Source organism: Streptomyces sp. NPDC046215 (assembly GCF_040646215.1).
Taxonomy (GTDB): domain Bacteria; phylum Actinomycetota; class Actinomycetes; order Streptomycetales; family Streptomycetaceae; genus Streptomyces; species Streptomyces stramineus.
This window is the reverse complement of sequence record NZ_JBEYZW010000034.1, coordinates 1-56,685: the sequence shown is the minus strand read 5'-3', so window position 1 is coordinate 56,685 and position 56,685 is coordinate 1. Positions and strand designations below refer to the sequence as shown.

Here is a 56,685-nt window from a genome sequence, read left to right as displayed (position 1 = left end):
TCAAGGCGGTGTGTGACTGCGGCCGTAATGTCCGGGTCGTGCCCTCCGTGCTCGCCCAGGCGCCGATCATGTGCGGCGGCTGCGGCCAGCCCTTCCGCATCCCCGAGACCGTAGCGGTCGGCTGACCTGGAGGGGTGTGGCACAATGGGTCGCTGTACTCGACAGTCGCATAGGACCCCTCTCTCCTCCGGCTGACGCGTCCATCGGGCATCCCGAGTACCGCAACCCCACGTGGCATCTTGTGGTGCCCAACCACGTCAAGACCAGGAGACACCACTCCAGTGGCAGTCAAGATCAAGCTGAAGCGTCTGGGCAAGATCCGTTCGCCTCACTACCGCATCGTCATCGCCGACTCCCGTACCCGCCGTGACGGCCGGGCCATCGAGGAGATCGGTCTGTACCACCCGGTGCAGAACCCCTCGCGCATCGAGGTCGACTCCGAGCGTGTCCAGTACTGGCTGGGTGTCGGCGCGCAGCCGACCGAGCCCGTGATGGCCATCCTCAAGGTCACCGGCGACTGGCAGAAGTTCAAGGGTCTGCCGGCCCCGGCCCCGATGCTCGTCGCCGAGCCGAAGGCCGACAAGCGCGCCGCGTTCGAGGAGTTCACCAAGGCCCTCGAGGGTGGCGAGCCCAAGGGTGAGGCCATCACTCCGAAGGCGAAGAAGGCCGACAAGAAGGCGGACGAGGCGGCCGAGGCTGCCGAGTCCACCGAGTCGACCGAGGCCTGAGCATGCTCGAGGAGGCTCTCGAGCACCTCGTGAAGGGCATCGTCGACAACCCCGACGAGGTGCAGGTTGCCTCGCGCAATCTGCGCCGCGGGCAGGTGCTGGAGGTCCGGGTACACCCCGACGACCTCGGCAAGGTGATCGGCCGTAACGGCCGCACCGCGCGCGCACTGCGCACCGTCGTGGGCGCCATCGGCGGCCGTGGCATCCGTGTCGACCTCGTCGACGTGGACCAGGTCCGCTGAGAAGCGACTTGAGTACCGGCACGGGCCGGGAAGGGTTTCCGCCCTTCCCGGCCCGTTGTCGCGTTCGGGAACAGAGCAGCAGAGAAGGAACGGCATGCAGCTGGTAGTCGGCAGGATCGGCCGCGCCCATGGAATCAAGGGTGAGGTCACCGTTGAGGTGCGCACGGACGACCCGGAGCTGCGGCTCGGGCCCGGCGCAGTGCTGGCCACGGACCCCGCCGGGGCGGGCCCGCTGACCATCGAGGCCGGGCGGGTGCACAGCGGCCGGCTGCTGCTGCGTTTCGCCGGGGTCAAGGACCGCACGGGCGCCGAGGCGCTGCGCAATACGCTCCTGATCGCGGACGTCGACCCCGAGGCGGTCCCGGAGGACCCCGAGGAGTACTACGACCACCAGCTGATGGACCTCGACGTCGTGACCGTCGACGGCACCGAGATCGGCCGGATCACCGAGATCGCCCACCTGCCGTCACAGGACCTGTTCATCGTCGAGCGGCCCGACGGCAGCGAGCTGATGATCCCCTTCGTCAGCGAGATCGTCCCGGAGATCGACCTTGAGGCGCAGCGCGCGGTCATCGACCCGCCGCCGGGCCTGATCGACGGCTCCCAGGCGGTCGTCGCGAGCGCCCGCGAGGCCGACGCCGACGAAACCGGAGCCGAGACCGGCGACGACGCGAAGGGTGACGCGTGATGCGCCTCGACGTTGTCACGATCTTCCCCGAGTACCTGGAGCCGCTGAACGTCTCCCTCGTCGGCAAGGCCCGGGCCCGCGGACAGCTCGACGTGCGGATCCACGATCTGCGCGAGTGGACCCACGACCGGCACAACACCGTCGACGACACCCCGTACGGCGGCGGGCCCGGCATGGTCATGAAGCCCGAGCCCTGGGGCGAGGCGCTCGACTCCGTCATCGCCTCGGGGGAGGGGGCGCCCACCCTGGTCGTCCCGACGCCGAGCGGGGTGCCCTTCACCCAGGAGCTCGCCGTCGAGCTGTCGGAGAAGCCGTGGCTGGTCTTCACCCCGGCCCGCTACGAGGGCATCGACCGGCGCGTCATCGAGGAGTACGGCGACCGCGTCGAGGTGCGCGAGGTCTCCATCGGCGACTACGTGCTCGCCGGCGGCGAGGCCCCCGTCCTGGTGATGGTCGAGGCGATCGCCCGGCTGCTGCCCGGCGTCCTGGGCAACGCCGAGTCGCACCGCGACGACTCCTTCGCCCCCGGCGCCATGGCCGACCTCCTGGAGGGCCCGGTCTACACCAAGCCCCCCGAGTGGCGCGGCCGCGGGATCCCCGACGTGCTGCTCAGCGGCCACCACGGCAAGATCGCCCGGTGGCGGCGGGACGAGGCGTTCCGGCGCACGGTCGCCAACCGCCCCGATCTGATCGAGCGCGCCGACCCGGCGGCCTTCGACAAGAAGGACCGCGAGATGCTCTCGATCCTGGGCTGGGCGCCCGGACCGGACGGCCGATTTGGGCGAGTGGCCCCGGACGTGGAAGAATAAGCCGTTGCCTTGCGCCCGGCGCGCGCCCCTGCCACAGGGGGAACGACGCCCGCCCGGTGCTCTGCACCACCCCAACATCATTTCTATTCCGCTGATGACCTGTGGCATCGGCGAGGAGAGCAGACGGTCATGAACCTTCTCGACGGCATCGACTCCGCATCGCTGCGCACCGACGTCCCGGCGTTCCGCCCCGGCGACACCGTGAACGTCCACGTTCGCGTCATCGAGGGCAACCGCTCCCGTGTCCAGCAGTTCAAGGGCGTCGTCATCCGCCGCCAGGGCGCCGGTGTCCGCGAGACCTTCACGGTCCGCAAGGTCTCCTTCTCCGTCGGCGTCGAGCGCACCTTCCCGGTGAACAGCCCGATCTTCGAGAAGATCGAGCTCGTCACCCGCGGTGACGTCCGTCGCGCCAAGCTGTACTACCTCCGTGAGCTGCGCGGCAAGGCCGCGAAGATCAAGGAGAAGCGCGACCGCTGAGCTTCCGTCCGGTGTCCGCGCCGGGCCGGATAGGCTTTCGGCTCGATGGACACCGACGCACAGCTTTCGGAGCGCGACCGCTCTCCAGAACCCGGGCAGGGGGAGGAGCAGGGGTCGCGCTCCTCGCGTTTTTCCGGGCCGGACCGGGAAGTCGGCACGGTGCGCTCCGCGGCACGCGCCGTCACGGACCGGCTCCGGGGCGGCGGCCCGCTGCGCCGGGCCGGGCTGCTGCTCACCACGTGTCTGGTGTTCCTGCTGCTGCTCAGCAGCTATGTCGTCCAGCCCTTCCTGATCCCCAGCGGCTCCATGCGGGGCACGCTGGAGGTGGGGGACCGGGTCCTGGTCAACAAGCTCGCCTACCGCTTCGGCGGGGAGCCCCGGCGCGGCGACGTCGTGGTCTTCGACGGCATGGGCTCGTTCGTCCAGAGCGCCCCGCAGGAGAATCCGGTGGCCGCGCTGATCCGCAAGGGCGCCTCGTCCGTCGGTCTGATGCGGCCTGCGCAGACCGACTACGTCAAACGGGTGGTGGGCGTCGGCGGAGACCGTGTGACCTGCTGCGACGAGCGCGGCAGGCTGATGGTCAACGGCCGGCCGGTGGAGGAGGGCTACCTCTTCCCCGGCGACGCCGCCTCGCGGGTGCCCTTCGACATCGTGGTGCCGGAGGGAAAACTGTGGGTCATGGGAGACCACCGCAGTGATTCCCGCGATTCGCGTGACCACCTCGGGGAGCCGGGCGGCGGCACCGTCCCGGTGGACCGGGTCATCGGGCGGGCCGACTGGATCGGCTGGCCCTTCGGGCGGATGACCTCGCTGAGCCGGCCCGACACCTTCGCCCGCGTACCGGAGCCGGGGGCCGGGCGCCCCGGGAGCCCGCATGGGTAGCCACGGGCGCACGGAGCCGGCGCGAGCCCCGGTCGCCGGGCCCCGGGGGCACGCCGGCCCGGGCCACCGGCACCGGCCGGAGCCCCCCGGACACCGCCGCGGACGGACGGGCGCGGGTGGGCGGGCGGCGCGGCGCAAGGCGGCACGGCGGGTCCAGCGGCGCCGGCGCCGGTCCGTGGTCAAGGAGGTGCCGATCCTCGTCGCGGTGGCCCTGCTGATCGCCCTGGTCCTCAAGACGTTCCTGGTGCAGGCGTTCGTCATTCCGTCCGGGTCGATGGAGCAGACCATCCGCATCGGCGACCGGGTGCTCGTCGACAAGCTGACCCCGTGGTTCGGGGCCCGGCCGGCCCGCGGCGACGTAGTGGTCTTCAAGGACCCCGGCGGCTGGCTCGACGGCGAACAGGCGCTGCCCGGACCGGACCCGGTGGTCGTCAAACAGGCCAAACAATTCCTGTCCTTCATCGGACTGCTGCCCTCGGCCGACGAGCGGGATCTGATCAAGCGGGTCATCGGCGTCGGCGGCGACACGGTCAAATGCTGTGACACGAACGGCAAAGTCACGGTCAACGGAACGCCGCTCGACGAGCCGTACATCAACCCCGGAAACCCCCCGTCGAAGCTGGAATTCACGGTGGACGTGCCGGCCGGGCGGCTTTTCATGATGGGTGACCACCGCTCCAATTCGGCCGATTCCCGGTACCACCTGGACGACCCCGGGCACGGCACGGTCCCCGAGAGCCTGGTCCTGGGGCGGGCGGTGGTCATCGCCTGGCCGCTGGGACACTGGCAGCGGCTGTCGGAACCGGACACCTTCGCATCGGTGGGAGACGCGCCGCCTTCGGGGACCCGAGCACGCGGTTCGCCGAATAGTGTGTCCCCCATGGATCAGCAAGGATCGATCCAGCTCCCGACCCCTGCGGAACTCCCGCTCGTTATGGGAGTGGTGGGCCTGCGTCGTATGTACGACAGGCGGCAGAGTGGAGAGAGGAGTGGATGTGGGGGACTTGGCGGTCGGCGCGCGTTCCGGTCACGGAGAGCCCGAGAAGCGGCCCGAGGAGACGGACGGGGCGTCCACGGGCGACGTGCCGAGGGGTGACGCGCCGGATGCGGCCTTGTCCCGGGAGGCCGGAGCGCCCCGAGAGTCCGCGGCCGGCACTGCGGAGCCGGCGGATCCGGAGCGGGACGGCGGGGCGCCCGGCGAGGACGGCGAGGGCCCGCGCCCGAGGCAGCCCAAGAAGCAACGATCCTTCTGGAAGGAACTGCCGATCCTCATCGGCATCGCCCTGGTCCTCGCGCTGCTCATCAAGACCTTCCTGGTCCAGGCGTTCTCGATTCCGTCGGACTCGATGCAGAACACCCTGCAGCGGGGCGACCGGGTGCTGGTGGACAAACTGACGCCGTGGTTCGGGGCCGAACCCGAGCGCGGCGAGGTCGTCGTCTTCCACGACCCGGGCAAGGGGGATCAGAGCTGGCTCGGCCCCGACACCCAGCCCCAGAACTCCGGCCCGCTCGGCGGCGGCGTCCAGAAGGTCCTGAGCTTCATCGGGCTGATGCCCTCCGCCGAGGAGCGGGATCTGATCAAGCGGGTCATCGCCGTCGGCGGCGACACCGTGGAGTGCCAGGGCAACGGCGGGCCGGTCAAGGTCAACGGCAAGGCGCTCGACGAGAAGTCGTACATCTTCCCGGGCAACTCCCCGTGCGACGACAAGCCCTTCGGCCCCATCAAGATCACCAAGGGGCACCTCTGGGTCATGGGCGACCACCGCCAGGACTCCCTCGACTCGCGCTGGCACCCCGACCTCAACAACGGCATGGTGCCGGTGAACAAGGTCGTCGGGCGCGCGATCGTCGTGGCCTGGCCGGTCAACCGCTGGTCCACCCTGCCCGTCCCGGGCACCTTCGACCAGTCCGGCCTGAACGCCGCGGCCGCCGTGGCGCCCCCGGCGCTCGGCCTCGCGGGCGCCCTGCCGCTGGTGCTGTGGCGCCGGCGCAGGCTTCTCGACAAGGCTGTGCCGAAGGGCTGACCGGCACCCGAACCGCCCGGTAGTGTGCGATTCCGTGCCCGAGGGCATGCGGAATCCGATCTTCTGAGCGGGGCGGGGGCACGGGATGAGCGGAGCGGGACGGAACGACGACGGCCACGGCCGCACGGGCAGAGTGCTGTCCGGGCTGGCCGTGGCCGTCGGCTGTGTGCTCTTCCTCGGCGGATTCGTCTGGGGCGCGCTCGTGTACCAGCCGTACACCGTGCCCACCGACTCGATGACGCCGACGATCGGGCGGGGGGCCCGGGTGCTCGCCGAGCGCATCGACGGCGGTGCGGCCCGGCGCGGGGACATCGTCGTCTTCAAGGACGAGACCTGGGGCAACGCCCCGATGATCAAGCGGGTGGTGGGCGTCGGCGGGGACACGGTCGCCTGCTGCGACGACCGGGGCCGGCTGACGGTCGGCGGCACCCCGGTCGAGGAACCGTATCTGCGGGCCGGGGGCCCGGCCTCGCCCACCCTCTTCTCCACGACGGTGCCCGACGGCGGGCTCTTCCTCATGGGCGACCAGCGGGCGACGTCACTGGACTCCCGTTCTCACCTGGAGGACGCCGCCCGCGGCTCCGTGCCCCGCGGCTCGGTCGTGGCGCGGGTGGACGCCACCGCATGGCCGGTGGGCGGCTGGGGGATGATGGACAGACCCGGGGCGTTCGCCGCGCTGCCCGGCGGCACCTCACGGCCGGGCCCGCTGCCGCTGGTGCTGGCCGCCGTGGTCACCGGCGCGGTCCTCGTCCTGGGCGGCGCCGCGTACGGGCCGCTCGCCCGGCGGCTGGCGCCCCGGCGCGGCAAGGAGGACCGGAGAGGAGTGGCTGCCCGTGTCTGACCCGCGCAGGGCGTCGCGCGTCATCCTGCTCGACCCCCGCGACCGCGTCCTGCTGATGCACGGCTTCGAACCCGGCGACCCCGCCTCCACCTGGTGGTTCACCCCCGGCGGCGGCCTGGAGGGCGACGAGACCTGGGAAGAGGCGGCCCGCCGCGAGCTCGCCGAGGAGACCGGCGTCACCGAGATCGAGCTCGGCCCGGTGCTCTGGCGGCGCAGCTGCTCCTTCCCGTTCGACGGGCGGCGCTGGGAGCAGGACGAGCGCTACTTCCTGGCCCGCACCCGGCAGCGGCCGGCGTGGACCGGCGGGGGGACGGAGCTGGAGCGGCGCAGTGTCACGGGGCTGCGCTGGTGGACGTGCGAGGAACTGCTCGCGACCCGTGAGACGGTGTATCCGACCAGACTCGCCGGGCTGCTGCGCACGCTGCTCGACGAGGGGCCCCCTGGGACGCCGGTGCTCCTGGAGACGGAACGTGCCTGACGCACCATGGGGGGAAGCACGGCTGAAGGGGAACATGCCATGAGCGCCGAGGACCTCGAGAAGTACGAGACCGAGATGGAGCTGAAGCTCTACCGGGAGTACCGCGATGTCGTCGGTCTGTTCAAATACGTGATCGAGACCGAGCGCCGCTTCTATCTCACCAACGACTACGAGATGCAGGTGCACTCCGTGCAGGGCGAGGTCTTCTTCGAGGTCTCGATGGCCGACGCGTGGGTGTGGGACATGTACCGGCCCGCCCGGTTCGTGAAGCAGGTGCGGGTGCTCACCTTCAAGGACGTGAACATCGAGGAGCTCAACAAGAGCGACCTCGACCTTCCGGGTGGCTGAGTTATCCACAACCGCCGGGTTATCCACCAAGATCCAATAGTTCGGGGCGGGCGCGGCAGAGTCGGTGCCGGAGGTGGTGCCGCATGTCGCAGACCCCGGGGAAGCACCCCGAGACCCGGCGGAAGGCCCCGGCCGCCCAGGCGGATCCGGGCGGTGGACCGTCCGGCGCCGAGGGCCTGGCCCGCCGGGCCCTCGGCCGCTACGGCGAGGACCTGGCCGTACGCCGGCTGAGCGAGACGGGGATAGGGATCCTGGACCGCAATTGGCGGTGCCGGGAGGGCGAGATCGACATCGTGGCCTCGGACGGCGACGCCGTGGTGGTCTGCGAGGTCAAGACCCGGCGCGCGGGGTCTTTCGAACACCCGATGGCGGCTGTCCGGGCGGGCAAGGCCGAGCGGTTGCGCAGGCTCGCCGAGTGCTGGCTGGAGCGGCACGGCGGGCCGCCGCCGGGCGGGGTGCGGATCGATCTGGTGGGCGTGGTCGTCCCCGCCCGGGGAGCGCCCCGCGTCGAGCACGTCAAGGGGGTGGCGTGATGGGGTTCGCCCGTACGTGCTCGGTGGCCCTGACCGGGGTCGAGGGCGTGGTGGTCGAGGTCCAGGCCGACCTGGAGCCGGGCGTCGCCGCCTTCACCCTGGTGGGCCTGCCGGACAAGAGCCTCAGCGAGAGCCGCGACAGAGTCCGCGCGGCCGTGGTGAACTCCGGTGCCGAGTGGCCGCAGAAGAAGCTGACGGTGGGTCTGAGCCCGGCGTCGGTGCCGAAGGCGGGCAGCGGTTTCGATCTGGCGGTGGCCTGTGCGGTCCTGGCCGCCGCCGAGCGGATCGATCCGCGGGAGATCGCCGAGTTGGTGATGATCGGCGAGCTGGGTCTGGACGGCCGGGTCCGGCCGGTCCGCGGGATCCTTCCCGCCGTCCTGGCCGCCGCCGACATGGGGTACCGCCAGGTGGTGGTCCCAGAGCGCACGGCGGCGGAGGCCGCGCTGGTGCCCGGCGTCTCCGTCCTCGGTGTCCGCAGCCTGCGCCAGCTGATCGCGATCCTGGCCGACGAACCGGTCCCGGTGGAGGAAGAATCCCTCCGGGAGGGCGGGCCGGACCCCATGCTGGCCGGGCTGTCGGTGCCGGGAGTGGACACGGGGGCGGCGGCCCTCCTCGGGCAGCGCCGGCCGGACCTCGCGGAGGTCGCCGGGCAGAGCGTGGCCCGGCGGGCGCTGGAGGTCGCCGCCGCGGGCCGCCACCACCTCTTCCTCGAAGGGCCGCCGGGCGCGGGGAAGACGATGCTCGCGGAACGGCTGCCGGGGCTGCTGCCTCCCCTCTCCCCGCAGGAGTCCCTGGAGGTCACCGCGGTGCATTCGGTGGCCGGGGTGCTGCCCGCGGGACAGCCGCTGATCGACCGGGCACCGTACTGCGCGCCGCACCACTCGGCGTCCATGCCCTCACTCGTCGGCGGAGGATCGGGCACCCCCCGGCCGGGGGCGGTCTCCCTCGCTCACAAGGGAGTGCTCTTTCTGGACGAGGCCCCGGAGTTCTCCGGCCGGGTCCTGGACGCCCTCAGGCAGCCCCTGGAGTCCGGCCATGTGATCGTGGCCCGCTCCGGAGGCATGATGCGGCTGCCCGCCCGTTTCCTCCTGGCGCTCGCCGCCAACCCCTGCCCCTGTGGCCGGCACGGACTCACGGGGGACGGCTGCGACTGCTCTCCGCAGGCGGTCAGGCGCTACCGGGCACGCCTGTCCGGGCCGCTCCTCGACCGGGTCGACCTCCGGGTGCTCGTCGAACCCGTGGCGCGCTCCGAGCTGACCGGGGCCGGGGCGGGAGCCGGGGCGGAGACGACGGCCGAGGTGGCCGCGCGGGTGCGGGCCGCCGGCGAGCGGGCCGCGGCCCGCTACGCGGACACCCCGTGGCGCACCAACAGCGAGGTGCCCGGCCACGAGCTGCGGACCCGCTGGAGGGTCGCTCCCGGGGCCCTTGAGGAGGTCGAACGCGATATGGAACGGGGCCTGCTGACAGCCCGTGGCCTCGACCGCGTGCTCCGCGTCGCCTGGACGGTGGCCGACCTCGAGGGACACGACCGCCCCGACGCGGGCGACGTGAACTGCGCCCTGGAACTGCGCACGGGCATCCAGCGGGGGACGGCCATGGCGGGAGCCCGCAGATGAGCGCTCCCACGTCCCGGGAGCGGCTCGCGAGGGCCGCGCTCACCCGGCTGACCGAGCCGGGGGACGAGACCGTGGGGAGATGGCTGCGGGAGCTGGGCCCCGAGCGGCTGGTCCGGGGGCTGACGGGGCAGGAGGCGCCGCCGCCGGGCGCGGGGAAGGAGCGGCTCGCCGGTTGCCGCGTGCGGGCGGCCGCGCTCGACCCCGTCCATGACCTCGGCACCGTCGCCCGCCTCGGTGGCCGCTTCGTCTGCCCGGGCGACCTCGAATGGCCCTGCCAGCTCGACGACCTGGGCGACGCCCGGCCCATCGGCCTGTGGGTGCGCGGCGGCGCCGATCTGCGGCTGTGGGCCCTGCGCTCCGTCGCCGTGGTCGGCGCCCGCGCCTGCACCGACTACGGCTCGCACGTGGCGGCCACCCTGGGCGCGGGGCTCGCCGAGCGCGGCTGGGTGGTGGTGTCGGGGGCCGCGTTCGGTGTGGACGGGGCGGCCCACCGCGGCGCGCTGGCCGCGGGTGGGGCCACGGTGGCGGTGCTGGCCTGTGGGGTGGATGTGCCCTACCCCCGGGGGCACGCCGAGTTGATCGCACGGATCGCGGAACAGGGTCTGGTGCTGGCCGAGTTGCCGCCCGGCGGCCATCCGACCCGGAGCCGTTTCGTCCTCCGCAACCGGGTGATCGCGGCCCTGACCAGGGGAACCGTCGTCGTGGAGGCCCAGTACCGCAGCGGATCGCTCGTCACCGCGCGACGCGCCCGGCAGCTCGGCCGGCAGACGATGGGCATCCCCGGGCCCGTCACCTCGGGCCTGTCGGCGGGCGTGCACGAACTGCTCCGCGAGGAGGCGTGCCTGGTGACCGACGCCGATGAGGTCGCCGAGCTCGTCGGCCGCATCGGCGAGCTCGCCCCCGAGCGCCGCGGGCCCGTCGTGGCGCGGGATCTGCTGGCACCCGCGGCGGCCAGGGTGCTGGAGGCGGTGCCCGCCGGGGGAGGGCGGTGCGAACTCATCGCCCGGAACGCCGGTCTGGGCTGCGACGGGACGCTCGGCCGGCTCCAGGAACTCCAGGCTCTGGGCTTCGTCGAACGCCGTGGTGATCACTGGCAGTTGGCGGCCCCGCCGTCAACATCCGGCCCCACCAAGCCCCTCGGACGGCGCCCCACCCTGCGGCGAGGCGGTTCTTGACCTGGGGCGATCGGGTGAAAAGGTTAAGGGGATGACCGCGGGAACCGATACGGCGGTGCCTCGTACGGCCGCCGGGCCTCCCGGCCGCCGCCTGCCGAGGGCGCGGACAGTGGAACGTATCTGCACATTAAACGAAGGGGCCCTCCTCGCGCACCGCAGCGCCTCAGTCACGCTACGCTCACGGGAATCCAGCCATTCGTACCACTCCATTCACGTCACAGCAGAACGGCTCAAGACGACGAATGCCCCAGCACACCTCCGGGTCCGACCGCGCGGCGGCACCTCCCGCAGCGCGCGGCGCCGTGCGCCCTCCCGCACCCTCGACGCTCGATGAGCTGTGGCGGTCGTACAAGGCCTCGGGCGACGACCGGCTGCGGGAGCAACTGATCCTCCACTACTCACCGCTGGTGAAGTACGTGGCGGGACGGGTGAGCGTCGGTCTGCCGCCCAATGTCGAGCAGGCGGATTTCGTCTCCTCCGGGGTCTTCGGACTCATCGACGCCATCGAGAAGTTCGACCCCACGCGGGAAATCAAGTTCGAGACCTATGCCATCACCCGGATCCGGGGGGCGATGATCGACGAGCTGCGGGCGCTGGACTGGATCCCGCGCTCGGTCCGGCAGAAGGCGCGAGCCGTCGAGCGGGCCTACGCGACGCTGGAGGCCGAGCTGCGCCGCACGCCCTCCGAGGCCGAGGTCGCCGCGGAGATGGGGATCGCCGTCGAGGAACTGCACAACGTCTTCAGCCAGTTGTCCCTGGCCAATGTGGTGGCCCTGGAGGATCTGCTGCACGTGGGCGCCGACGGGGGAGAGCGCCTGAGCCTGATCGACACGCTCGAGGACACCGCCGCCGACGACCCGGTCGAGGTGGCCGAGGACCGCGAGCTGCGCCGGCTGCTCGCCCGCGCCATCAACACCCTGCCCGAGCGGGAGAAGACCGTGGTCACCCTCTACTACTACGAGGGCCTCACCCTGGCCGAGATCGGGCTCGTGCTCGGTGTCACGGAGAGCAGGGTCAGCCAGATCCACACCAAGTCGGTCCTCCAGCTGAGGGCCAAGCTGGCGGACATCGGACGCTGAGCGCCCGGAGAATCCTCCCGCCGCCGTCGTCCTCGCCGGCGGACATCCGTAAAGTGGGGGGCGTGCCCAGGATTCGAGCGGCCTCAGTGGCCGAGCACAGGACGATGCAGCGCGACGCCCTGCTGGACGCCGCCCGTGCCCTGCTGTCCGAAGGCGGTACGGAGGCGCTGACCTTCCCCGCCCTGGCGGAGCGCACCGGGCTGGCGCGGTCGTCGGTCTATGAGTACTTCCGCTCGCGGGCGGCGGTGGTCGAGGAGCTGTGCGCGGTCGACTTCCCCGTCTGGGCCGCCGAGGTGGAGACCGCCATGGAGCGGGCGAACACGCCCGAGGGGAAGATCGAGGCGTATGTGCGACAGCAGCTCGCCCTCGTCGGCGACCGGCGCCACCGGGCCGTGGTCGCGATCTCCGCGGGTGAGCTCGACGCGGGCGCGCGCGAAAAGATCCGCGCCGCGCACGGTGGCCTGATCGCCATGCTCGGGGAGGCCCTGCTGGCTCTCGGCCACGACCGGCCCCGGCTGACCGCGATGCTCCTCCAAGGCGTGGTGGACGCCGCCGTCCGCCGTATCGAGCTCGGCGCGGCCGAGGAGCCGGACGAGATCACCGAAGCGGCGGTCGCCATGGCCCTGCGCGGGGTCCGCGGCTGACCGCAACCCCGCGACGCCGCCCAGCGGGCCGCTCAGCGGCAGAAGCCGGGACGGCGGCCGGCGCAGCATCCACGGCGGCAGCAGCGACAGCGGGTCGAGATAGACCTCGCCGCGCAGCAGGCCCCAGTGCAGACAGCCCGCCGGGCAGTGGAAGGGGCCCGGCGCCAGGTGGCCGACGGTCTGCCCCGCGGCGACCTTCTCCCCTTTCCGCACCTCTGGGCGCACCGGCTCGTAGGTGATCCGCAGGGGTGGATCACCGCTCCCGGCCAGCTCCACGGCCACCACTCCCCGCCCGGCCACCGTGCCCGCGAACGACACGGTGCCCGGGGCGGCCGCCCGCACCGGCTGCCCGGCCCGGGCGTCGAGATCGACCCCGCGGTGGCCCGCCGCCCAGGGGGCCGGGGGCGGGCTCCACGCCCGCAGGACCAGGGGCCGGGCCCCGCGCGCCCCACCGACCGGCCAGGCGCGGTCGCCCGTGGCCCCGCCCGCGATGCCTCCCGGGCCGGCCGGCCCGGGAGGAGCCGAGACGAAGGGGCCTGTGGCCCGCGCGACGCCTGTGACACAGGTGATCGCGGCGATGACAGTCAGTAGCGCACAGAGCGCGGCCGCCCCCAGGCGGTGCGAGTGGGTCATGGCGAAACCGTGCCGCACACCGCCGACCCGTGGGGATCATGGACCGGATCTGTGGACTACTCGCGGGTTGTGCACAACGCCGTCACCCGGGCCTTCCCCCGTCCCGTACACTTCTCATGGCGATCCGGGTGACCGGATCGACTTCGCACGCCCCGCTACCGGCGCGTCAGTCCCTTTCGGGCAGCCCGGTGGCCGTGTCTCTCGGTCCGCGGACGGTTCCTCGCAAGGGTGACCTCCACGGCGGACACGTCGGGGCGTCAGGCACGGCGGCCGCCCGGCCGCCGTGGAACCGAGTATGTCAAGGAGCGCGGCCATGGCCGTCGTCACGATGCGGGAGCTGCTGGAGAGCGGCGTCCACTTCGGTCACCAGACCCGTCGTTGGAACCCGAAGATGAAGCGTTTCATCTTCACGGAGCGCAACGGCATCTACATCATCGACCTGCTCCAGTCGCTGTCGTACATCGACCGCGCCTACGAGTTCGTCAAGGAGACCGTCGCGCACGGCGGCTCCATCATGTTCGTCGGTACGAAGAAGCAGGCCCAGGAGGCCATCGCCGAGCAGGCGACCCGGGTCGGGATGCCGTACGTCAACCAGCGCTGGCTGGGCGGCATGCTCACCAACTTCTCGACCGTCTACAAGCGCCTGCAGCGCCTGAAGGAGCTCGAGCTCATCGACTTCGAGGATGTGGCCGCCTCCGGCCTCACCAAGAAGGAGCTCCTGGTCCTCTCCCGCGAGAAGATCAAGCTGGAGAAGACCCTCGGTGGTATCCGCGAGATGCAGAAGGTGCCCAGCGCCGTCTGGATCGTGGACACCAAGAAGGAGCACATCGCCGTCGGTGAGGCGCGCAAGCTCCGCATCCCGGTCGTCGCGATCCTCGACACCAACTGCGACCCCGACGAGGTCGACTACAAGATCCCGGGCAACGACGACGCGATCCGTTCGGTCACGCTGCTCACCCGCGTGATCGCCGACGCCGTCGCCGAGGGCCTCATCGCCCGCTCCGGTGCCGCCACCGGTGACGCCAAGGCCGACAAGGCCGCCGGCGAGCCCCTCGCCGAGTGGGAGCGCGACCTGCTCGAGGGCGAGAAGAAGGACGACGCCGAGAAGCCGGCCGAGGCCGCTGCTGAGGCTCCCGCCGAGGCCCCGGCCGCTGACGCCGAGGCTCCGGCCGCGGACGCCGAGCAGGCCTGACCCTTCAGATCCGGTAGTTGACGGCGGGGGCCGGCGCACGACGCGCCGCCCCCGCCGTACACCCGTAGTCACCACGACTTCCGAGAGAGATTCACCATGGCGAACTTCACCGCCGCTGACGTCAAGAAGCTCCGTGAGCTCACCGGCGCCGGCATGATGGACTGCAAGAAGGCGCTGGACGAGGCGGCCGGCGACCTGGAGAAGGCCGTCGAGATCGTGCGCGTCAAGGGCCTGAAGGGCGTGGCCAAGCGCGAGAGCCGCACCACCTCCAACGGTGCCGTCGTCTCGGTCATCGCCGACGACAACACCTCCGGTGTCATCGTCGAGCTGAAGTGCGAGACCGACTTCGTCGCCAAGGGTGACAAGTTCATCGCCGTCGCCGACGCGCTCGCCGCGCACATCGCCAAGAGCGCCCCGGCCGACGTCGAGGCCCTGATGGCCTCCGAGATCGAGGCCGGCAAGACCGTCCAGGCGTTCGTGGACGAGGCCAACGCCACCCTCGGCGAGAAGATCGTCGTCGACCGCTTCGCGTACTTCGCCGACGGCGTCGTCTCCGCGTACATGCACCGCACCGCGGCGGACCTGCCCCCGCAGGTCGGTGTCCTCGTCGAGCTCGACAAGGAGAACGCCGAGGTCGCCAAGGACGTCGCGCAGCACATCGCCGCGTTCGCGCCGAAGTTCCTCTCCCGCGAGGAGATCCCGGCCGACGTCGTCGAGAACGAGCGCCGCGTCGCCGAGGCCACCGCTCGCGAGGAGGGCAAGCCCGAGGCCGCCCTGCCGAAGATCGTCGAGGGTCGCGTCACCGGCTTCTTCAAGGAGAACGTCCTGCTGGACCAGGCGTTCGCCAAGGACAACAAGAAGTCCGTCCAGAAGATCCTGGACGAGGCCGGTGTCACGCTGAAGCGCTTCGCGCGCATCCGCGTCGGCGCCTGAGCCGTCAGCAGGGCAGCGATTGACCTGCGACCCGCTAGGGTCGTACGCAGCCGACCCTCCACCGGTCGGCCGCTGATGTGACGAGGAGGCCATTGCCGCACAGGGATCTGATAAAGACCCATCCGGCAATGGCCTTCTTCGTATGTGCACGAGGAGATCTCCAATGAATCAGGGTGCGGACGCCAGCCAGGCCGCCGAAGACCAGAGCGCTGACCACGGCAAACGCCGTCGGTTCATGCTGAAACTGTCCGGTGAGGCATTCGCCGGCGGCGGGGGCCTCGGTGTCGACCCCGATGTCGTGCACGCCATCGCCCGTGAGATCGCGGCGGTCGTCCGCGAGGGGTACGAGATCGCCGTCGTCATCGGCGGCGGCAACTTCTTCCGCGGCGCCGAGCTGCAGCAGCGCGGCATGGACCGGGCCCGTTCGGACTACATGGGCATGCTCGGCACCGTGATGAACTCGCTCGCCCTCCAGGACTTCCTGGTCAAGGAAGGCGTCGAGACGCGGGTCCAGACCGGCATCACCATGGGCCAGGTCGCCGAGCCGTTCATCCCGCTGCGCGCGGTGCGCCACCTGGAGAAGGGCCGTGTCGTCATCTTCGGCGCGGGCATGGGCATGCCCTACTTCTCCACCGACACCACCGCCGCCCAGCGCGCCCTGGAGATCCAGGCCGAGGCCATCCTCATGGGCAAGAACGGCGTCGACGGGATCTACGACTCGGACCCGAAGACGAACCCCGACGCGGTGAAGTTCGACGCTCTCGAGTACGGCGAGGTGCTCTCCCGCGGCCTCAAGGTCGCCGACGCCACCGCCATCTCCCTGTGCATGGACAACAAGCTGCCGATCCTCGTCTTCGAGCTGCTCGCCGCGGGCAACATCGCGCGCGCGGTCAAGGGTGAGAAGATCGGCACGCTCGTGAGCGACCAGAGCACGCGGGCCTGACGGCCCACACCGCCGTCCGTGGCGATCACGCCTGACACGGACGGCAACTCCGGGCCTTGGGAAGACCTCGGCACGGGGATGGACAACTGCCTGCCGGTCGGACACCGTGCAGGAGAAGACGCGCGCAGGGGCGAGGCTCTGCTTACTGATAACACCAGGAGCAAGTGGTGATCGAAGAGATCCTCCTCGAGGCCGAGGAGAAGATGGAGAAGGCCGTCGTGGTCGCCAAGGAGGACTTCGCGGCGATCCGCACCGGGCGTGCGCATCCGGCGATGTTCAACAAGATCGTGGCTGACTACTACGGTGCGCTGACGCCCATCAATCAGCTGGCGTCCTTCTCGGTGCCGGAGCCGCGCATGGCGGTGGTGACGCCCTTCGACAAGAGCGCGCTGCGCAACATCGAGCAGGCGATCCGCGACTCGGACCTCGGTGTCAACCCGAGCAACGACGGCAGCATCATCCGGGTGACGTTCCCGCAGCTGACCGAGGAGCGCCGCAAGGAGTACATCAAGGTCGCCAGGGGCAAGGGCGAGGACGCGAAGATCTCGATCCGTTCCATCCGCCGCAAGGCCAAGGAACTCCTCGACAAGCTCGTCAAGGACAAGGAGTCCGGCGAGGACGAGGTGCGCCGCGCGGAGAAGGAGCTCGACGACACCACCGCGAAGTACGTCACGCAGGTGGACGAGCTGCTCAAGCACAAGGAAGCCGAGCTCCTCGAGGTCTGATGAACGACACATCCTGGGGGACCCCGCCGAGGCCCGGCTACGGGGGGTCCACCGACTGGGGATACTCCCCCTCGCTTGGCGGGGAGGTATCCCCGGCCTCGGCGGGTCCTGTGCACGAGGCGGGCGTCGCGGCGCAGACTCGCCCCATGCCCATCGTGCCCGCCGCAGGCGGAGACCAGGACGACCGTGACCAGGGGGCTGCTGACCTCGGCGGCCCCCTGTTCCGCGATGAACAGGAGCCCGATATCCGGCCTCAGGAGCCCGCCCAGGTGCCTGCGTCCCCCCAGGGGCCGAAGGCGGGAAAGAAGAGCGCCGGCCGCGATCTGCGGGCAGCGATAGGGGTGGGGCTGGGCCTCGGCGCGGTCATCATCGCCTCCCTGTTCATCTACAAGCCCGTCTTCCTGGGCGTGATCGTGCTGGCCGTCGTCGTCGGGCTGTGGGAGCTGACCTCCCGCCTCGGCGAGCGGAAGGCCGTCCGGGCGCCTCTGGTGCCGCTCGCCCTCGGTGGCGCCGGCATGGTCATCGCGGGCTATGTGACCGGGGCGGAGGGGGCGTGGGTCGCCATGGCCTTCACCGCGCTCGCCGTGCTCGTGTGGCGCATGACGGAGCCGCCGGAGGACTACCTCAGGGACGTCACGGCGGGCATCTTCGCGGCGTTCTACGTGCCCTTCCTGGCGACGTTCGTGGCGCTGATGCTCGCCGCGGACGACGGCGCGTGGCGGGTGCTCACCTTCCTGGTGCTCACGGTGGTCAGCGACACCGGCGCGTACGCGGTGGGCTGGAAGTTCGGCAAGCGCAAGCTGGCGCCGCGCATCAGCCCCGGCAAGACCCGCGAGGGCCTGGCCGGAGCCGTGGCGTTCGCCATGGTCGCGGGCGCGCTGTGCATGCACTTCCTGATCGACGGCGGAGCGTGGTGGCAGGGTCTGCTGCTGGGTCTCGCCGTCGCGGCCAGCGCCACGCTGGGCGACCTGGGGGAGTCCATGATCAAGCGTGATCTGGGCATCAAGGACATGGGCGCCCTGCTGCCCGGTCACGGCGGGATCATGGACCGGCTGGACTCGCTGCTGCCGACCGCACCGGTGGTGTGGCTGCTGATGGTGATCTTCGTCGGCTCGGCCTGAACGCGGGCCGGGTACTCTGGAAGGGCTCGTCGCCGTGCGACGGGCCCTTTTCCGGCCCCGCGCCCGCGGGGGTTCCCCTGTGAGATCTCCGGGTTCCGGCATTGTCCTGCCGCTGGCTCCGCGCGTGCGGAGATCATCCGCTCTCGTAGCAATCCCGTAGCAATGAGGAGTTTTCGCTCATGGCCCCCGCGCCTGGAGAACTGACGTTCGTCGCCCCTCGCGGGGCCAAGAAGCCCCCGCGACACCTTGCCGACCTCTCGCCCGCCGAGCGCCGTGAGGCGGTCGCCGCGATCGGCGAGAAGCCCTTCCGCGCCAAGCAGCTGTCGCAGCACTACTTCGCCCGGTACGCGCACGACCCCGAGGCATGGACCGACATCCCGGCCGCGGCCCGGACGAAGCTCGCGGCCGAGCTGCTGCCGGAGCTGATGAGTGTCGTCCGGCACATCTCGTGCGACGACGACACCACCCGCAAGACCCTGTGGCGCCTGCACGACGGCACCCTGGTCGAGTCCGTGCTGATGCGCTACCCCGACCGGGTCACCATGTGCATCAGCTCCCAGGCCGGATGCGGGATGAACTGCCCGTTCTGCGCCACGGGCCAGGCCGGGCTGGACCGCAACCTGTCCACCGCCGAGATCGTCCACCAGATCGTGGACGGCATGCGCGCGCTGCGCGACGGCGAGGTGCCGGGCGGGCCCGCGCGGCTGTCGAACATCGTCTTCATGGGCATGGGCGAGCCGCTCGCCAACTACAAGCGGGTCGTGGGCGCCATCCGGCGGCTCACCGACCCCGAGCCGGACGGCCTGGGCATCTCCCAGCGCGGGATCACCGTCTCCACCGTCGGCCTGGTCCCGGCCATGCTGCGGTTCGCCGACGAGGGCTTCAAGTGCCGCCTCGCCGTCTCGCTGCACGCGCCCGACGACGAGCTGCGCGACACCCTGGTGCCCGTCAACACCCGCTGGAAGGTCCGCGAGGTCCTCGACGCCGCCTGGGAGTACGCGGAGAAGTCCGGCCGCCGGATCTCCATCGAGTACGCCCTCATCCGCGACATCAACGACCAGGCGTGGCGGGGCGACCTCCTCGGCCGGCTCCTCAAGGGCAAGCGCGTCCACGTCAACCTGATCCCGCTGAACCCCACCCCGGGTTCCAAGTGGACGGCCTCCCGGCCGGAGGACGAGCGGGCGTTCGTCGCGGCCATCGCCGCCCACGGCGTCCCCGTGACCGTACGGGACACCCGCGGCCAGGAGATCGACGGCGCCTGCGGCCAGCTGGCCGCCGCCGAGCGCTGAGCCGGCCACCGGTACTGACCGGTGGCGCCGCGCACCGGCACTGATACGGTGCCTTCGCACAAGTGAACAATCCGACAGGGGAGCGCCCAGCGCGCTGAGAGTGCGGCACAGCCCGCAGACCCTCGGACCTGATCCGGGTCATACCGGCGTAGGGAGTCAGCTCGATCATGAACACCAACCTCAGGCGTGCCCTCGGCGCGGCCGCCGCCACCGCCGTCTGCCTGCCCGTGCTGGCGGCCTGCGGCGGCTCGGACGACTCCGGCGGGTCGGCGGGCGGGAGCAAGACCGTCACCCTCGTCTCGCACGACTCCTTCGAGGCGTCCCCCGAGGTGCTCCAGGAGTTCACGCGCCGGAGCGGATACAAGGTCAAGGTCATCAAGGGCGGGGACGCCGGCACGGCCGTCAACCAGGCGATCCTCTCCAAGAGCCACCCGCAGGGCGACGTCTTCTTCGGCGTCGACAACACCCTGCTGTCGCGGGCGCTCGACAAGGGCCTCTTCACGCCGTACGAGGCCAAGGGCCTCGACCGCGTCCCCAAGGACCTCCAGGCCGACGCCGCCGAGCACCGGGTGACGCCGATCGACACCGGCGACATCTGCGTCAACTACGACCGCGCCTACTTCGCCGACCACAAGCTCACCCCGCCGCGGACGTTCGACGACCTGATCAAGCCGGAGTACAAGAACCTTCTGGTCACCGAGAACCCCGCGACCTCCTCGCCCGGTCTCGCCTTCCAGCTCGGCACCATCGCCAAGTACGGCGACTCCGGCTGGCAGGACTACTGGAAGAAGCTCAAGGACAACGGCGTCGAGGTCGTCAACGGCTGGGAGCAGGCCTACAGCGAGCGCTTCTCCGGCTCCGCGGGAGGCAAGAAGGCCAAGGGCGACAAGCCGCTCGTCGTCTCCTACGCCTCCAGCCCGCCCGCCGAGGTCATGGGCGTCAAGCCGGAGCCCGAGGAGGCCCCGACCGGGGTCGCCACCGGTACCTGCTTCCGGCAGATCGAATTCGCCGGGCTGCTCAAGGGCGCGAAGAACACCGACGGCGGCAAGGCCCTGATCGACTTCCTGCTGGACAAGAAGTTCCAGGAGGACATGCCCCTGAAGATGTTCGTCAAGCCCGCCCACCAGGACGCCGCCCTGCCCGGCCTGTTCACCAAGTACGGCGCGAAGGTCGACTCCCCGGAGACCCTCGCCCCGGAGAAGATCGCCAAGAACCGCGACCAGTGGGTCAAGGCATGGTCCTCGCTCGTCCTGAAGTAGACCTCCCGGAGCGGGCCGCCCCGGGCGACTCCCGGCGGCCGGCCATCCGGCAGGCGGCGGTGCGGTGCGCGCTGATGGCCGTGCCGCTGGCCTTCTTCGGCGTCTTCTTCGCCTACCCCGTCACCGCGATCGTCTCCCGGGGGCTCAAGGACGGCGGGCAGTGGCAGTTCGGGCGGGTCGGCGAGGTCCTCACCGACCCCGCCGTCGGGCACGTCCTGTGGTTCACCACCTGGCAGGCCGCCGCCTCCACCGCCCTGACCCTCGCCCTCGCCCTCCCGGCGGCGTACGTCTTCGCGCGTTTCGACTTCCCCGGCAAGCACCTGCTGCGGGCCGTGGTCACCGTCCCCTTCGTCCTGCCGACCGTCGTCGTCGGCTCGGCCTTCCTGGCACTGCTCGGCCGCGGCGGGCTGCTGGACGAGACCTGGGGGGTGCGCCTGGACACCACGGTCTGGGCGATCCTCCTCGCCCACGTCTTCTTCAACTACGCCGTCGTCGTGCGGACCGTCGGCGGCCTCTGGGCCCAGCTCGACCCCCGCCAGGAAGAGGCGGCACGGGTGCTGGGCGCCGGCCGGTTCTCGGCGTGGCGGTGGGTGACCCTGCCCGCCCTCGCCCCCGCCGTGGCCGCCGCCGCCCTCATGGTCTTCCTCTTCACCTTCACCTCCTTCGGCGTCGTGCAGATCCTCGGCGGGCCCCGCTACGCCACCCTGGAAGTGGAGATCTACCAGCAGACCGCGCAGCTGCTGGACCTGCCGACGGCCGCCGTCCTCACGCTCGTGCAGTTCGCGGCCGTCGCGGTGCTGCTGGCCGTGCACGCCCGGACGGTGCGGCGCAGGGAATCCGCCCTGAAGCTGGTCGACGCCGCGCACACCTCCCGCCGCCCGCGGGGCGCCGCCCAGTGGAACCTGCTGGGCTTCGTCCTGACCGTGGCCGCGCTGCTCGTCGTCCTGCCGCTCGTGGTGCTCGTCCTGCGCTCCTTCGACGGCCCGGACGGCTTCGGCTTCGCCTTCTACCGGGCCCTGGCATCGGCGGGGGACAACGGCGGGACGTTCGTCGTGCCCCCGCTGGAGGCCGTCGGGAACTCCCTGGCGTACGGGCTGGCGGCCACCGGCATCGCGGTCGTGGTGGGCGGACTGGCGGCCGCCGCGCTCACCCGGCGGGCCGGCCGGCTCGTCCGCGGCTTCGACGCCCTGCTCATGCTGCCGCTCGGCACCTCCGCCGTGACGGTCGGCTTCGGCTTCCTGATCACCCTGGACGAGCCTCCGCTGGACCTGCGGGCCTCGTGGATCCTGGTGCCCCTCGCGCAGGCACTGGTGGGCGTGCCCTTCGTCGTACGGACCATGCTGCCGGTGCTGCGCGCGGTCGACGCCCGGCTGCGCGAGGCGGCCGCGGTGCTCGGCGCCTCGCCCCTGCGGGCGTGGCGCGAGGTCGACCTGCCGCTCGTCGGGCGGGCACTGGCGGTCGCGGCGGGCTTCGCGTTCGCGGTGTCGCTGGGGGAGTTCGGGGCGACCGTCTTCATCGCCCGCCCCGACAACCCGACCCTTCCGGTGGCCGTGGCCCGGCTGCTCGGCCGCCCCGGTGAGCTCAACTACGGGCAGGCCATGGCCCTCAGCACGATCCTGATGCTGGTGTGCGCGGCGGCGCTGCTGGTTCTGGAGCGCGTCCGCACCGACCGTTCGGGAGAGTTCTAGATGTCGTTGCTGAGACTGGCCGGGGTGACGGTCCGCTTCGGGGACCGCGCGGTGGTCGACGCGGTGGACCTGGCGGTGGCGGAGCACGAGACGGTGTGTGTGCTCGGGCCGAGCGGCAGCGGCAAGTCCACGCTGCTGCGGGTGGTCGCCGGGCTGCAGCGCGCGGACGCCGGGCGGGTGTTCCTCTCCGGGCGGGACCAGGCGAGCGTGCCCACGCACCGGCGCGAAGTGGGCCTGATGTTCCAGGACCACCAGCTCTTCCCGCAGCGGGACGTCGGCGGCAACGTCGCCTTCGGGCTGCGCATGCGCGGGACGGGGCGCGCCGAGACGGAGCGGCGGGTCACCGAACTCCTCGACATGGTGGGCCTGCCCGGGGCCCAGCGGCGCGCCGTGGCCGCGCTGTCCGGCGGCGAACAGCAGCGCGTCGCCCTCGCGCGGGCGCTCGCCCCCAGGCCGCGGCTGCTGATGCTCGACGAGCCGCTCGGCCAGCTCGACCGGACCCTGCGGGAGCGGCTGGTCGTGGAGCTGAGGGAGCTCTTCGGCCGCCTGGGCACCACGGTGCTGGCGGTCACGCACGACCAGGGCGAGGCGTTCGCCCTGGCCGACCGGGTGGTGGTCATGCGCGACGGGCGCATCGCCCAGGCCGGGACGCCGCTGGAGGTCTGGCAGCGGCCCGCTTCGGAGTTCGTCGCCCGCTTCCTCGGCTTCGACAACGTGGTCGCGGCGACGGTCGGCGGCGAGCGGGCGGACACGGTGTGGGGCACGGTGCCGGTCCCCCCGGGGACGCGGCAGGGCGCCTGCCGGCTGCTCGTGCGGCCCACGGGTGTCCGCCTGGTGCCGGAGGCCGGAGGGCTGCCGTGCACAGTGAGCGGCCGGACGTTCCGGGGCGACCACGTCGTGGTGCTGCTCCGCCCTGAGGACGGTCCGGTGCTGGAGGCGGCCTGCGGGCTGCGGGAGGCGCCGGAGGCCGGGGACCGGGTGGGTGTCGTGTTCGACGTCAACGACGTGGTGGTGCTGGAGGGTGCCGACGGGGCGGCCGGCTGACACCGCGCCCCTGACGACGGAAAGGGCCCGCTGCCCGTCCCTTCGAGGGGACGGGCAGCGGGCCCTTTCGCGCGGCCGCGGGCCTCAGCCGGCCGCGGTCGGTTCGAGTTTCTTCGCTTCCGGTTCCTCGACCGCGCCGCCTTCCGGTTCGCCGAACCAGGCGACCGCGACCGCGCCGGCCACCGCGAGGGCGAAGCCGAGGACGGCCATCCAGGCGAAGCCCGAGCGCGAGGAGTCCCCCAGGAGCAGGACGCCGATCGCGCCGGGCAGCACGGTCTCGCCCACGACCAGGGCCGCCGTGGCGCCGTTGACCGAGCCGATCTGCAGGGCGACCGTGTGCAGGTACATGCCGACGGAGCCCGATATGAGGATGGCGTAGAGCGCCGGGTCGGCGATCAGGGTGGGCAGGTCGAACGGGTCGATGCCGTCCAGGATGCGCACCCCGACGCCGATGGCGCCGAAGCCGAGGCCGGACAGCAGACCGGCCAGGATGGCGGCCCGCCCGCCCATCAGGCGCACGGCGATGGTGCCACCGCCCATCAGCACGACCGAGATGACCAGCAGCCACCAGTGGGTGGACCGGGCGGCGTCCCCGCCGCCCTCGTGGCCCGCCGCGGTCGCCAGCAGGACCAGGGCGGAGCAGACGACGCCGATCGACATCCACTCCGGCTTGGTCAGCCGGATGCCCAGGAGCTTGATGCTCAGGACGGCGGTGACGACGAGGTTGGCGCTGATGACCGTCTGGGACAGGAACAGCGGCAGCATCCGGGCGGCCAGCGCGCCGAGCCCGAAGCCGACGAAGTCCAGGACCGTGCCGACCATGAACTCCCACGTCACCGCTGCCTTCGCGGTGGAGGAGAGGCTCGGGCCACCGTGCTGGGTGGTGCCCGAGGTGGAGGCCGCGGCGGCCTCCCGGCGGGCCGATTTGCGCGATCCCACGGCTTGGAGGACCGAGCCTGTTCCATAACAGGCCGAGGCCGCGACAGCCGTCAGAAGGCCGATGATCACCAATAGCTCCGTTCGCCTGATAAACCGTCGTGCTCCTGAACCAGACGCGCATTTCGGCGGCGAAGTTGCCTTGAGTCAAGAAAAGGTCAAGAACCGGTACCGGGTGCCGGCTCCTCCTGACGGCCCGTGAGCCGGGCCAGCGCCGCGGGCACCTCCTCGGCCGCGTCGACCAGGGCCTTCCGGCCGGCCATGGGCCGCCCGGCCGCCAGCGCTTCCAGCAGGGGCCAGGTCGGAAGTGTACGGCTCCAGTGCTCGCGGCCCACGAGCACCATGGGCCTGGGCTCACCGCGTGAGCCGTAGAAGTTCGGGGCCGCGTTGTCGAAGATCTCCTGCACGGTCCCGGCCGCGCCCGGGAGGAAGACGACGCCGGCGCCGGCGCGGGCGAGGAGGCCGTCCTCGCGGACGGCGTTGGCGAAGTACTTCGCGATGTGCGTGGCGAAGGCGTTGGGCGGCTCGTGCCCGTAGAACCACGTCGGGATGCCCACCGAGGCCCCGCCGCCGGGCCGCAGCGCGCGGACGGACAGCGCGGCGGCGGCCCAGTCGGCGACGGAGGGGGTGAAGGAGGGGACCGGGGCCAGGAGCGCCAGGGCCTCGTCCAGCATCGCGTCGTCGAAGGGCGCGGCGTACGCCCCGAGGTTCGCCGCCTCCATGGCGCCCGGCCCGCCGCCGGTCGCCACCGTGAACCCCGCACGGGCCAGGGACCGGCCGAGCCGGGCGGCGCTCGCGTAGCCCGCGGAGCCGCGCTCCAGAGCGTGGCCGCCCATGACGCCGACGACGCGCCGCCCGGCCAGGAGCTCGTCCAGGGCGTCGGAGACCGCGTCGTCGTGGAGCGCGCGCAGCATCGACGCGAAGATGTCACCGCTCGCCCTGCTCTGTTCGAACCACGCGTACGTCAGGGCGTCAGGGGTGTTCCCATACCCCTTCTCCAGGCTCTCGAACAGCTCCTCCGGTCCGTAGAGCGTGCCGCGGTACGGGTCGAAGGGCAGGTCCGGAACAGGCGGGAAGACCAGCGCGCCGTCGGCCCGCGCCTTCGCGGCGGCGTCCGGCTCCATGGGGCAGCCGAGAAACACGGTGTCCGCGGTGTCGGTGGCCAGCAGCTCCGCGGTGCGGGCCGTCAGGTCGACCGACTGTACCCGGCACCCGCTGAGGGAACGGGCGGCGGCGGCCCGGTCGAACTCCGCCAGCGACTCGATCTCCCGGTCCGCTCCGCCGGCCATCGCCCGTCCCCCTCGTCATGGCGTGCACCTGGTCAGGTGTGCGCTCGGATATGGCGTTCACCTGGTCATGGGAAGTGCTGTCAGTACCGCGATCGTCCAGGTCAGCGGGGTCAGCACGGCCAGCAGTACACAGGTGCGCAGGACGGCCGCGCCGCGGAGCATGGAGGCGGGGAGGCCGAGGCGCAGCAGAGCCGCCGTCGTGCCGGTGCGGTTCCGGCGGCTGTCCAGGGCGGCGGTGATGGCGGTGGCGGTCACACAGGCCATCACCAGGGCCGCGCCGAGGCCGGTGAGCGGGCCGAAGGGGCGGGGCCCCGACGTCTCCCAGGCGGTGCCGTACAGCTCGGCCGCCGCGAGGGCGCCCGACGCGACCGCGCACAGGACGCCCAGGGGGCGCCCGATCCCGGTGGCCGCTTCCTGCAGTATGCGGCCGGCCAGCAGCCGCACGGCGCCGGGCCGCCCGGCCGCCAGCAGCGCCCCGCACCAGTGGGTGAGCCCGGGCCCGGCCAGGACCAGCCCCATGGAGGCGAGCAGCCAGCCGCCGACGACTCCGGGCGAGGTGCCGTGACCGGGCAGCGCGAGGAGGCTGTCGGGGGCGGGGGCCGGCCCCCGGGCCACGTACGCCTCCATGGCGAGGCCGACCGCGATGATGGCGATGCCCCAGGGGAGGCCCGCGTAGCCGGGCCGGGGCGCCGCCGGCGCGGCCGGTGGGGGCTCGGGGGCGTCCGGGGCGGCCGGCTGCGCGGCCGGCCTCGCGTCGGACCGGGGGCGCAGGGCGACGGCGCACGTGCCCGCCGCCAGGGCCGGGAGCAGGGCGAGCAGCGTGAGCGCCGCGCCCCACGGCAGGGAGGCGCGGCCGTCCAGCAGCCGGGCGGCGGAGCCGCTGAGCGGGCCGCCCAGGTCGCCGCGGAGCACCAGGTAGACCACGAGGGCGGCACCGCTGCCGAGCGTGCAGGAGATCGCCGTCGACGCGGCGGCGAGCAGGGACATGCGCACCGGCCCGAGGCCCGCGGCGTCCAGGCCCTTCCGGGGCCGGGTGGCGGGGTCCGTGCGGGCCACGGCGAGGGCGAACTGCACGACCGCCGCCAAGGGCACCGCGCACCACACCAGGCGCACGACGGCCTGACCGGTCGCCCTGGGGTGGGCGACCGCGTACCCCAGGGTGCACAGCAGCAGGAAGCCGACGCCCGCCGCCGCGGCGGCGACCAGCAGCCTGCGCAGCAGGACGAGCGGGTGCGCGCCGCGCGCTAGGCGGAGACTGAGCACGCGGCCCTGCCCTCTCCGCCGAGCGCGTCCGGCGCCGGGATCCCGCTGCCGCGCCTGCCGTCGACCAGGGTGACCGTCCGGTCGGCCAGCGTGGCGATCTCGTCGTCGAGGGTGGCGATGACGACCGTGATGTGGTGCGAGCGGGCGGCCGTGGTCAGGGTGCGCAGCACCTGGGCGCGGTCGGCGCTGTGCAGCGGCGCGGTCGGCTCGTCCGCGAAGATCACCGTCGGTTCGGTGGCCAGCGCCCGGGCGACGGCGATCCGCTGGCGCTGGGCCTGCAGCAGCGCCCCGGGCCGCTTGCGGGCGCACTCGCCGACGTCGAGGCGCTCCAGCCACTCCATGGCGGTCCGCTTGGCGGCCCGGTGGCCGGTGCCGCGCATCAGCAGGGGCAGGGCGGTGTTCTCCCAGCCCGTCAGCTCCGGCACGAGGTGCGGCTCGCTGTCGATCCAGCCGAACCGCTCGCGGCGCAGCCGCTCCCGCGCGGAGCGGGGGAGGGTGTGCACGGGGGCGCTGTTGAACCACACCTCGCCGGGCGCGGGCAGGAGCTGTCCCGACAGGCACTTGAGGAGGGTGGACTTCCCGGAGCCCCGTGGTCCGGTGACGGCGAGGATCTCGCCTTCGCGCACGCCGATGGAGACTCCGGCGAGAGCGGGGGAACCGCTGTATGCGTAGTGCAGGCCGCGTGCCCAGAGCACGTCGTTGTCCGGCGGGGCCACCATATCGAGCACCTCGGGTCGCTGAAGGGTCCGTTCCCCTGTCCGGGTGAACGAACCGGAGGCCATTGGGTCACTGGCACCGTACGGAACCGGGATCCTAGCCCCCACCCAGGCTCGGCGCTGGAGTGGCTCACTTTCCTCCGGTCGGCCTCATCCCCGGGCGTCGCTCAGCGGTCGGAGCGCACCCGCGCAGCGCCGGTGAGCGGAGGTGCGGCGGGGCGCGTCCGGCGTGCGGCCGGGGCGGCCGGGGCGACGGGGCCGTCCGCGGGAGACCGGCGGCAGAAGGGCGGAAAAATGCCGTGGCCCACGCGCGCGTGAAGCGAAGGGGGTCGCGCGGGGCCACGGCGGGAGGGAGGGGCCGCCGTGGCGGCCCGTCCGGGGCGGGGGTCAGATCTTGGTCCAGGCCTCCGTGAGGACGCCGCGGACGATCTGCTCGATCTCGTCGAACGTCGACTGGTCGGAGATCAGCGGGGGCGAGAGCTGGATGACCGGGTCGCCGCGGTCGTCGGCCCGGCAGTACAGCCCGTTCTCGAACAGCTCCTTGGAGACGTAGCCGTAGAGCAGCCGCTCGCACTCCTCGGGGGTGAAGGACTCCTTGGTGGCCTTGTCCTTCACCAGCTCGATGCCGTAGAAGAAGCCGTTGCCGCGGACGTCGCCGACGATCGGCAGGTCGCCCAGCTTGGAGAGCGTCGCGCGGAAGGCGGCCTCGTTGTCCAGCACGTGCTGGTTGAGGCCCTCGCGCTCGAAGATGTCGAGGTTGGCCAGCGCGACCGCGGCGGAGACCGGGTGCCCGCCGAAGGTGTAGCCGTGCAGGAAGGTCGCGTCGCCCTTGAAGAACGGCTCGGCGATCCGGTCGGAGATGACGGCCGCGCCGATCGGCGAGTAGCCCGAGGTCATGCCCTTGGCGCAGGTGATGATGTCCGGCACGTAGCCGAACTTGTCGCACGCGAACATCGTGCCGAGGCGGCCGAAGGCGCAGATGACCTCGTCCGAGACGAGCAGCACGCCGTACTTGTCGCAGATCTCGCGCACGCGCTGGAAGTACCCGGGGGGCGGCGGGAAGCAGCCGCCCGCGTTCTGCACGGGCTCCAGGAAGACGGCCGCGACGGTGTCCGGGCCCTCGAAGAGGATCTCCTGCTCGATCTGGTCGGCGGCCCAGCGGCCGAAGGCCTCCGGGTCGTCACCGTGGATCGGCGCGCGGTAGATGTTGGTGTTGGGGACCTTGTGCGCGCCGGGGACCAGCGGCTCGAAGGGGGCCTTCAGCGCGGGCAGCCCGGTGATGGACAGGGCGCCCTGCGGGGTGCCGTGGTAGGCGACGGCCCGCGAGATGACCTTGTACTTCGTGTGGTTGCCGGTCAGCTTGTGGTACTGCTTGGCCAGCTTCCACGCGGTCTCGACGGCCTCGCCGCCGCCGGTGGTGAAGAAGACCTTGTTCAGGTCGCCCGGGGCGTAGTGCGCCAGCCGCTCGGCGAGCTCGACGGCCTTGGGGTGGGCGTAGCTCCACACCGGGAAGAACGCCAGCTCCTGCGCCTGCTTGTTGGCGGCCTCGGCGAGCTCGGCACGGCCGTGGCCCGCCTGGACGACGAACAGGCCGGCGAGACCGTCGAGGTAGCGCTTGCCCTTGTCGTCGTAGATGTAGGTGCCCTCGCCGCGCACGATGGTGGGCACGGGGGCGTTCTCGTACGACGACATGCGGGTGAAGTGCATCCACAGGTGGTCGTACGCCGTTCGGGAGAGGTCCTTGCTCACGGCTATCGGGTTCCCCATGTGTAGGTCTGCTTGCGGAGCTTGAGATAGACGAAGCTCTCGGTGGAGCGCACGCCGGGGAGGGTCCGGATGCGCTTGTTGATCGTTGCCAGGAGGTGGTCGTCGTCCTCGCAGACGATCTCGATGAGGAGATCGAAGGAGCCCGCGGTCACCACGACGTACTCCACCTCGTCCATCGCGGTCAGGGCGTCGGCGACCGGATCGAGGTCGCCCTCGACGTTGACGCCGACCATCGCCTGGCGCCGGAACCCGACGGTGAGCGGGTCGGTGACGGCGACGATCTGCATCACGCCCTGGTCCTGCAGCTTCTGCACCCGCTGCCGGACCGCCGCCTCGGACAGACCGACGGCCTTGCCGATCGCCGCGTACGGGCGGCGGCCGTCCTCCTGGAGCTGTTCGATGATCGCCAGGGAGACGGCGTCGATCGGCGGCGTGCCGTGCACGCTCTTCGGGTCTGCACTACGAGTGGCCACGGACACCACTGTGCATGGGACTCGACTGTCTGGCAACCCTGAACCGATGAAATTCGTTGTACAGGTATGCCTGAATAACTGATTCCGTTGTTCATGGGTGATGGGTATGTCGAAAGCGTCGCCCTACTGACTAGGCTGGGCGTCTCACCCAGCGGACATCTGAATGGAGGGGTGGCACAAGTGACCACCGAGCTGCGTCGTCTTCGCAACTACATCGACGGGGAGTTCCGGGACGCCGCCGACGGGCGGACCACCGAGGTGGTCAATCCGGCCACCGGCGAGGCGTACGCCACCGCCGCGCTGTCGGGCGCCGCCGACGTGGACGCCGCCATGGCCGCGGCCGAGGCGGCCTTCCCGGCCTGGCGCGATGTGGTGCCCGCCGAGCGCCAGAAGGTGCTGCTGAAGATCGCTGACGCCTTCGAGGCGCGGGCCGAGGACCTGGTCGCCGCCGAGTCCGAGAACACCGGCAAGCCGCTGGCGCTCACGCGCAGCGACGAGGTCCCGCCGATGGTGGACCAAATCCGCTTCTTCGCCGGTGCCGCCCGCCTGCTGGAGGGCCGCTCGGCCGGCGAGTACATGGAGGGCCTGACCTCCATCGTCCGCCGTGAGCCGGTCGGCGTCTGCGCGCAGGTCGCGCCGTGGAACTACCCGATGATGATGGCCGTGTGGAAGTTCGCCCCGGCGCTCGCCGCGGGCAACACCGTCGTCCTGAAGCCCTCCGACACCACCCCGGCCTCCACGGTCCTCATCGCCGAGATCATCGGCGGGGTCCTGGAGGAGCTGGGCCACCCCAAGGGTGTCTTCAACGTCATCTGCGGCGACCGCGACACCGGCCGCCTCATGGTCGAGCACCCGGTGCCGGCCATGGCCTCGATCACCGGGTCCGTGCGGGCGGGCATGCAGGTCGCGGAGTCCGCCTCCAAGGACCTCAAGCGCGTCCACCTGGAGCTGGGCGGCAAGGCGCCCGTCGTCGTCTTCGAGGACGCCGACATCGCCAAGTCCGTCGAGGAGATCTCGGTCGCCGGCTTCTTCAACGCGGGCCAGGACTGTACGGCCGCCACCCGGGTGCTGGTGCACGAGTCGATCCACGACGAGTTCGTGACGGCGCTCGCCAAGGCCGCGGCCGACACCAAGACCGGGCAGCCGGACGACGAGGACGTGCTGTACGGGCCGCTGAACAACGCCAACCAGCTCAAGCAGGTGACCGGCTTCATCGAGCGGCTGCCGGCCCACGCCAAGATCGAGGCGGGCGGCCACCGGGTCGGTGAGAAGGGCTTCTTCTACGCCCCGACCGTCGTCTCCGGGCTCAAGCAGGACGACGAGATCGTCCAGCAGGAGGTCTTCGGCCCCGTCATCACCGTCCAGCCCTTCACCGACGAGGAGCAGGCCGTCACCTACGCCAACGGCGTCGAGTACGCCCTGGCCTCCTCGGTGTGGACCAAGGACCACGGGCGGGCCATGCGGATGTCCAAGAAGCTCGACTTCGGCTGCGTGTGGATCAACACCCACATCCCGCTCGTCGCCGAGATGCCCCACGGCGGCTTCAAGAAGTCCGGCTACGGCAAGGACCTCTCGGCCTACGGGTTCGAGGACTACACGCGCGTCAAGCACGTGATGACGTCGCTCGGCTGAGCCGGACTCACACCCGCAAGGGCGGCGGCCCCACCGGACTTCTCGGTGGGGCCGCCGCCCTTTCGGCGACCGGCCGCCGCCCGGCCGGTATCATCGATGCCCGGGCGAGGAGCCTGGTGCGGCCCGCCCGGGTCGGCATGGCGGCCGGTTTCCCAACACCGTCAAGGGCGGCGCCGACGCCCTGGTGCCGGCCGTGATCGGCGCGGTGCCGGCCAGCCCGGTCCAGGCCCGTGCGGGCTCGGCCGAGCCGGCCGGGCGCATAGCCGCCGACGACCTCCCGGCACCCCGGAGAGGGCCCCTGCACGCGGCACAGTGCACCGACGCCTGGCACATCGTCCTGTGGTCGGTCGCCGCCCTGTGCGCCTGGGCGCGGCAGCCGTCCACGCGCTGCTCGCCCCGGCGGCCCGGCCCGGCAAGGTGTCGGGGGAGGCGGCCCGCCCCCGGACAGGCCGTACATTGTCCGCGAAGATCCGACCCGCCATGCTGCCGAAATGCGAGTGAGCCCTGTGAAGAGCCTGTCCCGCCGTTCCCTGCTGCGCGCCCTGGGCGCCGGCGCGGGGGCCGCCGCACTCGCCGGGTGCGGGGTGCCCGCCGCGTACGTCGGGCCGGGGGACCGGGCGGCGGTGGACCGCTCCGGCGGCGAGAAGCGGCTCGTCTTCGCCAACTGGCCGCTCTACATCGACACCGACGACCACGACGCGCAGCGCCGTCCGACGCTGGAGGACTTCGAGAAGCGCAGCGGCATCTCGGTGAAGTACACCGAGGAGATCAACGACAACGACGAGTTCTTCGGCAAGGTCAGCCCCGCCCTGATGAACCATCAGGACACCGGGCGGGACCTCGTCGTCGTCAGCGACTGGATGTGCGCGCGCTACGTCCACCTCGGCTGGGTGCAGGAGATGGACCGCTCCCGGCAGCCGCACGTCTCCCGGTACCTCGACCCGCTGCTGCGCAAGCCCCCCTTCGACCCGGGCCGCAAGCACACCGTCCCCTGGCAGTCCGGCATCACGGGCATCGCCTACAACCGCAAGAAGCTCGGCCGCGAGATCCGGCACACCTCGGAGCTGTGGAAGGACGACCTCCGCGGGCGCGTCACCCTGCTCGCCGGGCTGGACGAGGCGTTCTGCCTGCTGATGCAGGGCAACGGCGCCGACGTCACCCGCTGGACCGCCGACGACTTCCACACCATGACCGACCAGCTGCGCGGCCTCGTCCGCAAGCGCCACATCCGGCGCTTCACGGGCAACGACTACATCAAGGACCTCTCCTCCGGTGATGTCCTGGCCTGCCAGGCGTACTCCGGGGACGTCATCCAGCTCCAGGCCGACAACCCCGACATCGCGTTCGTCGTGCCGGAGGAGGGCGCGGAGCTGTGGGCCGAGAGCCTGATGATCCCCAACCTCGCCCGCCACAAGCGCAACGCGGAAGACCTCATCGACCACTACTACCGGCCCGAGGTGGCCGCCCGGCTGGCCACCGCGGTCAACTACGTCTGTCCCGTCCCCGCCGCCCGTGACGTCCTGGCCTCCGCCAAGGACCAGGAGCTCGCCGAGCTCGCCGAGAATCCCCTGATCTTCCCCAGCGACGACATGCGCAAGCGGCTCGCCACCGCCCGCGACATGACGTCCAAGGAGCGCCCCGGCTTCACCAAGGAGTGGAACGAGATCGTCGGCCTGTGACGGCCCGGCCGGGCCGTCCTGCCCGGCCCGCCCTCCCCGCCCCGCCCGGCCCCCCGGCCGGCCGTCTTCAGCGGGGTGACAGGGACCGCAGGGCGCCGATGCGGTTGGTGGTGATCGCGTCCACGCCCGCGGCCAGCAGTCGCCGCATGGTGAGGCGGGTGTCGGCCGTCCAGGCCGAGACCAGCAGCCCTTGGGCGTGGTTGCGGGCGACGAGCTCCGGGCTCACCAGCCCGAAGCGGTAGTTGAGCCAGCGCGGGCGCACCCGGCCGAGCAGCGCGGCGCGCGGCGGGGCCAGCGTCGTCCAGGTGAGGGCGATCTCGGCCTCGGCGTCCGCCCGGCGGACGGCGAGCATGGCCGCCGTGCCGCCGCAGTAGTACACCCGCCCGGCCGCCCCGCTCGCCCGCACCTCGGCGACGGTCGCCTCCGCGGCCGAGGGGTCCGGCAGGTCGATGAACAGCCGCCACCCGGAAGCCTCCCCGGCGGTGCCGGTCCCGCCGAGGGCGAGCGCCTCGCGCAGGGTGGGCACCCGGCCGCCGGTCAGCCCGCGCAGCTCGTCGGCGGTGAGCGCGGCCAGCGGCCGGTCGTGGCCCCAGAGGCGCTCCAGCGTCGCGTCGTGCAGCAGTACGGGCACGCCGTCCCGGGTGAGCCGGACGTCGATCTCCACCGCGTCCGCCCCCGCCCGCAGCGCCGAGCGGACCGAGGCGAGGGTGTTCTCGCGGCAGACATAGGGGTCGCCGCGGTGGGCCACGGCGGCGAACGCGCCCCGCTCGGCGGCGGAGGGGAGGCCCGGGGCGGGGCTTTCGGCGATCTTCAGGGTGGGCATGCGGCCCATTGTCGCCGGGGCGCGCGGGGGCGGCGGCGTCAGCCCTGCCAGGCGGCGGTGTAGGAGTCGATCTCCGCCCGGAGCGCCGCCTTGCCCGCCGCGTCCATGAAGGACGCCTCGACGGCGTTCTTGGCGAGCTCGGCGACCCCTCGCGCGTCGAGGTCGAGCAGCCGGGCGGCGACCCCGTACTCCTTGTTGAGGTCGGTGCCGAACATCGGCGGGTCGTCGCTGTTGATCGTGACCAGCACGCCCGCGGCCACCATCTCCTTGAGCGGGTGGTCGGCGAGGTCGGCGACGGCCCGGGTGGCGAGGTTGGAGGTCGGGCAGACCTCCAGCGGGATCCGGTGCTCGGCGAGGTGGGCCAGCAGCTCCGGGTCCCGGGTGGCGCTGGTGCCGTGGCCGATGCGCTCGGCGCGCAGGTCGACGAGGGCGTCCCAGATCGTCTGCGGGCCGGTGGTCTCGCCGGCGTGCGGGACGCTGTGCAGCCCGGCGGCGATGGCGCGGTCGAAGTACGGCTTGAACTGCGGCCGGGGCACCCCGATCTCGGGGCCGCCGAGCCCGAAGGAGACCAGGCCCTCCGGCTTGAGACCGCAGGCGATCCGGGTCGTCTCCTCGGCGGCCTCCAGCCCCGCCTCGCCCGGGATGTCGAAGCACCAGCGCAGCACGACGCCCAGCTCCGCCTCCGCGGCCTTGCGGGCGTCCTCGATGGCCTCCACGAACGCCGCGTCGGGGATGCCGCGCCGGGTCGAGCTGAAGGGCGTCACCGTCAGCTCCGCGTAGCGGATGTTCTGCCGGGCCATGTCGCGCGCGACCTCGAACGTCAGCAGCCGGACGTCCTCCGCGTCGCGGATCAGGTCGACCACCGAGAGGTAGACCTCGATGAAGTGCGCGAAGTCACGGAAGGTGAAGAAGTCGGCGAGCGCCTCGGGGTCGGTGGGCACCGGCGAATCGGGGTGGCGGGCGGCCAGCTCGGCCACGATGCGCGGGGACGCCGACCCGACGTGGTGCACGTGGAGCTCGGCCTTCGGCAGGCCGGCGACGAACGAGTCGAGAACGGACATGCGGGCCTCCACGGGCGCTCGGTCGACAGGGATGATCATCGTATGCGGGAGGGGGTCCGAGCCTGTCCTCAGGCCTTAGCATGACGGAGTATCGACTGGGGAGGGCCATGTCCGACAGGGCCGACAAGTACGGGCAGCCGGAGGGCCGGGGGTCCGATCCGTGGGCACCGCCGGACCGGCAGGAGCCCTTCGGCCAGCCGCACGACCAGCCCCGCGCCCGGCCGCTCGACAGGCCGGGGGCCGTACCGCCCGTGCCGCTCGCGCCGACGGGCCCGGGCACCCCGAGCGCCTACCAGGGCGGTCCGTACGGGCCGCCGGGCGCCGCACCCGCGCCCCCGGGGCCGGCCCCCTACAGCGGTGCGCCGTACGGCCAGGCGGCCCAGGGCCCGCAGCCCTACGGCCCGCCGGCCGGTCCCTACGGCCCCCAGCCCTACAGTCCCCAGCCCTACGGCCCGCCGTACCCGGGGGCCTCCTACGGCTACCCCGGCCCCGCCTACGCGCCGGGCTGGCCGCCGAGCCCGCCCCCGGTGCCCGACAACGGCCTGGGCGTCGCCGCCCTCGTCGTGGGCATCGTCGGCACCGTCCTGTCGCCCACGGTCGTGCTCGGCGTGATCCTCGGTGTCCTCGCGGTCGTCTTCGGGGCGATAGGCCGGGCCAAGGTGAGCAAGGGCGAGGCCGACAACGGCGGCCAGGCCCTCACCGGGCTGATCCTCGGCGGGGTGGCGCTGCTCGCCTCCGCCCTGATGGTCCTCGCCTTCATCCACGTCGCCGACGGCACCGACCCCGGCCCCACCCCCGACGACCCCGGCGCGACCTACGACGCCTACGTGTCCGCCCCCGTGCTGCCGGTGGAGCGGGCCGCCAGCCGCTGACGCGCCTCCATCAGGGCGAAGCCCAGCAGGTTCTCGCCGCGCCAGCGCGCGGGGTCCTGGGCCCGCTCGTCGTCGGCGGCCAGTCCGATGCCCCACACGCGGTCCAGCGGGCTCGCCTCCACCAGGACGCGGTCACCGGTGCCGAGCAGATAGTCCCTCAGCCCCGCATCCTGGCCGAACTTGTGCACGCTGCCCTCGACGACCAGCTCGAAGCGGTGCCGGCGCCACGTGGCGTCGTCGAAGCCGCGCACCGAGCGGCCCGCGTCCTTCGCCTGCTTGGGGTGCGTGGCCGCGAGAGCCCGGGCCTCCGCCTCCGCGTCGTCGAACAGCCGGGCCTTGCCCGCCATCATCCAGTGCTCGGCCGTGGCGTAGACCGTTTCGTCCACCGTGAAGGGCGACGGCCACCACTGGCTGAAGCAACTGGCGCCCAGGGTGCCGTCCGGGCGCGGCCGGTGCCCCCAGAAGAAGACGTACTTGACGCGCTCGCCCCCCGCCGCGGCCGCGGCCAGTTCGTCCACCGTTCGCGCCCCGGCGGCGCGCCCGGCCGTGCGTCTGTCCTTGGTGCTCATACCGCCCCCGTCGTTCGTCATATCGTCATTCTGACACTTCCCTTCGGGGTGAGCCCGGATATTTTGCTGCCGCAGGGCCGTGCCGACCGCTGTTCCCATTCCGACCCGTTCACTGATTCCGTTGCTGCTTCGAAACGCGGCGACGGAATCACTTGTTGCCGCTCGACTCCTCTGCCAGGATCGGCACCCAAGTCCGGTTGAAGCAACGCCTGTCCACAGGTCCCTGCGGTCGGCGGAGGAGTGCGCGATGGATCAGCGGTTCGATGTGACGGAACGATTCGCCGACGGTGCCCAGTACATCGGCGGCCGGCTGCGTCCCGGGACCTCCGGCCGGACGCACACGATCGTCGACCCCGCCACCGGCTCCGAGCTGCTCGGCTACGCGCTCGCCGGGCCCGCCGACGTGGACGACGCCGTGGCCGCCGCCGAGCGCGCCCTGCCCGCCTGGGCGGGCGCCACCCCCGGCGAACGCTCCGACGCGCTGCACCGCTTCGCCGGCGTCCTCGCCGGGCGGGCGGAGGAGTTCGCGCGTGCCGAGTCGGCACAGAGCGGCAAACCGATCCGGCTCACCACCGAGTTCGACGTGCCCGGCACCGTCGACAACACCTCCTTCTTCGCCGGCGCCGCCCGCCACCTGGAAGGCCGGTCCGCCGGTGAGTACAGCGCCGACCACACCTCCTACGTCCGCCGGGAGCCGATCGGCGTCGTCGGCTCCGTCGCCCCCTGGAACTACCCCCTCCAGATGGCCGCCTGGAAGGTCCTCCCGGCGATCGCCGCCGGCAACACCGTCGTGCTCAAGCCGGCCGAGCTCACCCCGCTCACCTCGCTGATGTTCGCCCGGGCCGCGGCCGAGGCAGGCATCCCCGACGGCGTCGTCAACGTCGTCAGCGGGGCGGGCCGGGACGCGGGGGAGCGGCTCGTCGGCCACCCGTCCGTCGCCATGGTCTCCTTCACCGGCTCCACCCCCGTCGGCAAGCGCGTCGCCGAGCTCGCCACGCAGACCGTCAAGCGGCTCCACCTCGAACTCGGCGGGAAGGCCCCCTTCGTCGTCTTCGACGACGCCGATCTGGAGGCCGCCGTCCACGGCGCGGTCGCCGGCTCGCTCATCAACACCGGCCAGGACTGCACGGCGGCCACGCGCGCCTACGTCCAGCGGCCCCTGTACGAGGCGTTCGTCTCCGGAGTCGCCGACCTCATGGCCACCGTCCGCCTCGGCGACCCCTTCGACCCCGCCACCGACCTCGGACCGCTCGTCTCCCACGCCCAGCGGGACCGCGTCGCGGGCTTCGTCGACCGCGCCCGCGCCTACGCCACCGTCGTCACCGGCGGCGCGGCCCCCGGCGGCGAGCTCGCCCGGGGCGCCTACTACCTCCCCACGCTCATCACCGGCGCCGCCCAGGACAGCGAGGTCGTCCAGGCGGAGATCTTCGGCCCCGTCCTGGCCGTGCTGCCCTTCGACACCGACGACGAGGGCCTCGCCCTGGCCAACGACACCCCCTACGGGCTCGCGGCCTCCGCCTGGAGCCGGGACGTCTACCGCACCGGCCGCGCCACCCGGGAGCTCAGGGCGGGCTGTGTGTGGATCAACGACCACATCCCGATCATCAGTGAGATGCCGCACGGCGGCTACCGCGCCTCCGGCTACGGCAAGGACATGTCGGCGTACTCCTTCGAGGAGTACACGCAGCTCAAGCACGTCATGCTCGACACCACCGGAACGGCCCGGAAAGACTGGCACCGCACCGTCTTCGGCGGCCGCCCGCCCGGCTGATCCCCGGCGGCCCGCCCCGCCGCCGCTGCCGGCCAGGGGAGTCCGCCGGGCGCGGAATCCTCCGGGCTCACGGGCGCCCGACCGCCATTCGGGCCACCCGTGCGGCACCCGACCCCGGACATATGAGAACGTACGCGGCTGTACGTGCCGTACGCGCTCACGCCCCCGACACCCCCTGGACGCGAAGACCCATGACAGCTACCGCCCCGACCGACAGCAGCGGCACGGACGTCCGCCTCACCGCGATCAGCAAGCGCTACGGCTCCTTCACCGCCGTGCACCCGCTGGACCTGGCCATCCCCGGCGGGTCCTTCTTCGCCCTCCTCGGCGCCTCCGGTTGCGGCAAGACCACCACCCTGCGCATGATCGCCGGCCTGGAGGACCCCACCGCCGGCACCGTCGAGCTCGGCGGCGAGGACGTCACCGGACTCCCCCCGCACAAGCGGCCGGTGAACACCGTCTTCCAGAACTACGCGCTCTTCCCCCACCTCGACATCTACGAGAACGTCGCCTTCGGCCTGCGCCGCCGCGGCATCAAGTCCGTCAAGAAGCAGGTCGGCGACATGCTCGACCTTGTCCAGCTCGGCGACTTCGCCCGCCGCAAGCCCCAGCAGCTCTCCGGCGGCCAGCAGCAGCGCGTCGCCGTCGCCCGCGCCCTGATCAACCACCCGCAAGTGCTCCTCCTCGACGAGCCGCTGGGCGCCCTCGACCTCAAGCTGCGCCGCCAGATGCAGCTGGAGCTCAAGCGCATCCAGACCGAGGTCGGCATCACCTTCGTGCACGTCACCCACGACCAGGAGGAGGCCATGACCATGGCCGACACGGTCGCGGTCATGAACGGCGGCCGCGTCGAACAGCTCGGCGCCCCCGCCGACCTCTACGAGATGCCGCGCACCACCTTCGTCGCCAACTTCCTGGGCACCTCCAACCTCATCACCGCCGACGTCCTCGACACCACCGGTGCCGACATCCTCCTGCGGGCCGGTGATACCAAACTCGCCCTTCCGGCGACACGATGTACGGCCACCGCCCGCGCGGGCGAGAAACTCCTCGTCGGCATACGGCCGGAGAAGATCACCCTCACCCACGCCGACGACGCGGCCGACGTGCCCGAGGGCCGCAACCGCGTCCCCGGCCGCATCACCCAGTCCAGCTTCATCGGCGTCTCCACCCAGTACCAGGTCGACAGCCCCGCCGGATGCCTGTCCGTCTACGAGCAGAACATCGAGCGCGACAGCCGCCTCACCCCCGGCGCCGAGGTGCTCCTGCACTGGAACCCCGGTCACAGCTTCGGCCTCGACGCCGCGCAGAGCGTGGAGGCCGGCACGGACGCGGGGGAGGGGACCTGATGGCGCACCTGACGGCCCCCGCCGCCGACACGCCCCCGGCCGGCCCCGCCCGCCCCGCCCGCCCCGACCTCAAACGGGCCGCCCGCCGCAGAAAACTCGTCCCCTACTGGCTGCTGCTGCCCGGCATCCTCTGGCTGCTGGTCTTCTTCGCCGCGCCCCTCGTCTACCAGGCCTCCACCTCCGTGCAGACCGGGTCCCTCGACGAGGGCTTCTCCGTCACCTGGCACTTCGCGACCTACTGGGACGCCCTGGCCGAGTACTACCCGCAGTTCCTGCGCTCGGTCGCCTACTCCGCCACCGCCACCGCGCTCTGCCTCGCCCTCGGCTACCCGCTCGCCTACCTCATCGCCTTCAAGGCCGGCCGCTGGCGCAACGTGCTGATGATCCTCGTCATCGCGCCGTTCTTCACCAGCTTCCTGATCCGCACCCTCGCCTGGAAGACGATCCTCTCCGACGGCGGCCCCGTCGTCTCCGCCCTCGCCGGCCTCCACGTCCTCGACGTCACCAGCGCGCTGGGGATCACCGAGGGGGACCGCGTCCTCGCCACCCCGCTCGCCGTCGTCTGCGGCCTGACCTACAACTTCCTGCCCTTCATGATCCTGCCGCTCTACACCTCGCTCGAACGCATCGACCCACGGCTCCACGAAGCGGCCGGAGACCTCTACGCCCGGCCCGCCACCACCTTCCGCAAGGTGACGTTCCCGCTGTCCATGCCGGGCGTCGTCGCGGGGACCCTGCTCACCTTCATCCCCGCCACCGGCGACTACATCAACGCCGAGCTGCTCGGCTCCACCGACCAGAAGATGATCGGCAACGTCATCCAGTCCCAGTTCCTGCGCGTCCTGGACTACCCCACGGCCGCCGCCCTGTCCTTCCTCCTCATGGCGTCCATCCTCACCGTGGTCACCCTCTACATCCGCAAGTCCGGAACGGAGGACCTCGTCTGATGGCTGCTTCCCCGGGCCTGTCGCGCGCGCTGCGCGCGCTGCGCCGCAACCTCGTCGTGATCGCCGGGCTGGCCACGCTCTGCTATCTGATCCTGCCCAACGTCATCGTGACGGTCTTCTCCTTCAACAAGCCCAACGGCCGCTTCAACTACGAGTGGCAGCGCTTCTCCACCGACGCCTGGACCGACCCCTGCGGCGTCGCCGACCTCTGCGGCTCGCTCTCGCTCAGCCTGAAGATCGCCGTGTGGGCGACCATCGGCGCCACCGTCCTCGGCACGATGATCGCCTTCGCGCTCGCCCGCTACCGCTTCCGCGCCCGCTCCTCCGTCAGCACCCTGCTCTTCCTGCCGATGGCCATGCCCGAGGTCGTCATGGCCGCCTCCCTGGCCACCCTCTTCCTCAACATGGGCGTCACCTTCGGCTTCTGGACCGTCCTGATCGCCCACATCATGTTCTGCCTGAGCTTCGTGGTGACGGCGGTCAAGGCGCGCGTGATGAGCATGGACCCCCGCCTGGAGCAGGCCGCACAGGATCTCTACGCCACCCCGTTCCAGACGTTCCTGCGGGTGACCCTGCCGATCGCCGCCCCCGGCATCGCGGCGGGCGCCCTGCTCTCCTTCGCCCTGTCCTTCGACGACTTCATCATCACGAACTTCAACGCGGGCTCCACTGTGACCTTCCCCATGTTCGTCTGGGGATCCGCACAACGGGGCACACCCGTTCAAATCAATGTCATCGGAACGGCGATGTTCGCCGTCGCCGTGCTGTGCGTCCTCGTCGGTCAGCTGGTCGGCGGACGCCGTAAAAGGAGCTGAGACCATGGCCTCTCGTGCCATGAACCCTGCACAATCACTTGCTGACGCCGCCCCCCGGCCCTACTGGCTCGACGACCCCTCCCGGCCGGAGGCCCTGCCCGCCCTCGTCGGCGACGAACGCTGCGACCTGCTCGTCGTCGGCGGCGGCTACTCCGGACTGTGGACCGCGCTCCTGGCCAAGGAGCGCGACCCCGCCCGGGACGTCGTCCTCATCGAAGCCCAGGAGACCGGCTGGGCCGCCTCCGGCCGCAACGGCGGCTTCTGCTCCGCCTCCCTCACCCACGGCTGGGCCAACGGACTCTCCCGCTGGCCCCGGGAACTGCCCACCCTGGAGCGGCTCGGCCGGCGGAACCTCGACGGGATCGAGGCCGCGCTGACCCGCTACGGCATCGACTGCGACTTCGAGCGCACCGGCGAGATCGACATCGCCACCGCCCCGCACCAGGTGGCGGAGTTGCGGGAGGCCGCCGCCGAGGTCGCCTCCCTCGGCCTCCCCGACTACGAGTACCTCGACCAGGACGCCCTGCGCGCCGAAGTCGACTCCCCGACCTTCCTCGCCGGCCTCTGGGACCGCACGGGCGTGGCCATGCTCCACCCCGCCAAGCTCGCCTGGGGGCTGCGGCGCGTCTGCCTCGACCTCGGCGTGCGGCTCTACGAGCACACGCCGGGCACCGAGCTCGCCTCCCACGGCGCGGGCGTCGCCGTCCGCACCCCCTACGGCCGCGTCTTCGCCCGGCACGCCGCGCTCGGCACCAACGCCTTCCCGTCCCTGGTCCGGCGCGTGCGGCCCTACATCGCCCCCGTCTACGACTACGCGCTGATGACCGAGCCGCTGAGCGAGGAGCAGCGCGCGGCCATCGGCTGGAAGGGACGGCAAGGGCTCGGTGACGCCGCCAACCACTTCCACTACTTCCGCATCACGCCCGACCACCGCATCCTGTGGGGCGGTTACGACATCGTCCACCACTACGGCGGCGGCGTGCGGTCCGAGTACGACCACCACCCGGCCACGTACCAGAAGCTCGCCGAGCACTTCTTCCGCTGCTTCCCCCAGCTCGAAGGGGTGCGCTTCACCCACACCTGGGGCGGCGCCATCGACACCTGCTCGCGGTTCTCGGCGTTCTTCGGCACCGCGCACGGCGGGAAGGTCGCCTACGCCCTCGGCTACACCGGCCTCGGGGTCGGCGCGACCCGCTTCGGCGCGGACGTCATGCTCGACCTGCTGGCCGGCGAGCGCACCGAGCGGACCGCCCTGGAGATGGTGCGCGACAAGCCGCTGCCCTTCCCGCCCGAGCCCGTGCGGTCGCTGGGCATCGGGATCACCCAGTGGTCCATGACCCGCGCCGACGAGAACGGCGGCCGCCGCAACCTCTGGCTCAAGGCCATGGACAAGGTCGGCATGGGCTTCGACAGCTGACCGGCGGCCGGCGCGCCCGCTTCCTGTCACCGCCCGTCACCGCCGGAAATCTCCGGCCCGTACGCGAAACCCGCGTAATGATCCGCCGCTGACGCCCTCTCCTCCGTGAACGCACTGTACGGAGAGCGCACTCGGAGAGCGGAGGACGGCATGAGCGGCGACGAGGTGGCGAGGAGCGCGGTGGAGTGGCTGGCGTCGGCGGCACCCGACCCCGGCACCTGCCGGTGGGAGTGGGAGCGCAACCCCCTGGGGGTGGCGCTCCTGCCCGCCGGCCGGCTCTGGGACGTGCTGATCCTCTCCAGCGGGCTGGGCTATCCCACCCTGGACGTCCTGACGGGCTGCACCAGCGAAGTCGGCCCGGTCCTGGCCGACTTCGGCGACAGCCGCCTGGGCTTCTTCGTTCCCCCCGGCACGGTGGCCGGCTGGATCGCCACCGGGGTCCGCGGGGCCGGGAGCGGTTCGTGGATCGTCGTTCCCCACCCCCGCCGGAGCGTGTCCGGCAGCCGGTGGATCGTGCCGCCCGACGGCCGGGGGACGCTCACGGATCCGGCGGTCCTGGAGCTGTCGATGCACGAGGCCGCCGCGGACCTCGCGCGTGAGGACCGCGACGGGTGAGCGCGAGGCCCCACAGCAGCACACCGGACAGACACCAGGCACCCAGGACGTCCAGCGGCCAGTGGTAGCCGCAGCGGACCAGCCCGGCGCCCACCCCCGCGCAGAGGAGTGCGTAGCCCGACACCGCCGTCGCCGCCGCCCCGCGCCCGGGGCGGCGGGGGCGCAGCAGCAGGACCGCGGCCCCGTAGGCGACCGCCGCGGTGGCCGTGTGACCCGAGGGGAAAAAGCCGTCGTGCGCGCCGGACGCCGCCATGGCCGGCGGCCCCGGGCGCGCGACCGCGTGCTTGAGCGGGACGACCAGCGCGGGGACGGCCGCCATCGTCAGGGCGGCGTACAGCGGCGGCACCCAGCGGCGGGGCCCGCCGGCGCGCAGCGCCGACACCGCCATGGCCACGGCCAGGACGGGCAGCGCGACGGCGGTGTTGCCGAGGTCGGAGAGGAATCCGGCGACGCCGCCGGGGAAGGCGGAACCCGCCACCGCGCGGCCCAGGCGCTCGTCGAGGGCGCGCACCGGTCCGTTCGCGGCGACCTGCCAGGTGATCAGCGCGAACACCAGCAGGCACAGGGCGGGGAAGAGCGGGCCGGGACGCCGGAACGGCGGCCCCGGAACAGGGGGGGTGGTTCCGGGGCCGCCGTGGGGACCGGTGTGCCGCGCGCCCCGGGGGGTATGGGGCGGGCGGCCGTCCGATCGGTGAGGATGCCCGGAGCCGAAGGCTCCGGAGGTGTGCGCGAAGGCACGACCGGGCCGGAACTGGGGATGCGCCGGCGCGGCGGTGTCCGCAGTCCCCTGCGGACGGGGTGTTGCATTCATCTGCAGAAACCGTACGGCAGGACGGGGGACCCGGACAGCCGGATCACCCGTCCACCACCCGCCCCGCACAGGTTCTTCACCGCGTGGGGAGCCGGTCCGCGGTCACAGCCGGCCGAACGCGGCCTCGATGATGTCCAGGCCCTCGTTCAGCAGGTCCTCGCCGATGACCAGCGGCGGCAGGAAGCGCAGCACGTTGCCGTACGTGCCGCAGGTGAGGACCAGCAGGCCCTCCGCGTGGCACGCCTTCGCCAGGGCGCCCGCGGCGGCGGCGTTCGGGGTCTTGGTCCCGGACTCCACCAGCTCGATCGCAATCATCGCGCCGCGGCCGCGGATGTCACCGATGATGTCGAACTTCTCCTGCATCGCGGAGAGGCGGCCCTTCATGACCTCCTCGATGCGCTTGGCCTTGCCGTTCAGGTCCAGCTCGCGCATCGTCTCGATGGCGCCCAGCGCCGCCGCGCACGCCACCGGGTTGCCGCCGTAGGTGCCGCCGAGGCCACCCGCGTGCGCCGCGTCCATGATCTCCGCGCGGCCCGTGACGGCGGCCAGCGGCATGCCGCCCGCGATGCCCTTGGCCGTCGTGATCAGGTCGGGGACGACGCCCTCGTCCTCGCACGCGAACCACTGGCCGGTGCGGCAGAAGCCGGACTGGATCTCGTCCGCGACGAAGACGATGCCGTTGTCCTTCGCGAACTGCGCGATGGCGGGCAGGAAGCCCTTGGCCGGCTCGATGAAGCCGCCCTCGCCGAGTACCGGCTCGATGATGATCGCGGCGACGTTCTCCGCGCCGATCTGCTTGGTGATCTGGTCGATGGCCTGGGCGGACGCCTCGGCGCCGCAGTTCTCCGGGCCGGTCGGCCAGCGGTAGCCGTAGGCCACCGGCACGCGGTAGACCTCGGGCGCGAACGGGCCGAAGCCGTGCTTGTACGGCATGTTCTTGGCGGTGAGCGCCATCGTCAGGTTCGTCCGGCCGTGGTAGCCGTGGTCGAAGACGACGACCGCCTGGCGCTTGGTGTGGGCGCGGGCGATCTTCACCGCGTTCTCCACGGCCTCGGCGCCCGAGTTGAACAGCGCGGACTTCTTGGCGTGGTCGCCCGGGGTCAGCTCGGCGAGCTGCTCACAGACCTCCACATAGCCCTCGTACGGCGTCACCATGAAACAGGTGTGGGTGAAGTCGGCGAGCTGCGCGGTCGCGCGGCGCACGACGGCCTCCGCGCTGGAGCCCACCGAGGTCACGGCGATGCCCGAGCCGAAGTCGATGAGGGAGTTGCCGTCGACGTCCTCGATCACACCGCCGCCGGCGCGCACGGTGAACACCGGCAGCACCGAACCGACGCCGCCGGCGACCGTCTGCAGCCGGCGGGCCTGAAGCTCCAGCGACTTCGGGCCGGGGATCGCGGTGACGACGCGGCGCTCCTGGGGGAGGGACGGGCCTCCGGTCAGTTCGGTCATGAGTGGGCTCCAGGGGGAAGGGGGTGCGGTCACGGACAGTAGGTCTTTTAGTCGCAGGCTAGGGGCGCGGGCCGGGGCCGGGCATGCTCCGTTCGGTAGCAGTGCGCGTGCCGCGTTGTCCGTACCGGACATGGCGGCCGGGTCCGCCGCCCGTGCGCCCCCGCGGGGTGATCTTGAGCCTACGGCGGCGCGGCATCGCGGGGGACACCTGAACTCCCCCCGTACGGCCATTAGATTGAGCGGCGTCGAGCACGTGACAACGACGGCTGGCGGGGCGAGGGGCAGCGATGGACGCAGAGGGCACGTACGACACACCCGGCACATGGGGGCCCGGGGAGCCGGCGGGTTACCGTGCCGTGCCACCGCGCCCCACCGCACCGCCGCGGCCCCCGGCCGCCGTCCCGCCACCCGCCCCGCCGGCTGTGCCCGCCCAGGGCGGCGGCCAGGAGTCGCCCTTCACGGCCTGGCTGCGGGCGCCCCGCGCCGCCGCCCGGCCGGGCATCTGGGCCTTCGAGCACCGCCCCAAGGCCCCCGAGGACCCGGCCCGGGTGCCGGGCCGGCAGCTGATCAGCGGCGCGCTCATCGCCTTCCTGTGCGGATGGCTGTTCTGGTCGCTGCTGTGGCACGGCTACCTCGGCCCGTACTGGAAGTGGCCGCTGCGCGCGATGGCCCCCGGCTCGTGGACCGAGGGCACCCAGGAGTGGCTGGCGGCGTCCTACCTCTACTACGCCCTCGTCGCGGGCGCGCTCGCCTTCGGCTTCGGCCGCGTCGGGCGCTGGCCCGAGCTCGGCCGGCGGTTCGTCACCCCCCTGTGGCACCGGGCCTGGCGCCGGCTGCCGTTCCTCAGCCCCGAACGGCCCGACCGCATCCCCCAGCAGCAGCTCGTCACCCGCGCCGTCCTCAGCCTCACCGGCGCCTGCGTGGTGTGGGTGCTGTGCTGGAACGGCGCCGTCGGCGACATCTGGCTCTGGCCGCTGTTCCACCTGACGCCCGAGTCCTGGCACTACCAGGTGCCCGAGTCGATCTACGCCTCCTACACCTACTACCTCCTCTTCGCCGGTCTCCTCCTCGCCGTCGCCGGGCGGATCGGCTGCTGGCGGGAGCTGTGGCACCGCTACCACCCCGACACACCCGAGCAACAGCCCCCCTCGGCCCACGAGCCCGAGCCCCCGGCGCCGCAGGGCGACCCCGCCGACTGGCCCGAGCTGCGCGCCGCCGGGGCCCACGACGCCGCCGACCGGCTGGCGGCCGAGGCCCGGGCCGGCGGCATGAACGACGTCGACCACGCCCGCATCGAGCGCGCCTGGGAGTCCGTGCGCGCCCACCCCGGGCGCCTCGCCGCCTTCACCGACACCGTGCTGCGGTACGGCGCCGCCGCCTGCGCGCACCCCTCCGGCGCCCGCGACCTGCCCGTCCGCGCGGCGCGCCACGACCTCCTCACCCGGCAGGTCCGCCTCGGCACCGCCGCCGACGACGACCGCAACCCCCACGCCCACCGGGGCGCCGGGTGCGCCCTCGACCCGAGCCTGCTGGGCACCTCCCTGCTCGCCGTCGGCCCGCCGGGCAGCGGCAAGACCGACCGCCTGGTGCGGCCCGTCCTGGAGTCCCTGTGCCTCCAGGCGCTCGCCGGCCGGACGGCGGTCGTCGCGGTCGGCGCGGCGGGCGCCGGGCTCGCCCCCGACGAGGCGTTCGACGTCGTGGTGAAGATCGGACGACCGGACTCCGCGTACGACCTCGACCTGTACGGCGGCACCGAGGACCCCGACGAGGCCGCCGCGGTCCTCGCCGAGGGCCTCGTCGGCGACCTCACCGCCACCCTCCCCGGCGAGAACGGCCGGCGCGCCGCGACCGCACTGGCCCAGATCCTCGGCCCGTACCACGCCGCCCACGGCCGGTTCCCCTCCGTGCCCGAGCTGCGCGAGCTGCTCGACGGCTCGGCCGCCGCCGTCGGCGCGCTGCGCGCCGTCCTCGCCGCCGCCGGGCACCACGCCCTCGTCCGGGAGCTCGACGCCCGCGAACGGCAGGCGCAGCGCCCCGGCGACGCCGGAAGCGTGCTCGCCGACCGGCTCGCCCTCCTCGACCGCCCCGCCTTCGCCCGCTTCTTCGACACCACCCGGCCCGGCCGCACCTTCTCGCTGCGCACCCTCGAACACCCCCTGCGCGTACGCATCGACCTGCCCGAACGCGGCCACGCCGAGGCGTCGCGGATGCTGGCCCGGCTCGTCCTCGCGCAGTTCACCGAGTGCGCCGTCGGCCGCGCGGACCGCTCGCTGTTCGCCTGCCTCGTCCTCGACGACGCCACCCACGCCGTCACCCCCGACGCCGTCCGCGGCCTCGGCCGGCTCCGGTCGGCCAACGCCGGGGCGGTGCTCACCCTCCGTACGCTCGACGACGTACCCGACGCGCTGCGCAGCGCCCTGCTCGGCTCCGTCGGCTGCCGGATGGCCTTCTCCGGCGTGACCACCTGGGACGGCGCGCGCTTCGCGGAGGTCTGGGGCAAGGAGTGGGTGGAGGCCCGCGACATCACCGACCGGCAGGTCATCGCCCACGAGCCGATGACCCGGGCGGCGCACCTGCTGCGCAGGGTGGTCACGGGCCGCGCCGTCACCGCCCAGTCGGTGACGGTCCGCAAGGTGGAGCGGGAGCGCTGGTCCGCCTCGGAGCTGGCGCACGCGGTGCCGCCCGGGCACGCGGTGCTGTCGGTGACCTCGGTGCGGGGGGCGAGCGCCCCGCCCGTGCTGGTCGACCTCACCCGGTGACGCCCCCGCCGTCGCCGCGGCCAACCCTCCACTGAGGCAGAATCGGGAGCAGCCGTTCATACGGGACGGCGCAGTCACCGTGCCGCCCCTCCCGAAGGTGCCATGCCTCCTACGCTCGCCTCCCTCGTCCACCACTCCGCGCTGAAGCTCACCGTGCTCGCGGGGGAGGACAAGCTGGACACCCCCGTCCGCTGGGCGCACGTCAGCGAGCTGGCCGACCCGGTGCCGTGGATGGACGGCGGGGAACTCCTCCTGATCACCGCGATGAAGATCGACGCGGAGGACCGGGAGGCGATGCGCGGCTATGTGCGCCGCCTGGTCCGCGCCGGGGTCGTCGGGCTCGGCTTCGCCGTCGGCGTGAACTACGAGCACGTGCCCCGGGCGCTCGTCGAAGCCGCCGGCGAGGAGGGGCTGCCGCTCCTGGAGGTGCCGCGCCGCACCCCCTTCCTGGCCATCAGCAAGGCCGTCTCGGCGGCCATCGCCGCCGATCAGTACCGGGCCGTGACCGCGGGCTTCGAGGCACAGCGCGAGCTGACCCGGGCCGCCCTCGGCACCGAGGGCCCCACCGCGCTGCTGGCCAGGCTCGCCGCCCACCTCGACGGCTGGGCCGCCCTCTACGACACCTCGGGCGCGGTCGTCGCCGCCGCACCCGAATGGGCCGCCCGTCGCGCCGCGCGCCTCGGCCAGGACGTCGAGCGGCTGCGGGAGCGGCCCGCCCCGGCGACCGCCGTCGTCGGCTCCGATCCCGCCGAGGAGGGCGCCGACCGGGTCGAGCTCCAGTCCCTGGGCTCCGGCCGCCGCGCCCGCGGCGTCCTGGCCGTGGGCACCGGAGCCCCCCTCGGCACCGCCGAGCGCTACGCCGTGCAGTCCGCGATCGCCCTGCTCACCCTCACCACCGAGCGCTCGCGCGCCCTGCAGGCCGCCGAGCAGCGGCTGGGGGCCGCGGTGCTGCGCATGCTCCTGGCGGGCGAGCCGGACCACGCGCGGGCCGTCGCGGGGGATCTGTACGGAGGGCTGCTGGACGCGCCGTTCCGGATGCTCGTCGCCGAGGCGGCCGCCGAACCCCCCGCCGACAGCGCGCAGGGGAGCGGGGAGCCGCAGCGCGAGGCCGCGGAGCCGCTGGGTGTGCTCGCGGACGCGCTGGAGACCGCGGCGAGCCGGGTGGCGGAGGCGGTGCTCGTCGTCCCCGACGGCGCCCGCCTGATCGTCCTCGCGCCCGACGGCGGCGCGGCCGTCGCCGCCTGCGCCGAGCACGCCCGGGCCGTCGAGGCCCGCCGCGGCACCAAGGCCCGGCCGCGGGACCGCAGCGCCGCCGCCCCCGACGACGACCTCGTCGTCGGCCTGTCCGCCCCGGCGGGCACCGTCGCCGCCGCGGCCGCCTTCCGCCAGGCCGCCCAGGCCCTGTCCGTCGCCCGCCGCCGCGGCCGGGTCCTCGTCGAGCACGAGGAGGTCGCCGCGGGCTCGGTGCTGCCCCTGCTGGCCGACGATGCCGTGCGCGCCTTCGCCGACGGCATGCTGCGGGCCCTGTACGACCACGACGCCACGGGCCGCGGCGACCTCATCGCCTCCCTGCGCGCCTGGCTCTCCCGCCACGGCCAGTGGGACGCCGCCGCCGCGGACCTCGGCGTCCACCGCCACACCCTCCGCTACCGCATGCGCCGCGTGGAGGAGATCCTGGGCCGCTCCCTGGACGACCCGGACGTCCGCATGGAGCTGTGGCTGGCCCTGAAGGCGACGTCCGGCGGGACGGAGTAGCGGCGGACCGAACGGACCCGGGGCAGCGCCCGCGCGGCGAACCCGCCATTGCGGCGCGCCCGCACCCGCCCACGCTCCACCACGGACAATCGGCCCCCGGCGCACCCGCGCCTACCGTGGGGAAGCCAAAATCATCAGCACCCCCCGGAGGGAAACCGTGACTGCTCCCCACGCGTTCTGGCTGGCCGGCCGCGAGGCCACCGGCGAGGAGACCTTCGACGTCACGAACTCCTGGGACGGCCGTCTCGTCGGCACCGTGAGCGTGCCCACCGAGGCGCAGGTCGAGGAGGCCGTCGCCGCCGCGCACGCCGTCCGGGACGAGTTCGCCGCCACGCCCGCGCACGTGCGGACCGCGGCCCTCGACCACGTCGCCAAGCGGCTGACCGAGCGCACCGAGGAGATCGCCCAGCTGATCTCCGCCGAGAACGGCAAGCCCATCAAGTGGGCGCGCGGCGAGGTCGGCCGCGCCGTCTCCGTCTTCCGCTGGGCCGCCGAGGAGGCGCGCCGCTTCAACGCCGGTGACGCCCAGCGCCTGGACACCGACGCCGGCGGCACCGGCCGCCTCGCCCTGACGCGCCGCTTCCCGCGCGGCACCGTCCTCGGCATCGCGCCGTTCAACTTCCCGCTGAACCTCAGCGCGCACAAGGTCGCCCCGGCCATCGCCGTCGGTGCCCCGATCATCCTCAAGCCGGCCCCCGCGACCCCGATCTCCTCGCTGGTCCTCGGCGAGATCCTCGCCGAGACGGACCTGCCGGCCGGCTCGTGGAGCGTCCTGCCGGTGCCGAACGACCGCATGCCCGCCCTCGTCCAGGACGAGCGGCTCCCGGTCATCTCCTTCACCGGCTCCGGCCCGGTCGGCTGGTCGATCCTCGACTCCGCGCCGCGCAAGCACGTCACCCTGGAGCTCGGCGGCAACGGCGCGGCCGTCGTCCTGGCCGACTGGTCCTCCGAGGAGGACCTGGAGTGGGCGGCCCAGCGCATCGCCACCTTCTCCAACTACCAGGGCGGCCAGTCCTGCATCTCCGTGCAGCGCGTCATCGCCGACGCGTCGCTGTACGAGCGGCTGGTCCCGAAGGTCGTCGCCGCCGTCGAGGCGCAGGTCACCGGTGACCCCTCCGACGCCGCCACCGACGTCGGCCCGCTGGTCAGCGAGGACGCCGCCAAGCGCGTGGAGTCCTGGGTGGACGAGGCCGTCGCCGCGGGCGCGCGGCTGCTCGCGGGCGGCAAGCGCGAGGGCGCCACGTACGCCCCGACCGTGCTCGCGGACGTCCCCGCCGGTGTGACCATCGCCTGCGAAGAGGTCTTCGGACCGGTCCTGACCCTCACCCGGGCCGAGGGCGAGGACGCCGCCTTCGCCGCCGTCAACGACTCGCCCTACGGCCTCCAGGCGGGTGTCTTCACCCACGACCTGCAGACCGCCTTCCGTGCGCACCGCGCGCTGGAGACCGGCGGCGTGATCATCGGCGACGTGCCGTCCTACCGCGCGGACCAGATGCCCTACGGCGGCGCCAAGCAGTCCGGCGTGGGCCGCGAGGGCGTGCGCTACGCCATGGACGACTACACCTACGAGCGGGTGCTGGTCCTGACGGGCCTGGCCCTCTGACCCCGGACTCCGCCGCGAGGCCGCGCCGACGGCCGGGACGCACCACGGTGCGCCCCGGCCGTCGGCGTACCCGGGCCGCCCGCACCACCCGCGGGGCCGGAACGTTGCGCGCGGTCTGGTAGAGGCCGTGCGGATCGGGTAGATACGGTCGAGTAGCACCGGTCGGTAGCCGACCGGGACGGCCCCGACAAGCGGCGAGGTGCCTGATGACCGCACCATCCGTACGACCGGTCTCCGAGCGCGAAGCACGCCAGGTCGCCGAAGCGGCCCGGGAACAGGACTGGAAGAAGCCCAGCTTCGCCAAGGAGCTCTTCCTCGGCCGGTTCCGGCTCGATCTCATCCACCCCCATCCCACGCCCGGCCTGGAGGACGTCCGGCGCGGCGAGGAGTTCCTCGCCAAGCTCCGGGACTTCTGCGAGACCCGCATCGACGGGGCCCTCATCGAGCGCGAGGCGAAGATCCCGGACGAGACGATCAACGGGCTCAAGGAGCTCGGCGCCCTCGGCATGAAGATCGACACCAAGTACGGGGGCCTCGGCCTCACCACGGTCTACTACAACAAGGCCCTCGCCCTGGTGGGCTCCGTCAGCCCCGCCGTCGGCGCGCTGCTCTCCGCCCACCAGTCCATCGGGGTGCCGCAGCCGCTCAAGCTCTTCGGCACCCAGGAGCAGAAGGACGCCTTCCTGCCCCGCTGCGCCCGCACCGACATCACCGCGTTCCTGCTCACCGAGCCGGACGTCGGCTCCGACCCGGCCCGGCTCGCCACCTCGGCCGTGCCCGACGGCGACGACTACATCCTGGACGGCGTCAAGCTGTGGACGACCAACGGCGTCGTCGCCGACCTCCTGGTGGTCATGGCCCGGGTGCCCAGAAGCCAGGGCCACAAGGGCGGCATCACCGCGTTCGTCGTCGAGGCCGCGGCCGAGGGCGTCACCGTCGAGCACCGCAACGCCTTCATGGGCCTGCGCGGCATCGAGAACGGCGTCACCCGCTTCCACCGGGTCCGCGTGCCCGCGGCCAACCGCATCGGCCCCGAGGGCGCCGGCCTGAAGATCGCCCTCACGACACTCAACACCGGCCGGCTCTCCATCCCCGCGATGTGCGTCGCCGGCGGCAAGTGGGCGCTGAAGATCGCCCGCGAGTGGTCCGAGGCCCGCGAGCAGTGGGGCAAGTCCATCGCGCAGCACGAGGCCGTGGGCGCGAAGGTGTCCTTCATCGCCGCGACCACCTTCGCCCTGGAGGCGATCCTCGACCTGTCCGGCCAGATGGCCGACGAGGACCGCAACGACATCCGCATCGAGGCGGCGCTCGCCAAGCTGTACGCCAGCGAGATGGCCTGGCTGATGACGGACGAGCTGGTGCAGATCCGCGGCGGCCGCGGCTACGAGAGCGCCGCCTCCCTGGCCGCCCGCGGCGAGCGCGCGGTGCCCGCCGAGCAGATGCTGCGCGACGCGCGCATCAACCGGATCTTCGAGGGCTCCACGGAGATCATGCACCTGCTCATCGCCCGCGAGGCCGTCGACGCCCACCTCTCCGTCGCCGGTGACCTCATCGACCCGGAGAAGTCCCTGGGGGACAAGGCCAGGGCCGGCGCCCGCGCCGGCGGCTTCTACGCCCGCTGGCTGCCCAAGCTCGTCGCCGGGCCCGGCCAGCTGCCCCGCACGTTCGCCGAGTTCCACCCCGCCGGCCACCGCGACCTCGGCACCCACCTGCGCTACGTCGAACGCTCCTCGCGCAAGCTCGCCCGCTCCACCTTCTACGCCATGTCCCGCTGGCAGGGCCGGATGGAGACCAAGCAGGGCTTCCTCGGCCGCGTCGTCGACATCGGCGCCGAGCTCTTCGCGATGAGCGCCTCCTGCGTCCGCGCCGAACGGCTGCGCACGGAGGGTGCTCACGGCCGCGAGGCGTACGAGCTCGCCGACGTCTTCTGCCGGCAGTCCCGCATCCGCGTCGAGGAGCTCTTCGCCCGGCTGTGGACCAACACCGACGACCTCGACCGCAAGCTCGTCTCCGGGGTGATGTCCGGGGCGTACGAGTGGCTGGAGGCCGGCATCGTCGACCCCAGCGGCGACGGCCCCTGGATCGCCGACGCCACCCCCGGCCCCGCCACGACCGACAACGTCCACCGCCCCATCCGCTGACACCGCCCGAACCGGCCCGCGAGGACCGCGATGTTCCGCCGCGGGAGGCGGCCGGGGGGATCCCGGTCCGCCTTCCGCACGGGAGACGCAACAATGGAGCGCATGACGGACTCCCTCGCTGACCCGCATCTGCGCTACTCCGCCCCCACCACCGGGGGCGGACCGCGCGAGATCGTGATCCTCGGCTCGACCGGTTCGATCGGCACCCAGGCCATCGACCTCGTGCTGCGCAACCCCGACCGCTTCACGGTGACGGCCCTGTCCGCCGCCGGCGGCCGGGTGGGCCTGCTCGCCGAGCAGGCCCGGCAGCTGCGGGTGGGCACCGTCGCCGTGGCGCAGGCGGACAAGGTGCCGGCCCTGCGCGAGGCGCTGGCCGCGCAGTACGGGACCGAGCCGGTACCGGAGATCCTCGCGGGGCCCGACGCGGCCACCGAGCTCGCCCGCAGCGAATGCCACACCGTACTCAACGGCATCACCGGCTCCATCGGCCTCGCGCCCACCCTCGCCGCCCTGGAGGCCGGCCGGACCCTGGCGCTGGCCAACAAGGAATCGCTGATCGTCGGCGGCCCGCTGGTGAAGGCGCTGGCCAAGCCCGGGCAGATCATCCCGGTCGACTCCGAGCACGCGGCCCTCTTCCAGGCGCTGCTCGGCGGCACCCGGGCCGAGGTCCGCAAGCTCGTCGTCACGGCCTCCGGCGGGCCCTTCCGCGGCCGCACCAAGGCCCAGCTGGCCTCCGTCACCACGCAGGACGCCCTCGCCCACCCCACCTGGTCCATGGGCCCGGTCATCACGATCAACTCCGCGACCCTGGTCAACAAGGGCCTGGAGGTCATCGAGGCCCACCTGCTCTACGACATCCCCTTCGACCGCATCGAGGTCGTCGTCCACCCGCAGTCCTACGTCCACTCGATGGTGGAGTTCACCGACGGCTCCACGCTCGCCCAGGCCACCCCGCCCGACATGCGCGGCCCCATCGCCATCGGCCTCGGCTGGCCCGAGCGGGTTCCGGATGCGGCCCCCGCCTTCGACTGGTCCAAGGCGTCCACCTGGGAATTCTTCCCGCTCGACGAGGAAGCCTTCCCCGCGGTGGCCCTGGCCCGGCACGTCGGCGCCCTCGGCGGCACCGCGCCCGCCGTCTTCAACGCCGCCAACGAGGAGTGCGTCGACGCGTTCCTCTCCGGCGCGCTGCCGTTCCGTGGGATCGTCGATACCGTCGCAGAGGTGGTGGCGGAACACGGCACCCCCGCCCCGGGAACCCCGCTCACGGTCCCGGACGTCCTGCAAGCGGAGACCTGGGCCCGCGCCCGGGCCCGTGAACTGGCCGCCCGCACGGCGGCCCGTACGGCAACCTCGGAGGCCCGCGCATGACAACACTGATGACGGTCCTCGGGATAGTCGTCTTCGTGGTGGGCCTGCTCTTCTCGATCGCCTGGCACGAACTGGGCCACCTCTCGACCGCGAAGCTGTTCGGCATCCGGGTGCCGCAGTACATGGTCGGCTTCGGGCCGACGCTGTTCTCGCGGAAGAAGGGCGACACCGAGTACGGCATCAAGGCCATTCCGCTCGGCGGCTACATCCGCATGATCGGCATGTTCCCGCCCGGCGCGGACGGCAAGATCAGCGCGCGCTCCACCTCCCCGTGGCGCAGCATGATCGAGGACGCCCGCTCGGCCGCCTTCGAGGAGCTCAAGCCCGGCGACGACACCCGGCTCTTCTACACGCGCAAGCCGTGGAAGCGCGTGATCGTGATGTTCGCCGGGCCGTTCATGAACCTCGTCCTGGCCGTGGCGATCTTCCTCGGCGTGATGATGTCCTTCGGCATCAACACCCAGACGACCCAGGTGTCCACCGTCTCGGAGTGCGTGGTCAAGGCCACCGACCGGACCGACAAGTGCCTCCCGGGCGCCACCCCGTCCCCGGCCAAGGCCGCCGGCCTCCAGCCGCGCGACAAGATCGTGGCCTTCAACGGCCACCGGGTCGACAACTGGACCACCCTCCAGAAGGAGATCCGCCGGACCACCGGCCCGGCCACCCTCACCGTCGTCCGGGACGGCGCGCAGCGGACCCTCAGCGCCGACCTGATCTCCAACCAGGTCCAGAAGTACGACGGCAAGGGCACCCCGGTGAAGGGCGAGTACGTCACCGCGGGCTTCCTCGGCTTCACCCCCGCCAGCGGCGTCGTCCCGCAGACCTTCGGACAGTCCGTCGACCGCATGGGCGACATGATCCAGTCCGGTGTCGAGTCGCTGATCGCCCTGCCCAGCAAGATCCCCGACCTCTGGAACGCCGCCTTCGACGACGGCGAGCGCAAGGCCGACTCCCCGATGGGCGTCGTCGGCGCCGCCCGCGTCGGCGGCGAGGTCTTCAACCTGGACATCCCGCCGTCGCAGCAGATCGCGACCATGCTCTTCCTGGTCGCGGGGTTCAACCTCTCGCTGTTCCTGTTCAACATGCTGCCGCTGCTGCCCCTGGACGGCGGGCACATCGCGGGAGCCCTGTGGGAGTCCGTGCGGCGCGCCTTCGCCAGGGTCTTCCGCCGCCCCGACCCGGGCCCCTTCGACGTGGCGAAGCTGATGCCCGTCGCCTATGTGGTGGCCGGAATCTTCATCTGCTTCACCCTGCTGGTGCTGATCGCGGACGTGGTGAACCCGGTCCGGCTCACCTAGGCCTTGGCCGGCGGGGTCGTCGTTGCCGCCTGCGGCGGCGAGCGCCCTGCGAGCGCGTCCTCGGTCCGGGGGGGTGGGGGGGGGGTGAGCCCCGACCCCCCCCCGCCGCGGGG

General features: G+C 72.6%; 52 protein-coding genes, 1 pseudogene and 1 riboswitch (1 of these 54 only partly in view). Of the genes and pseudogenes, 41 read left to right on the top strand and 12 right to left on the bottom strand.

Annotated features, from left to right (window positions below; genetic code table 11):
• The 17 genes from ABZ951_RS17120 to ABZ951_RS17040 all read left to right on the top strand — a co-directional run.
• On the top strand, nt 1-125 hold the 3' portion of the coding sequence (locus tag ABZ951_RS17120; protein WP_344095051.1) for a hypothetical protein. 466 nt of this gene lie to the left of the window's left edge; 125 of the gene's 591 nt are visible here — the last part of the coding sequence; its start codon lies beyond the left edge, outside the window; the stop codon is at nt 123-125.
• A 156-nt stretch (nt 126-281) separates the two neighbouring features.
• Nucleotides 282-728: a 30S ribosomal protein S16 gene (gene rpsP, locus ABZ951_RS17115; RefSeq protein ID WP_344095049.1), complete on the top strand. Its 447-nt coding sequence runs from the start codon at nt 282-284 to the stop codon at nt 726-728.
• Nucleotides 729-730: 2 nt separating this feature from the next.
• Nucleotides 731-970, top strand: a complete 240-nt coding sequence (locus ABZ951_RS17110) for an RNA-binding protein (protein WP_030011889.1) — start codon at nt 731-733, stop codon at nt 968-970.
• A 94-nt stretch (nt 971-1,064) separates the two neighbouring features.
• Complete coding sequence (gene rimM / locus ABZ951_RS17105) at nt 1,065-1,658, top strand: ribosome maturation factor RimM (protein ID WP_344095046.1); 594 nt, start codon at nt 1,065-1,067, stop codon at nt 1,656-1,658.
• Complete coding sequence (gene trmD / locus ABZ951_RS17100) at nt 1,658-2,467, top strand: tRNA (guanosine(37)-N1)-methyltransferase TrmD (protein ID WP_344095044.1); 810 nt, start codon at nt 1,658-1,660, stop codon at nt 2,465-2,467. Before rimM ends, trmD begins: the two co-directional genes overlap by 1 nt.
• A gap of 129 nt (nt 2,468-2,596) precedes the next feature.
• Complete coding sequence (gene rplS, locus ABZ951_RS17095) at nt 2,597-2,944, top strand: 50S ribosomal protein L19 (RefSeq protein ID WP_344095042.1); 348 nt, start codon at nt 2,597-2,599, stop codon at nt 2,942-2,944.
• Between the two features lie 45 nt (nt 2,945-2,989).
• Nucleotides 2,990-3,826, top strand: coding sequence for a signal peptidase I (lepB, locus tag ABZ951_RS17090; protein ID WP_344095040.1), 837 nt, complete (start codon nt 2,990-2,992; stop codon nt 3,824-3,826).
• Complete coding sequence (lepB, locus tag ABZ951_RS17085) at nt 3,819-4,922, top strand: signal peptidase I (RefSeq protein ID WP_344095038.1); 1,104 nt, start codon at nt 3,819-3,821, stop codon at nt 4,920-4,922. Before lepB (ABZ951_RS17090) ends, lepB (ABZ951_RS17085) begins: the two co-directional genes overlap by 8 nt.
• Entirely contained in the window at nt 4,831-5,850 is a 1,020-nt protein-coding gene (gene lepB, locus ABZ951_RS17080; protein ID WP_344095079.1) for a signal peptidase I, read from the top strand. The genes lepB (ABZ951_RS17085) and lepB (ABZ951_RS17080) overlap by 92 nt, the downstream gene beginning before the upstream one ends.
• Before the next feature lie 85 nt (nt 5,851-5,935).
• Entirely contained in the window at nt 5,936-6,691 is a 756-nt protein-coding gene (lepB, locus tag ABZ951_RS17075) for a signal peptidase I (RefSeq protein ID WP_344095036.1), read from the top strand.
• Entirely contained in the window at nt 6,684-7,169 is a 486-nt protein-coding gene (locus ABZ951_RS17070; protein WP_344095034.1) for an NUDIX hydrolase, read from the top strand. The genes lepB (ABZ951_RS17075) and ABZ951_RS17070 overlap by 8 nt, the downstream gene beginning before the upstream one ends.
• A 39-nt stretch (nt 7,170-7,208) precedes the next feature.
• Nucleotides 7,209-7,517, top strand: coding sequence for a DUF2469 domain-containing protein (locus tag ABZ951_RS17065; protein ID WP_009714730.1), 309 nt, complete (start codon nt 7,209-7,211; stop codon nt 7,515-7,517).
• Nucleotides 7,518-7,600: 83 nt separating this feature from the next.
• Nucleotides 7,601-8,050 (top strand): YraN family protein, encoded by a 450-nt coding sequence (locus tag ABZ951_RS17060; RefSeq protein WP_344095032.1) that lies wholly within the window; start codon nt 7,601-7,603, stop codon nt 8,048-8,050.
• On the top strand, nt 8,050-9,666 hold the full coding sequence (locus ABZ951_RS17055; protein ID WP_344095030.1) for a YifB family Mg chelatase-like AAA ATPase: 1,617 nt from the start codon (nt 8,050-8,052) through the stop codon (nt 9,664-9,666). Before ABZ951_RS17060 ends, ABZ951_RS17055 begins: the two co-directional genes overlap by 1 nt.
• Nucleotides 9,663-10,841 (top strand): DNA-processing protein DprA, encoded by a 1,179-nt coding sequence (gene dprA / locus ABZ951_RS17050; RefSeq protein WP_344095027.1) that lies wholly within the window; start codon nt 9,663-9,665, stop codon nt 10,839-10,841. Before ABZ951_RS17055 ends, dprA begins: the two co-directional genes overlap by 4 nt.
• A gap of 242 nt (nt 10,842-11,083) precedes the next feature.
• Nucleotides 11,084-11,920 (top strand): RNA polymerase sigma factor WhiG, encoded by an 837-nt coding sequence (whiG, locus tag ABZ951_RS17045; protein WP_344095025.1) that lies wholly within the window; start codon nt 11,084-11,086, stop codon nt 11,918-11,920.
• A gap of 104 nt (nt 11,921-12,024) precedes the next feature.
• A complete protein-coding gene (locus tag ABZ951_RS17040) occupies nt 12,025-12,564 on the top strand; it encodes a TetR family transcriptional regulator (protein ID WP_344095077.1) in 540 nt (179 codons plus the stop codon).
• Here ABZ951_RS17040 and ABZ951_RS17035 read toward each other — a convergent pair.
• A pseudogene (locus ABZ951_RS17035) lies at nt 12,518-13,005 on the bottom strand (M23 family metallopeptidase); the annotation flags it as partial. The gene ABZ951_RS17040 and the pseudogene ABZ951_RS17035 overlap by 47 nt on opposite strands.
• Nucleotides 13,006-13,510: 505 nt before the next feature.
• Between ABZ951_RS17035 and rpsB the strand changes: the two are divergent.
• From rpsB to ABZ951_RS16990, 9 genes are all read left to right on the top strand, one after another.
• Nucleotides 13,511-14,389, top strand: coding sequence for a 30S ribosomal protein S2 (gene rpsB, locus ABZ951_RS17030; RefSeq protein ID WP_344097583.1), 879 nt, complete (start codon nt 13,511-13,513; stop codon nt 14,387-14,389).
• A 96-nt stretch (nt 14,390-14,485) separates the two neighbouring features.
• Complete coding sequence (gene tsf / locus ABZ951_RS17025; RefSeq protein WP_344097581.1) at nt 14,486-15,322, top strand: translation elongation factor Ts; 837 nt, start codon at nt 14,486-14,488, stop codon at nt 15,320-15,322.
• A 163-nt stretch (nt 15,323-15,485) separates the two neighbouring features.
• Nucleotides 15,486-16,265 carry a UMP kinase gene (gene pyrH / locus ABZ951_RS17020; protein WP_344097578.1) on the top strand — a complete coding sequence of 260 codons (780 nt, stop codon included), beginning with the start codon at nt 15,486-15,488 and terminating at the stop codon, nt 16,263-16,265.
• 167 nt (nt 16,266-16,432) lie between these two features.
• Complete coding sequence (gene frr, locus ABZ951_RS17015) at nt 16,433-16,990, top strand: ribosome recycling factor (protein ID WP_344097575.1); 558 nt, start codon at nt 16,433-16,435, stop codon at nt 16,988-16,990.
• Entirely contained in the window at nt 16,990-18,111 is a 1,122-nt protein-coding gene (locus ABZ951_RS17010) for a phosphatidate cytidylyltransferase (protein WP_344097572.1), read from the top strand. Before frr ends, ABZ951_RS17010 begins: the two co-directional genes overlap by 1 nt.
• Before the next feature lie 179 nt (nt 18,112-18,290).
• On the top strand, nt 18,291-19,400 hold the full coding sequence (gene rlmN, locus ABZ951_RS17005; RefSeq protein ID WP_344097570.1) for a 23S rRNA (adenine(2503)-C(2))-methyltransferase RlmN: 1,110 nt from the start codon (nt 18,291-18,293) through the stop codon (nt 19,398-19,400).
• 66 nt (nt 19,401-19,466) lie between these two features.
• Nucleotides 19,467-19,572: riboswitch (TPP riboswitch) on the top strand.
• Nucleotides 19,568-20,659 (top strand): thiamine ABC transporter substrate-binding protein, encoded by a 1,092-nt coding sequence (locus ABZ951_RS17000; RefSeq protein WP_344097568.1) that lies wholly within the window; start codon nt 19,568-19,570, stop codon nt 20,657-20,659. Its footprint overlaps the riboswitch before it by 5 nt.
• 74 nt (nt 20,660-20,733) lie before the next feature.
• Nucleotides 20,734-22,347 carry an iron ABC transporter permease gene (locus tag ABZ951_RS16995; protein WP_344097585.1) on the top strand — a complete coding sequence of 538 codons (1,614 nt, stop codon included), beginning with the start codon at nt 20,734-20,736 and terminating at the stop codon, nt 22,345-22,347.
• Complete coding sequence (locus ABZ951_RS16990; RefSeq protein WP_344097566.1) at nt 22,348-23,391, top strand: ABC transporter ATP-binding protein; 1,044 nt, start codon at nt 22,348-22,350, stop codon at nt 23,389-23,391.
• A gap of 84 nt (nt 23,392-23,475) precedes the next feature.
• Here the strand turns inward: ABZ951_RS16990 and ABZ951_RS16985 are convergent, their stop codons facing one another.
• The 6 genes from ABZ951_RS16985 to ABZ951_RS16960 form a co-directional block, all read right to left on the bottom strand.
• Nucleotides 23,476-24,399, bottom strand: coding sequence for a hypothetical protein (locus ABZ951_RS16985; RefSeq protein WP_344097564.1), 924 nt, complete (start codon nt 24,397-24,399; stop codon nt 23,476-23,478).
• Between the two features lie 86 nt (nt 24,400-24,485).
• The gene (locus ABZ951_RS16980) at nt 24,486-25,616 is read right to left on the bottom strand and encodes a Rossmann fold nucleotide-binding protein (protein ID WP_344097561.1); all 1,131 of its coding nucleotides are present in this window, start codon (nt 25,614-25,616) and stop codon (nt 24,486-24,488) included.
• 57 nt (nt 25,617-25,673) lie between these two features.
• Entirely contained in the window at nt 25,674-26,879 is a 1,206-nt protein-coding gene (locus ABZ951_RS16975) for a hypothetical protein (protein ID WP_361280125.1), read from the bottom strand.
• Complete coding sequence (locus ABZ951_RS16970; RefSeq protein WP_344093650.1) at nt 26,861-27,598, bottom strand: ATP-binding cassette domain-containing protein; 738 nt, start codon at nt 27,596-27,598, stop codon at nt 26,861-26,863. The genes ABZ951_RS16975 and ABZ951_RS16970 overlap by 19 nt, the downstream gene beginning before the upstream one ends.
• Before the next feature lie 384 nt (nt 27,599-27,982).
• A complete protein-coding gene (locus ABZ951_RS16965; RefSeq protein ID WP_344093648.1) occupies nt 27,983-29,362 on the bottom strand; it encodes an aspartate aminotransferase family protein in 1,380 nt (459 codons plus the stop codon).
• On the bottom strand, nt 29,347-29,835 hold the full coding sequence (locus ABZ951_RS16960; RefSeq protein ID WP_344093646.1) for an Lrp/AsnC family transcriptional regulator: 489 nt from the start codon (nt 29,833-29,835) through the stop codon (nt 29,347-29,349). Before ABZ951_RS16960 ends, ABZ951_RS16965 begins: the two co-directional genes overlap by 16 nt.
• Before the next feature lie 180 nt (nt 29,836-30,015).
• Between ABZ951_RS16960 and ABZ951_RS16955 the strand changes: the two genes are divergently transcribed.
• A complete protein-coding gene (locus ABZ951_RS16955) occupies nt 30,016-31,467 on the top strand; it encodes a gamma-aminobutyraldehyde dehydrogenase (protein WP_344093644.1) in 1,452 nt (483 codons plus the stop codon).
• Nucleotides 31,468-31,958: 491 nt separating this feature from the next.
• Nucleotides 31,959-33,146, top strand: a complete 1,188-nt coding sequence (locus ABZ951_RS16950) for a spermidine/putrescine ABC transporter substrate-binding protein (RefSeq protein WP_344093642.1) — start codon at nt 31,959-31,961, stop codon at nt 33,144-33,146.
• A gap of 67 nt (nt 33,147-33,213) precedes the next feature.
• On the opposite strand, the gene ABZ951_RS16945 is transcribed toward ABZ951_RS16950, so the two are convergent.
• Together ABZ951_RS16945 and ABZ951_RS16940 are read right to left on the bottom strand one after the other, a co-directional pair.
• The gene (locus tag ABZ951_RS16945) at nt 33,214-33,969 is read right to left on the bottom strand and encodes a glycerophosphodiester phosphodiesterase (RefSeq protein ID WP_344093640.1); all 756 of its coding nucleotides are present in this window, start codon (nt 33,967-33,969) and stop codon (nt 33,214-33,216) included.
• A gap of 38 nt (nt 33,970-34,007) precedes the next feature.
• Nucleotides 34,008-35,030, bottom strand: coding sequence for an adenosine deaminase (locus ABZ951_RS16940; RefSeq protein WP_344093638.1), 1,023 nt, complete (start codon nt 35,028-35,030; stop codon nt 34,008-34,010).
• A gap of 107 nt (nt 35,031-35,137) precedes the next feature.
• On the opposite strand from ABZ951_RS16940, the gene ABZ951_RS16935 reads away from it, so the two are divergent.
• Complete coding sequence (locus ABZ951_RS16935) at nt 35,138-35,902, top strand: DUF4190 domain-containing protein (RefSeq protein ID WP_344093635.1); 765 nt, start codon at nt 35,138-35,140, stop codon at nt 35,900-35,902.
• On the opposite strand, the gene ABZ951_RS16930 is transcribed toward ABZ951_RS16935, so the two are convergent.
• Nucleotides 35,854-36,492 carry an NADAR family protein gene (locus ABZ951_RS16930; protein WP_344093633.1) on the bottom strand — a complete coding sequence of 213 codons (639 nt, stop codon included), beginning with the start codon at nt 36,490-36,492 and terminating at the stop codon, nt 35,854-35,856. The two genes, ABZ951_RS16935 and ABZ951_RS16930, sit on opposite strands and share 49 nt — an antisense overlap.
• Before the next feature lie 226 nt (nt 36,493-36,718).
• Between ABZ951_RS16930 and ABZ951_RS16925 the strand changes: the two genes are divergently transcribed.
• The 6 genes from ABZ951_RS16925 (at nt 36,719) to ABZ951_RS16900 (ending at nt 43,385) form a co-directional block, all read left to right on the top strand.
• Nucleotides 36,719-38,242 carry a gamma-aminobutyraldehyde dehydrogenase gene (locus ABZ951_RS16925; RefSeq protein ID WP_344093631.1) on the top strand — a complete coding sequence of 508 codons (1,524 nt, stop codon included), beginning with the start codon at nt 36,719-36,721 and terminating at the stop codon, nt 38,240-38,242.
• Nucleotides 38,243-38,433: 191 nt separating this feature from the next.
• Complete coding sequence (locus ABZ951_RS16920; RefSeq protein ID WP_344093629.1) at nt 38,434-39,591, top strand: ABC transporter ATP-binding protein; 1,158 nt, start codon at nt 38,434-38,436, stop codon at nt 39,589-39,591.
• Between the two features lie 8 nt (nt 39,592-39,599).
• Nucleotides 39,600-40,538 carry an ABC transporter permease gene (locus ABZ951_RS16915; RefSeq protein WP_344093652.1) on the top strand — a complete coding sequence of 313 codons (939 nt, stop codon included), beginning with the start codon at nt 39,600-39,602 and terminating at the stop codon, nt 40,536-40,538.
• Nucleotides 40,538-41,353, top strand: a complete 816-nt coding sequence (locus ABZ951_RS16910) for an ABC transporter permease (protein ID WP_344093626.1) — start codon at nt 40,538-40,540, stop codon at nt 41,351-41,353. Before ABZ951_RS16915 ends, ABZ951_RS16910 begins: the two co-directional genes overlap by 1 nt.
• Before the next feature lie 4 nt (nt 41,354-41,357).
• Entirely contained in the window at nt 41,358-42,770 is a 1,413-nt protein-coding gene (locus ABZ951_RS16905) for an FAD-dependent oxidoreductase (protein WP_361280120.1), read from the top strand.
• A 150-nt stretch (nt 42,771-42,920) separates the two neighbouring features.
• Nucleotides 42,921-43,385, top strand: a complete 465-nt coding sequence (locus ABZ951_RS16900) for a hypothetical protein (protein WP_344093621.1) — start codon at nt 42,921-42,923, stop codon at nt 43,383-43,385.
• Here ABZ951_RS16900 and ABZ951_RS16895 read toward each other — a convergent pair.
• Both ABZ951_RS16895 and gabT read right to left on the bottom strand, forming a co-directional pair.
• Nucleotides 43,309-43,938, bottom strand: a complete 630-nt coding sequence (locus ABZ951_RS16895; RefSeq protein WP_344093619.1) for a phosphatase PAP2 family protein — start codon at nt 43,936-43,938, stop codon at nt 43,309-43,311. The genes ABZ951_RS16900 and ABZ951_RS16895 overlap by 77 nt on opposite strands.
• Before the next feature lie 360 nt (nt 43,939-44,298).
• On the bottom strand, nt 44,299-45,648 hold the full coding sequence (gene gabT / locus ABZ951_RS16890; RefSeq protein WP_344093617.1) for a 4-aminobutyrate--2-oxoglutarate transaminase: 1,350 nt from the start codon (nt 45,646-45,648) through the stop codon (nt 44,299-44,301).
• A gap of 287 nt (nt 45,649-45,935) precedes the next feature.
• Here gabT and ABZ951_RS16885 point away from each other — a divergent pair, with 287 nt between their 5' ends.
• The 6 genes from ABZ951_RS16885 (at nt 45,936) to ABZ951_RS16860 (ending at nt 56,572) form a co-directional block, all read left to right on the top strand.
• A complete protein-coding gene (locus ABZ951_RS16885) occupies nt 45,936-48,407 on the top strand; it encodes an ATP/GTP-binding protein (protein WP_361280118.1) in 2,472 nt (823 codons plus the stop codon).
• Between the two features lie 102 nt (nt 48,408-48,509).
• Complete coding sequence (locus ABZ951_RS16880; RefSeq protein WP_361280116.1) at nt 48,510-50,162, top strand: PucR family transcriptional regulator; 1,653 nt, start codon at nt 48,510-48,512, stop codon at nt 50,160-50,162.
• 157 nt (nt 50,163-50,319) lie between these two features.
• A complete protein-coding gene (locus ABZ951_RS16875) occupies nt 50,320-51,765 on the top strand; it encodes an aldehyde dehydrogenase family protein (RefSeq protein ID WP_344093610.1) in 1,446 nt (481 codons plus the stop codon).
• A gap of 206 nt (nt 51,766-51,971) precedes the next feature.
• Complete coding sequence (locus ABZ951_RS16870) at nt 51,972-53,906, top strand: acyl-CoA dehydrogenase family protein (protein WP_344093608.1); 1,935 nt, start codon at nt 51,972-51,974, stop codon at nt 53,904-53,906.
• A 102-nt stretch (nt 53,907-54,008) separates the two neighbouring features.
• A complete protein-coding gene (gene dxr, locus ABZ951_RS16865) occupies nt 54,009-55,274 on the top strand; it encodes a 1-deoxy-D-xylulose-5-phosphate reductoisomerase (protein WP_344093606.1) in 1,266 nt (421 codons plus the stop codon).
• Complete coding sequence (locus ABZ951_RS16860; protein WP_344093604.1) at nt 55,271-56,572, top strand: site-2 protease family protein; 1,302 nt, start codon at nt 55,271-55,273, stop codon at nt 56,570-56,572. The genes dxr and ABZ951_RS16860 overlap by 4 nt, the downstream gene beginning before the upstream one ends.
• Nucleotides 56,573-56,685: the final 113 nt, after the last annotated feature.

Bases quoted from the DNA above. Each gene is read 5' to 3' on its own strand.
- ABZ951_RS17110 (WP_030011889.1), top strand. From the start codon at position 731: ATGCTCGAGGAGGCTCTCGAGCACCTCGTGAAGGGCATCGTCGACAAC.
- rimM (WP_344095046.1), top strand. From the start codon at position 1,065: ATGCAGCTGGTAGTCGGCAGGATCGGCCGCGCCCATGGAATCAAGGGT.
- trmD (WP_344095044.1), top strand. From the start codon at position 1,658: ATGCGCCTCGACGTTGTCACGATCTTCCCCGAGTACCTGGAGCCGCTG.
- rplS (WP_344095042.1), top strand. From the start codon at position 2,597: ATGAACCTTCTCGACGGCATCGACTCCGCATCGCTGCGCACCGACGTC.
- lepB (WP_344095040.1), top strand. From the start codon at position 2,990: ATGGACACCGACGCACAGCTTTCGGAGCGCGACCGCTCTCCAGAACCC.
- lepB (WP_344095038.1), top strand. From the start codon at position 3,819: ATGGGTAGCCACGGGCGCACGGAGCCGGCGCGAGCCCCGGTCGCCGGG.
- lepB (WP_344095036.1), top strand. From the start codon at position 5,936: ATGAGCGGAGCGGGACGGAACGACGACGGCCACGGCCGCACGGGCAGA.
- ABZ951_RS17065 (WP_009714730.1), top strand. From the start codon at position 7,209: ATGAGCGCCGAGGACCTCGAGAAGTACGAGACCGAGATGGAGCTGAAG.
- ABZ951_RS17060 (WP_344095032.1), top strand. From the start codon at position 7,601: ATGTCGCAGACCCCGGGGAAGCACCCCGAGACCCGGCGGAAGGCCCCG.
- ABZ951_RS17055 (WP_344095030.1), top strand. From the start codon at position 8,050: ATGGGGTTCGCCCGTACGTGCTCGGTGGCCCTGACCGGGGTCGAGGGC.
- dprA (WP_344095027.1), top strand. From the start codon at position 9,663: ATGAGCGCTCCCACGTCCCGGGAGCGGCTCGCGAGGGCCGCGCTCACC.
- whiG (WP_344095025.1), top strand. From the start codon at position 11,084: ATGCCCCAGCACACCTCCGGGTCCGACCGCGCGGCGGCACCTCCCGCA.
- ABZ951_RS17040 (WP_344095077.1), top strand. From the start codon at position 12,025: ATGCAGCGCGACGCCCTGCTGGACGCCGCCCGTGCCCTGCTGTCCGAA.
- rpsB (WP_344097583.1), top strand. From the start codon at position 13,511: ATGGCCGTCGTCACGATGCGGGAGCTGCTGGAGAGCGGCGTCCACTTC.
- tsf (WP_344097581.1), top strand. From the start codon at position 14,486: ATGGCGAACTTCACCGCCGCTGACGTCAAGAAGCTCCGTGAGCTCACC.
- pyrH (WP_344097578.1), top strand. From the start codon at position 15,486: ATGAATCAGGGTGCGGACGCCAGCCAGGCCGCCGAAGACCAGAGCGCT.
- ABZ951_RS17010 (WP_344097572.1), top strand. From the start codon at position 16,990: ATGAACGACACATCCTGGGGGACCCCGCCGAGGCCCGGCTACGGGGGG.
- rlmN (WP_344097570.1), top strand. From the start codon at position 18,291: ATGGCCCCCGCGCCTGGAGAACTGACGTTCGTCGCCCCTCGCGGGGCC.
- ABZ951_RS17000 (WP_344097568.1), top strand. From the start codon at position 19,568: ATGAACACCAACCTCAGGCGTGCCCTCGGCGCGGCCGCCGCCACCGCC.
- ABZ951_RS16995 (WP_344097585.1), top strand. From the start codon at position 20,734: ATGGCCGTGCCGCTGGCCTTCTTCGGCGTCTTCTTCGCCTACCCCGTC.
- ABZ951_RS16990 (WP_344097566.1), top strand. From the start codon at position 22,348: ATGTCGTTGCTGAGACTGGCCGGGGTGACGGTCCGCTTCGGGGACCGC.
- ABZ951_RS16980 (WP_344097561.1), bottom strand. From the start codon at position 25,616: ATGGCCGGCGGAGCGGACCGGGAGATCGAGTCGCTGGCGGAGTTCGAC.
- ABZ951_RS16970 (WP_344093650.1), bottom strand. From the start codon at position 27,598: ATGGTGGCCCCGCCGGACAACGACGTGCTCTGGGCACGCGGCCTGCAC.
- ABZ951_RS16965 (WP_344093648.1), bottom strand. From the start codon at position 29,362: ATGGGGAACCCGATAGCCGTGAGCAAGGACCTCTCCCGAACGGCGTAC.
- ABZ951_RS16950 (WP_344093642.1), top strand. From the start codon at position 31,959: ATGCGAGTGAGCCCTGTGAAGAGCCTGTCCCGCCGTTCCCTGCTGCGC.
- ABZ951_RS16945 (WP_344093640.1), bottom strand. From the start codon at position 33,969: ATGCCCACCCTGAAGATCGCCGAAAGCCCCGCCCCGGGCCTCCCCTCC.
- ABZ951_RS16940 (WP_344093638.1), bottom strand. From the start codon at position 35,030: ATGTCCGTTCTCGACTCGTTCGTCGCCGGCCTGCCGAAGGCCGAGCTC.
- ABZ951_RS16935 (WP_344093635.1), top strand. From the start codon at position 35,138: ATGTCCGACAGGGCCGACAAGTACGGGCAGCCGGAGGGCCGGGGGTCC.
- ABZ951_RS16930 (WP_344093633.1), bottom strand. From the start codon at position 36,492: ATGACGAACGACGGGGGCGGTATGAGCACCAAGGACAGACGCACGGCC.
- ABZ951_RS16925 (WP_344093631.1), top strand. From the start codon at position 36,719: ATGGATCAGCGGTTCGATGTGACGGAACGATTCGCCGACGGTGCCCAG.
- ABZ951_RS16920 (WP_344093629.1), top strand. From the start codon at position 38,434: ATGACAGCTACCGCCCCGACCGACAGCAGCGGCACGGACGTCCGCCTC.
- ABZ951_RS16910 (WP_344093626.1), top strand. From the start codon at position 40,538: ATGGCTGCTTCCCCGGGCCTGTCGCGCGCGCTGCGCGCGCTGCGCCGC.
- ABZ951_RS16905 (WP_361280120.1), top strand. From the start codon at position 41,358: ATGGCCTCTCGTGCCATGAACCCTGCACAATCACTTGCTGACGCCGCC.
- ABZ951_RS16900 (WP_344093621.1), top strand. From the start codon at position 42,921: ATGAGCGGCGACGAGGTGGCGAGGAGCGCGGTGGAGTGGCTGGCGTCG.
- gabT (WP_344093617.1), bottom strand. From the start codon at position 45,648: ATGACCGAACTGACCGGAGGCCCGTCCCTCCCCCAGGAGCGCCGCGTC.
- ABZ951_RS16885 (WP_361280118.1), top strand. From the start codon at position 45,936: ATGGACGCAGAGGGCACGTACGACACACCCGGCACATGGGGGCCCGGG.
- ABZ951_RS16880 (WP_361280116.1), top strand. From the start codon at position 48,510: ATGCCTCCTACGCTCGCCTCCCTCGTCCACCACTCCGCGCTGAAGCTC.
- ABZ951_RS16870 (WP_344093608.1), top strand. From the start codon at position 51,972: ATGACCGCACCATCCGTACGACCGGTCTCCGAGCGCGAAGCACGCCAG.
- dxr (WP_344093606.1), top strand. From the start codon at position 54,009: ATGACGGACTCCCTCGCTGACCCGCATCTGCGCTACTCCGCCCCCACC.
- ABZ951_RS16860 (WP_344093604.1), top strand. From the start codon at position 55,271: ATGACAACACTGATGACGGTCCTCGGGATAGTCGTCTTCGTGGTGGGC.